At 70.1% G+C, this 55,648-nt stretch carries 50 protein-coding genes and 12 pseudogenes (2 of these 62 cut by a window edge); 34 read left to right on the top strand and 28 right to left on the bottom strand.

All coding sequences use genetic code 11. The features are described 5' to 3' along the window. Together M6G08_RS26045 and M6G08_RS26040 are read left to right on the top strand one after the other, a co-directional pair. Positions 1-934, top strand: partial view of a baeRF2 domain-containing protein gene (locus tag M6G08_RS26045; RefSeq protein WP_272589566.1) — the 3' portion only. Its footprint begins 218 nt before the window's first position; 934 of the gene's 1,152 nt are visible here — the last part of the coding sequence; its start codon lies off the left edge, out of view; it ends in the stop codon at positions 932-934. Between the two features lie 30 nt (positions 935-964). Next, positions 965-1,378, top strand: a complete 414-nt coding sequence (locus tag M6G08_RS26040) for a DUF2795 domain-containing protein (protein WP_272589565.1) — start codon at positions 965-967, stop codon at positions 1,376-1,378. Positions 1,379-1,398: 20 nt separating this feature from the next. Here M6G08_RS26040 and M6G08_RS26035 read toward each other — a convergent pair whose 3' ends face one another. Next, a complete protein-coding gene (locus M6G08_RS26035) occupies positions 1,399-2,364 on the bottom strand; it encodes a Ppx/GppA family phosphatase (protein WP_272589564.1) in 966 nt (321 codons plus the stop codon). Between the two features lie 177 nt (positions 2,365-2,541). On the opposite strand from M6G08_RS26035, the gene M6G08_RS26030 reads away from it, so the two are divergent. From M6G08_RS26030 to M6G08_RS36095, 8 genes are all read left to right on the top strand, one after another. Next, positions 2,542-3,867 carry a zinc-dependent alcohol dehydrogenase gene (locus M6G08_RS26030; RefSeq protein WP_272589563.1) on the top strand — a complete coding sequence of 442 codons (1,326 nt, stop codon included), beginning with the start codon at positions 2,542-2,544 and terminating at the stop codon, positions 3,865-3,867. Beyond that, on the top strand, positions 3,864-4,025 hold the full coding sequence (locus M6G08_RS26025) for a zinc ribbon-containing protein (protein ID WP_073728181.1): 162 nt from the start codon (positions 3,864-3,866) through the stop codon (positions 4,023-4,025). The genes M6G08_RS26030 and M6G08_RS26025 overlap by 4 nt, the downstream gene beginning before the upstream one ends. A gap of 238 nt (positions 4,026-4,263) precedes the next feature. Further along, positions 4,264-5,466: a polysaccharide pyruvyl transferase family protein gene (locus tag M6G08_RS26020; protein ID WP_272589562.1), complete on the top strand. Its 1,203-nt coding sequence runs from the start codon at positions 4,264-4,266 to the stop codon at positions 5,464-5,466. 447 nt (positions 5,467-5,913) lie between these two features. Next, complete coding sequence (locus M6G08_RS26015; protein ID WP_272589561.1) at positions 5,914-6,474, top strand: hemerythrin domain-containing protein; 561 nt, start codon at positions 5,914-5,916, stop codon at positions 6,472-6,474. Between the two features lie 148 nt (positions 6,475-6,622). Next, a complete protein-coding gene (locus tag M6G08_RS26010; RefSeq protein WP_272589560.1) occupies positions 6,623-9,673 on the top strand; it encodes an FAD-binding and (Fe-S)-binding domain-containing protein in 3,051 nt (1,016 codons plus the stop codon). A gap of 78 nt (positions 9,674-9,751) precedes the next feature. Continuing rightward, a complete protein-coding gene (locus M6G08_RS26005; protein WP_272589559.1) occupies positions 9,752-11,218 on the top strand; it encodes a cation:proton antiporter domain-containing protein in 1,467 nt (488 codons plus the stop codon). A 181-nt stretch (positions 11,219-11,399) separates the two neighbouring features. Further along, positions 11,400-13,232: a thiamine pyrophosphate-requiring protein gene (locus M6G08_RS26000; RefSeq protein WP_272591431.1), complete on the top strand. Its 1,833-nt coding sequence runs from the start codon at positions 11,400-11,402 to the stop codon at positions 13,230-13,232. A 117-nt stretch (positions 13,233-13,349) separates the two neighbouring features. After that, positions 13,350-13,634 carry a hypothetical protein gene (locus tag M6G08_RS36095; RefSeq protein WP_272589558.1) on the top strand — a complete coding sequence of 95 codons (285 nt, stop codon included), beginning with the start codon at positions 13,350-13,352 and terminating at the stop codon, positions 13,632-13,634. Positions 13,635-14,628: 994 nt separating this feature from the next. On the opposite strand, the gene M6G08_RS25990 is transcribed toward M6G08_RS36095, so the two are convergent. From M6G08_RS25990 to M6G08_RS25980, 3 genes are all read right to left on the bottom strand, one after another. Beyond that, a complete protein-coding gene (locus tag M6G08_RS25990; RefSeq protein ID WP_272591430.1) occupies positions 14,629-14,982 on the bottom strand; it encodes a nitroreductase/quinone reductase family protein in 354 nt (117 codons plus the stop codon). 167 nt (positions 14,983-15,149) lie between these two features. Continuing rightward, entirely contained in the window at positions 15,150-16,208 is a 1,059-nt protein-coding gene (locus tag M6G08_RS25985) for an SDR family NAD(P)-dependent oxidoreductase (RefSeq protein ID WP_272591429.1), read from the bottom strand. Between the two features lie 113 nt (positions 16,209-16,321). After that, positions 16,322-16,918 (bottom strand): phosphatase PAP2 family protein, encoded by a 597-nt coding sequence (locus M6G08_RS25980; RefSeq protein ID WP_272589557.1) that lies wholly within the window; start codon positions 16,916-16,918, stop codon positions 16,322-16,324. A gap of 113 nt (positions 16,919-17,031) precedes the next feature. On the opposite strand from M6G08_RS25980, the gene M6G08_RS25975 reads away from it, so the two are divergent. Beyond that, positions 17,032-17,655 (top strand): ATP-binding cassette domain-containing protein, encoded by a 624-nt coding sequence (locus M6G08_RS25975; protein WP_272589556.1) that lies wholly within the window; start codon positions 17,032-17,034, stop codon positions 17,653-17,655. A 71-nt stretch (positions 17,656-17,726) separates the two neighbouring features. After that, positions 17,727-18,518, top strand: coding sequence for a hypothetical protein (locus M6G08_RS25970; RefSeq protein WP_272589555.1), 792 nt, complete (start codon positions 17,727-17,729; stop codon positions 18,516-18,518). A 139-nt stretch (positions 18,519-18,657) separates the two neighbouring features. Here the strand turns inward: M6G08_RS25970 and M6G08_RS25965 are convergent, their stop codons facing one another. Both M6G08_RS25965 and relB read right to left on the bottom strand, forming a co-directional pair. After that, positions 18,658-19,548, bottom strand: coding sequence for a class I SAM-dependent methyltransferase (locus M6G08_RS25965; RefSeq protein ID WP_272589554.1), 891 nt, complete (start codon positions 19,546-19,548; stop codon positions 18,658-18,660). Positions 19,549-19,678: 130 nt separating this feature from the next. Then, complete coding sequence (gene relB / locus M6G08_RS25960) at positions 19,679-20,293, bottom strand: type II toxin-antitoxin system RelB family anti-toxin (protein ID WP_272589553.1); 615 nt, start codon at positions 20,291-20,293, stop codon at positions 19,679-19,681. A 7-nt stretch (positions 20,294-20,300) separates the two neighbouring features. Between relB and M6G08_RS36090 the strand changes: the two are divergent. Together M6G08_RS36090 and M6G08_RS25950 are read left to right on the top strand one after the other, a co-directional pair. Continuing rightward, positions 20,301-20,513 (top strand): annotated as a pseudogene (locus M6G08_RS36090) (FAD-binding protein); the annotation flags it as partial. Between the two features lie 220 nt (positions 20,514-20,733). Continuing rightward, positions 20,734-21,092 (top strand): annotated as a pseudogene (locus M6G08_RS25950) (transposase); the annotation flags it as partial. 206 nt (positions 21,093-21,298) lie between these two features. On the opposite strand, the gene M6G08_RS25945 reads toward M6G08_RS25950, so the two are convergent. Then, entirely contained in the window at positions 21,299-21,538 is a 240-nt protein-coding gene (locus tag M6G08_RS25945) for a hypothetical protein (protein WP_272589552.1), read from the bottom strand. 253 nt (positions 21,539-21,791) lie between these two features. Between M6G08_RS25945 and M6G08_RS25940 the strand changes: the two genes are divergently transcribed. Continuing rightward, on the top strand, positions 21,792-21,944 hold the full coding sequence (locus tag M6G08_RS25940; protein WP_272589551.1) for a hypothetical protein: 153 nt from the start codon (positions 21,792-21,794) through the stop codon (positions 21,942-21,944). 61 nt (positions 21,945-22,005) lie between these two features. Here M6G08_RS25940 and M6G08_RS25935 read toward each other — a convergent pair whose 3' ends face one another. Continuing rightward, positions 22,006-22,731 (bottom strand): NAD(P)-dependent oxidoreductase, encoded by a 726-nt coding sequence (locus M6G08_RS25935; protein WP_272589550.1) that lies wholly within the window; start codon positions 22,729-22,731, stop codon positions 22,006-22,008. 94 nt (positions 22,732-22,825) lie between these two features. On the opposite strand from M6G08_RS25935, the gene M6G08_RS25930 reads away from it, so the two are divergent. Further along, positions 22,826-23,509 (top strand): TetR/AcrR family transcriptional regulator, encoded by a 684-nt coding sequence (locus tag M6G08_RS25930; RefSeq protein WP_272589549.1) that lies wholly within the window; start codon positions 22,826-22,828, stop codon positions 23,507-23,509. Positions 23,510-23,833: 324 nt separating this feature from the next. Here the strand turns inward: M6G08_RS25930 and M6G08_RS35905 are convergent. Beyond that, positions 23,834-24,178: pseudogene (locus M6G08_RS35905) on the bottom strand (cholesterol oxidase substrate-binding domain-containing protein); the annotation flags it as partial. 935 nt (positions 24,179-25,113) lie between these two features. On the opposite strand from M6G08_RS35905, the gene M6G08_RS25920 reads away from it, so the two are divergent. After that, positions 25,114-25,548: a DUF6228 family protein gene (locus M6G08_RS25920; RefSeq protein ID WP_272589548.1), complete on the top strand. Its 435-nt coding sequence runs from the start codon at positions 25,114-25,116 to the stop codon at positions 25,546-25,548. 38 nt (positions 25,549-25,586) lie between these two features. Here M6G08_RS25920 and M6G08_RS25915 read toward each other — a convergent pair. Further along, a pseudogene (locus tag M6G08_RS25915) lies at positions 25,587-25,927 on the bottom strand (ATP-binding protein); the annotation flags it as partial. Between the two features lie 239 nt (positions 25,928-26,166). Further along, positions 26,167-26,397, bottom strand: a pseudogene (locus M6G08_RS25910) (serine/threonine-protein phosphatase); the annotation flags it as partial. 238 nt (positions 26,398-26,635) lie between these two features. Between M6G08_RS25910 and M6G08_RS25905 the strand changes: the two are divergent. The 5 genes and pseudogenes from M6G08_RS25905 to M6G08_RS36075 form a co-directional block, all read left to right on the top strand. Next, positions 26,636-26,983 (top strand): annotated as a pseudogene (locus M6G08_RS25905) (transposase); the annotation flags it as partial. A gap of 17 nt (positions 26,984-27,000) precedes the next feature. Continuing rightward, the gene (locus M6G08_RS36085; RefSeq protein ID WP_443048957.1) at positions 27,001-27,150 is read left to right on the top strand and encodes a hypothetical protein; all 150 of its coding nucleotides are present in this window, start codon (positions 27,001-27,003) and stop codon (positions 27,148-27,150) included. Continuing rightward, positions 27,147-27,389, top strand: coding sequence for a DUF5302 domain-containing protein (locus M6G08_RS36080; protein ID WP_443048955.1), 243 nt, complete (start codon positions 27,147-27,149; stop codon positions 27,387-27,389). The genes M6G08_RS36085 and M6G08_RS36080 overlap by 4 nt, the downstream gene beginning before the upstream one ends. Positions 27,390-27,510: 121 nt before the next feature. Further along, on the top strand, positions 27,511-28,281 hold the full coding sequence (locus M6G08_RS25895; protein ID WP_272589547.1) for an NAD(P)H-dependent oxidoreductase: 771 nt from the start codon (positions 27,511-27,513) through the stop codon (positions 28,279-28,281). A 144-nt stretch (positions 28,282-28,425) separates the two neighbouring features. Continuing rightward, positions 28,426-29,349, top strand: a complete 924-nt coding sequence (locus M6G08_RS36075) for a transposase (protein WP_443048953.1) — start codon at positions 28,426-28,428, stop codon at positions 29,347-29,349. A 7-nt stretch (positions 29,350-29,356) separates the two neighbouring features. On the opposite strand, the gene M6G08_RS25880 is transcribed toward M6G08_RS36075, so the two are convergent. The 3 genes from M6G08_RS25880 to M6G08_RS25870 form a co-directional block, all read right to left on the bottom strand. Beyond that, positions 29,357-30,064 (bottom strand): hypothetical protein, encoded by a 708-nt coding sequence (locus M6G08_RS25880; protein WP_272589546.1) that lies wholly within the window; start codon positions 30,062-30,064, stop codon positions 29,357-29,359. Between the two features lie 132 nt (positions 30,065-30,196). Beyond that, complete coding sequence (locus M6G08_RS25875; protein ID WP_272589545.1) at positions 30,197-30,352, bottom strand: hypothetical protein; 156 nt, start codon at positions 30,350-30,352, stop codon at positions 30,197-30,199. A gap of 19 nt (positions 30,353-30,371) precedes the next feature. Beyond that, the gene (locus tag M6G08_RS25870; RefSeq protein ID WP_272589544.1) at positions 30,372-32,090 is read right to left on the bottom strand and encodes a PP2C family protein-serine/threonine phosphatase; all 1,719 of its coding nucleotides are present in this window, start codon (positions 32,088-32,090) and stop codon (positions 30,372-30,374) included. Between the two features lie 661 nt (positions 32,091-32,751). Here M6G08_RS25870 and M6G08_RS25865 point away from each other — a divergent pair. Then, positions 32,752-33,525, top strand: a complete 774-nt coding sequence (locus M6G08_RS25865) for a glycosyltransferase family 2 protein (RefSeq protein ID WP_272589543.1) — start codon at positions 32,752-32,754, stop codon at positions 33,523-33,525. A 135-nt stretch (positions 33,526-33,660) separates the two neighbouring features. Here M6G08_RS25865 and M6G08_RS25860 read toward each other — a convergent pair whose 3' ends face one another. Further along, the gene (locus M6G08_RS25860; RefSeq protein WP_272589542.1) at positions 33,661-34,251 is read right to left on the bottom strand and encodes a TetR/AcrR family transcriptional regulator; all 591 of its coding nucleotides are present in this window, start codon (positions 34,249-34,251) and stop codon (positions 33,661-33,663) included. 116 nt (positions 34,252-34,367) lie between these two features. On the opposite strand from M6G08_RS25860, the gene M6G08_RS25855 reads away from it, so the two are divergent. Continuing rightward, positions 34,368-34,841 carry a nuclear transport factor 2 family protein gene (locus M6G08_RS25855; RefSeq protein ID WP_272589541.1) on the top strand — a complete coding sequence of 158 codons (474 nt, stop codon included), beginning with the start codon at positions 34,368-34,370 and terminating at the stop codon, positions 34,839-34,841. 57 nt (positions 34,842-34,898) lie between these two features. Here M6G08_RS25855 and M6G08_RS25850 read toward each other — a convergent pair. Beyond that, positions 34,899-35,248 (bottom strand): annotated as a pseudogene (locus M6G08_RS25850) (fumarylacetoacetate hydrolase family protein); the annotation flags it as partial. On the opposite strand from M6G08_RS25850, the pseudogene M6G08_RS25845 reads away from it, so the two are divergent. Continuing rightward, positions 35,243-35,485 (top strand): annotated as a pseudogene (locus tag M6G08_RS25845) (LysR family transcriptional regulator); the annotation flags it as partial. The pseudogenes M6G08_RS25850 and M6G08_RS25845 sit on opposite strands and share 6 nt — an antisense overlap. 482 nt (positions 35,486-35,967) lie before the next feature. Here M6G08_RS25845 and M6G08_RS25835 read toward each other — a convergent pair. From M6G08_RS25835 to M6G08_RS25825, 3 genes are all read right to left on the bottom strand, one after another. Then, positions 35,968-36,666 carry a hypothetical protein gene (locus M6G08_RS25835; RefSeq protein ID WP_272589540.1) on the bottom strand — a complete coding sequence of 233 codons (699 nt, stop codon included), beginning with the start codon at positions 36,664-36,666 and terminating at the stop codon, positions 35,968-35,970. Positions 36,667-36,833: 167 nt separating this feature from the next. Then, the gene (locus M6G08_RS25830) at positions 36,834-37,367 is read right to left on the bottom strand and encodes a SigE family RNA polymerase sigma factor (RefSeq protein ID WP_272589539.1); all 534 of its coding nucleotides are present in this window, start codon (positions 37,365-37,367) and stop codon (positions 36,834-36,836) included. Positions 37,368-37,457: 90 nt separating this feature from the next. Beyond that, positions 37,458-38,147: a hypothetical protein gene (locus M6G08_RS25825; protein WP_272589538.1), complete on the bottom strand. Its 690-nt coding sequence runs from the start codon at positions 38,145-38,147 to the stop codon at positions 37,458-37,460. A gap of 335 nt (positions 38,148-38,482) precedes the next feature. Between M6G08_RS25825 and M6G08_RS25820 the strand changes: the two are divergent. Continuing rightward, a pseudogene (locus tag M6G08_RS25820) lies at positions 38,483-39,451 on the top strand (MFS transporter); the annotation flags it as partial. Between the two features lie 152 nt (positions 39,452-39,603). Here M6G08_RS25820 and M6G08_RS25815 read toward each other — a convergent pair. Beyond that, on the bottom strand, positions 39,604-41,499 hold the full coding sequence (locus tag M6G08_RS25815; RefSeq protein WP_272589537.1) for an SMI1/KNR4 family protein: 1,896 nt from the start codon (positions 41,497-41,499) through the stop codon (positions 39,604-39,606). 443 nt (positions 41,500-41,942) lie between these two features. On the opposite strand from M6G08_RS25815, the gene M6G08_RS25810 reads away from it, so the two are divergent. Further along, positions 41,943-42,353 carry an Imm10 family immunity protein gene (locus M6G08_RS25810; RefSeq protein ID WP_272589536.1) on the top strand — a complete coding sequence of 137 codons (411 nt, stop codon included), beginning with the start codon at positions 41,943-41,945 and terminating at the stop codon, positions 42,351-42,353. A 147-nt stretch (positions 42,354-42,500) separates the two neighbouring features. Here the strand turns inward: M6G08_RS25810 and M6G08_RS25805 are convergent, their stop codons facing one another. Next, entirely contained in the window at positions 42,501-43,133 is a 633-nt protein-coding gene (locus M6G08_RS25805) for a TetR/AcrR family transcriptional regulator (protein WP_272589535.1), read from the bottom strand. A 130-nt stretch (positions 43,134-43,263) separates the two neighbouring features. On the opposite strand from M6G08_RS25805, the gene M6G08_RS25800 reads away from it, so the two are divergent. Beyond that, on the top strand, positions 43,264-44,385 hold the full coding sequence (locus tag M6G08_RS25800; protein ID WP_272589534.1) for a serine hydrolase domain-containing protein: 1,122 nt from the start codon (positions 43,264-43,266) through the stop codon (positions 44,383-44,385). 281 nt (positions 44,386-44,666) lie between these two features. On the opposite strand, the pseudogene M6G08_RS25795 reads toward M6G08_RS25800, so the two are convergent. From M6G08_RS25795 to M6G08_RS36070, 3 genes and pseudogenes are all read right to left on the bottom strand, one after another. Continuing rightward, a pseudogene (locus M6G08_RS25795) lies at positions 44,667-44,800 on the bottom strand (MerR family transcriptional regulator); the annotation flags it as partial. Between the two features lie 166 nt (positions 44,801-44,966). Then, positions 44,967-45,101 (bottom strand): hypothetical protein, encoded by a 135-nt coding sequence (locus M6G08_RS25790; RefSeq protein ID WP_272589533.1) that lies wholly within the window; start codon positions 45,099-45,101, stop codon positions 44,967-44,969. Between the two features lie 121 nt (positions 45,102-45,222). Next, positions 45,223-45,381: pseudogene (locus tag M6G08_RS36070) on the bottom strand (IS110 family transposase); the annotation flags it as partial. A 184-nt stretch (positions 45,382-45,565) separates the two neighbouring features. On the opposite strand from M6G08_RS36070, the gene M6G08_RS25785 reads away from it, so the two are divergent. Beyond that, positions 45,566-45,934, top strand: coding sequence for a hypothetical protein (locus M6G08_RS25785; protein WP_272589532.1), 369 nt, complete (start codon positions 45,566-45,568; stop codon positions 45,932-45,934). Between the two features lie 580 nt (positions 45,935-46,514). Here M6G08_RS25785 and M6G08_RS25780 read toward each other — a convergent pair. Further along, entirely contained in the window at positions 46,515-47,444 is a 930-nt protein-coding gene (locus tag M6G08_RS25780; RefSeq protein WP_272589531.1) for an adenosine kinase, read from the bottom strand. Between the two features lie 1,337 nt (positions 47,445-48,781). Between M6G08_RS25780 and M6G08_RS25775 the strand changes: the two genes are divergently transcribed. Further along, the gene (locus M6G08_RS25775) at positions 48,782-49,414 is read left to right on the top strand and encodes an RNA polymerase sigma factor (RefSeq protein WP_272589530.1); all 633 of its coding nucleotides are present in this window, start codon (positions 48,782-48,784) and stop codon (positions 49,412-49,414) included. Then, the gene (locus M6G08_RS25770; RefSeq protein WP_272589529.1) at positions 49,407-50,381 is read left to right on the top strand and encodes a CU044_5270 family protein; all 975 of its coding nucleotides are present in this window, start codon (positions 49,407-49,409) and stop codon (positions 50,379-50,381) included. Before M6G08_RS25775 ends, M6G08_RS25770 begins: the two co-directional genes overlap by 8 nt. A 1,056-nt stretch (positions 50,382-51,437) precedes the next feature. On the opposite strand, the gene M6G08_RS25765 is transcribed toward M6G08_RS25770, so the two are convergent. Further along, a complete protein-coding gene (locus tag M6G08_RS25765) occupies positions 51,438-52,352 on the bottom strand; it encodes a dihydrodipicolinate synthase family protein (protein WP_272589528.1) in 915 nt (304 codons plus the stop codon). Positions 52,353-52,423: 71 nt separating this feature from the next. On the opposite strand from M6G08_RS25765, the gene M6G08_RS25760 reads away from it, so the two are divergent. Next, positions 52,424-53,383 (top strand): LysR family transcriptional regulator, encoded by a 960-nt coding sequence (locus M6G08_RS25760; RefSeq protein ID WP_272589527.1) that lies wholly within the window; start codon positions 52,424-52,426, stop codon positions 53,381-53,383. Between the two features lie 152 nt (positions 53,384-53,535). Next, a pseudogene (locus tag M6G08_RS36065) lies at positions 53,536-53,708 on the top strand (YnfA family protein); the annotation flags it as partial. A gap of 48 nt (positions 53,709-53,756) precedes the next feature. On the opposite strand, the gene M6G08_RS25755 reads toward M6G08_RS36065, so the two are convergent. Further along, positions 53,757-54,485 (bottom strand): cation efflux transmembrane domain-containing protein, encoded by a 729-nt coding sequence (locus tag M6G08_RS25755; protein ID WP_272589526.1) that lies wholly within the window; start codon positions 54,483-54,485, stop codon positions 53,757-53,759. A 2-nt stretch (positions 54,486-54,487) separates the two neighbouring features. Then, positions 54,488-54,823 (bottom strand): ArsR/SmtB family transcription factor, encoded by a 336-nt coding sequence (locus tag M6G08_RS25750; protein ID WP_272589525.1) that lies wholly within the window; start codon positions 54,821-54,823, stop codon positions 54,488-54,490. Positions 54,824-55,224: 401 nt separating this feature from the next. Between M6G08_RS25750 and M6G08_RS25745 the strand changes: the two genes are divergently transcribed. After that, positions 55,225-55,648, top strand: partial view of a ferric reductase-like transmembrane domain-containing protein gene (locus M6G08_RS25745; RefSeq protein ID WP_272589524.1) — the 5' portion only. Its footprint extends 563 nt past the window's final position; the window shows 424 of its 987 coding nt (coding positions 1-424); its start codon is at positions 55,225-55,227; its stop codon lies off the right edge, out of view.

The raw sequence follows: 55,648 nt of genomic DNA, 5'->3' as shown, positions 1-55,648 counted from the left end.
TCGCGTGGTCTTCGCGGCCGGCGGGAACGTGGTGCTCAGCCACCGTCTCTCCCGGCCGCCGCAGGGTCAGATCGCCTGCTGGGCCGCTCTGCCCAGGTTGACGCCGTTGCTGGAGCTGTCCAGTCAGGACCCGGACTGCCTAGTGGCGTACATCGACCGGACCGGCGCCGACTTCGAGCTGCGCGGCGCGGCGGGCCCGCAGGTCGCCGGCCAGACGGAGGGGCAGCAGTGGCCGGTCCACCGTACGGCCTCGGTGGACTGGTCCGAGCGGCACTTCCAGCTCAAGGTCGAGAACACCTGGGAGCACAACGCGGGCGAGATCGCCGAAGCGCTGGGGACCGCGTACGAGGAGAGCGGCGCCGACCTGGTCGTGCTGGTCGGTGACCCCCGTGAGCGGCCTGCCGTGCGTGACCGGCTCCCCGAAGCGCTCCGTACGGTGACGGTGGAAACCGAGCATGGCGGGCGCGCCGCCGGCTCCTCCTCTTCCGCGCTTGAGGGAGCCATCGAGCAGGCGCGGCAGCAGTACACCCGGCGGCGCGTCGATGCGGCCCTCGACCGTTTCAGCGCCGGGAGGGTGGGCACCGACGGGCAGACGGACGCGGTCGAGGGTGTCCCCGCCGTGATCGAGGCTGCCCGCGAGCACCGCATGGACACGCTCCTGGTCCGTCCCGGCGGGCCCGACCTGGCGCGTGAGACGTGGATAGGCGCCGAACCTGATCAGGTAGCGGTGCGCCGGACCGACGTGCAGACCCTCGGAGAGGGTGATCCGATCTCCGTGCGTGCCGACGACGCACTGCTGCGGTCGGCCGCCGCCACCGCGTCCGACGTTCTGATCGTTCCCTCTCCGGACGGGGACGGTTCCGACGGTTCCGACATCCCTGTGGGGGGCCTCGGCGCCCTGCTGCGCTGGACCTACGAACCGTCCCAGACCTGATGAAGCACACAAAAGATTCGAGGTCAGCTCATGGAGCGAGGCAGCAATCCGGTCAGTCCGCGCAAGGACGACGAGATGAAGCACGAGTTGGAGGGCCACCTGCGCTCGGGCTGGCCGACACACGCGGAGGAAGCGTACGAGCCAGAGCCGCCGGCGGACGACGACATCCGCACGGACCCGAGCGGACCGGTCCCGGCGTCCGGGGAAGAGCGGGAGCAGGGCCGAGTGACTGCCGAGGCGGAGTCGCTGAGGGGCGAACTGGCACGGCATCTGGAGCGCACCGCCTTCCCCGCCGACCGGGAGACGGTGCTGGATGTACTCGAAGCCCATCACGCACCGGACGCGACGCTGCAGGCTGTGCGGGAACTGCCGGACGGCGGCGAGTACGCCAATGTGACGGAGATCGTCAACGCCCTGTACAACGGCGCGCGGACCGAACCCTGAGCCGAAGCAGTCGCAACCGGTCAATTCGTGCTCCGCCGCCAAGCGGTGGAGCCCGGATTGAGCGAGCCGTCCCGTTGGAGGTGTGCGAGCATGACTCCTTCGCGCAGCGCCCAGGGGGAGAGCACGACTTGGTCGATGTCGAGGGAGCGCATGGTGGTGTGCGCGACGATCGCGCCGGCCACACACTGGCGGGCACGGCCGGCGGAGATGCCCGGCAGTTCGGCCCGGTCAGGCGCGGGTAGTCCGACCAGTGTCTTCAGTGCCGCCTTCATATCGCTGCGGGACAGATGACGAGGAACGAACGGCCCTTCACGGCGGGGTGCGGCACCACACAGGCGGCCGAGCTGGTGAAAGGTGCGGGAGGTGGCCACGGCGGTGCGCGGGCGCTCCCACTGGATGCGGGCGGCGACGTCTCGCAGTTCGTGGCGCACCCGTCGTCGTACCTGCCTCACCAGCTCGGGCGCGGGAACGCTGTCCTGATCCAGGTAGTCCCGTGTCAGGCGCCCGGCGCCAAGCGGTAGCGAGGCAGCGAAATCCGGTGTTCCGCCGCGACCGAAAGCGACTTCGAGGGAACCTCCGCCAATGTCAAGAAGGGCCATCGGTCCGGCCCGCCAGCCGATCCACTGCCGGGCGGCCAGGAATGTCAGTTCGGCTTCCGTCACCCCGGACATCACGTGCAGGGACAGACCGGTGCGGGCACGTACGGCGGCCACGATCTCTTCGCGATTGACGGCGTCCCGGACGGCGGCTGTGGCGAACACGAGCGGCTCAGTCACCTTCCATCGGAGGGCCTCCTCTTTGACCTCGGTAAGCGCCTCGACCAGACACTCGACGGCGTCCGCCGCGAGCCGGCCGTCTGCCGAGACGCGTTCGGCGAGGTGAAGCCGCCGCCTGCTGGTGTGCACGGGCAGCGGAAGGCCCCCGTCTTGCTCGGTGATGACCAGCCTCACCGTGTTCGAACCGACGTCCGCTACCCCGAGTCGCATGGGCAGTGAGTACCCACGAGCCGACTCGTACGCCTGTCCGTCAGCAGGCCCCCCGCCATCGCAGGCGGGACGCCCCGGTTTCGTGGGTCCCCGGTAGGACACCCAAAAACGGCCATAAGGTGCACGCTTGTCGCGCCACCTGTGCAACCGTGGAACGCGAAGGGACGGAGAGGACACATGAAGGCTGTCGTGTGGCACGCACTGGGGGACATACGTCTGGACGACGTGCCGGAACCGGAGATCAAGGACCCGTACGACGCGATCGTGCGGATCACGACGTCCGCCATCTGCGGCACCGACCTGCACTTCATCCGCGGCACCATGCCCGGCATGCAGGAGGGACGCATCCTCGGTCATGAGGCCGTCGGCGTCGTGGAGGAGGTCGGTTCCGGGGTGCGTAACCTCCGTCCCGGTGACCGAGTGGTGGTGCCGTCCACCGTGGCGTGCGGAACGTGCAGCTACTGCCGGGCCGGCTACTACGCGCAGTGCGACAACGCCAACCCGGGCGGCCGACGGGCGGGCACCGTGTTCTTCGGCGGCCCGGAGGCCGCCGGAGGACTGGACGGTCTGCAGGCCGAGTACGCCCGTATCCCGTTCGCGCACGTCGGACTGGTCCCGCTGCCGGACACCGTCGATGACGCACAGGCCATCCTGCTCTCCGACATCTACCCCACGGCGTGGTTCGGGGCACGGCTGGCGGAGGTCGGAGACGGCGACACCGTGGCGATCGTGGGTGCCGGGCCGGTCGGTCAGGCGGCCATCGCCTGCGCCCGTCTCCAGGGAGCCGGGCGCATCATCGTCGTCGACGGCCTGGCGGATCGGCTGGACCTGGCGCGCGACCAGCATGCCGAAACGGTCGACTTCAACGCCGAGGATCCGGTCGAGGCTGTTCTGGAGTTGACCGGCGGCATCGGTGTGGACCGCGTGATCGAGGCCGTGGGTGTGGATGCTCAGCGGCCGTCCCACGGCCCGGCGGCCGAAGCACTGCGTGATCAGGGCGAGCAGTTCGCGCACGAACGCCAGGAGGCGGCTCCCGAACAGAATCCGGACGGCAGCACGTGGGTGCCCGGTGACGCCCCGACGCTGGCCGCTCGCTGGGCGGTGCAGATGTCGGCGAAGGCCGGCACGATCGGCACGGTCGGTGTCTATCCGCCGCAGGTGCAGCACTATCCGTTCGGCGAGGCGTTCATGAAGAACCTCACCCTGAAGATGGGCAACTGCAACCACCGCCGATACGTGCCCGAGCTCGTGTCCATGGTCGCCGCCGGCCGGCTCGACCCCACCCCGCTGATCACCCGCTGGGTCGGAACCGAGGACGCGCTCGATGCCTACCGCACCTTCGACCGGAGGGAAGCGGGCTGGACCAAGGTGACTCTCGGCGTGGCGGGCGACGGCTCGGTCGCCCCTGGTCTGGGCGAAGCGGCCGGCACCGGAGCCGCCACCACCGCCGGCACGCAGGGACCCAGGACGACGGACCAAGGCAGCCGAGGTGACCGATCATGACCGCCAAGGCCGGTGAGAAAGCGCAGAAGACGGGCGACTTCTACTGCGCGCACTGCAGCGAGAAGGTGCATGTGACACAGGGAGACAAGATCCCGTCCTGCCCCAACGGGCACAAGGAGTTCGAGACCCGCAGGAACGAACCCGGCAACAAGTCCTGAACGGAAGCTTCGGCACCAAGGGACCTTGCGAGCACGGTCGCCTCAAGTGCAGCGCTCCTGGCCACGCCGTTGTGTCGATGCCAGGCCCCGACAACCGAACACGAAGCCCATTGAACTCGGTCGGTGCTCTCGCATCAGGACGCGAGATTCTTGTCTGAACGGTCGCCTCACAGCGCTCTCAGTGGCCTTCCGCCCGCTGTGCCCTTCCCGCCCCCTGGGACTCCGACAGGAGAACCGAATGATCACCGAACGGCCGCTTCCCACGTCGGATCCGCGCATCGGAGTGCTCGGCTCCTACGGCGGGCTGGACACGGGGGACGAAGCGATCCTCACCTGCGTCCTCACCTGCCTGCGCGCGCACAGCCCCCATGCGTCCCTGATCGTCCTCAGTCGAGACGCCGAGCACACCCGTGCGCACCAACCGCTCGCGGATGAGGTGCTGCATTGGGAGGGAGTCCCGCACCGGCAGCTGCATGACGCCGTCGCGGGCCTGGATCTGCTCGTGCTGGGCGGGGGCGGAGTCCTCTACGACGGCGAGGCACGCCGCTATCCGCGACTTGTCGCAGCGGCGCAGGCCGGCGGCGTGCGGACGCTCGCCTACGCGGTCGGCGCCGGTCCCCTGCGCGAACCGGATGACCGTGAGGCAGTGCGGACGGTGGTGTCGGCCATGGACGACGTGATGGTACGGGACGAGGAGTCACGGCTGGTTCTGGAGGAGGTCGGTGTCGAGCGTGACATCACTGTCACCGCAGACCCGGCCCTACTGCTGCCGGCGGAGCCGTTCACCGCGGAGATGATGGCCGGCGAGGGCGCCCCGACCGATACCCGGCTGGTGGGCATGTCGGTGCGGGAGCCGGGCCGGGCGGCCGAGCACCTGGACGAGGGCGACTACCATGCGCTGCTCGCCGGCGTCGCCGATTTCCTGGTACGGCGCCTCGATGCCCACGTGGTTTTCGTACCGATGGAACGCCAGGACGTTCGGCACGCCCACGCCGTCCTGTCCAGGATGGCGGCACCCGACAGGGGCCGGATCATGAACGGTGCATACAGTCCCGGGCAGATCCTCGGACTGATGCGTCACCTGGACCTGGTTGTCGGCATGCGCCTGCACTTCCTGATCTTCGCCGCGCTTTCCGGCCTGCCTGTGCTGCCCTTGCCCTACGCAGGCAAGGTGTTCGACTTCGCCCGTCGGCTGGGCGCACCGACGCTCGTCGGCGTAGCACGCGAACAGTTCGGGCTTCTGCTGGCGGAACTGGACCGGCTGTGGGACGAGTTCCCACAGCGGCGCCCGGAGCTCGTTGCGCGCGTGCGGAGTCTGCAGGTCCTCGCACGTGAGACGGGCGTCCGCTGTGGGGCTCTGCTTGACGACCTTCCCAGTCGTTCCGGAGTGGCACCGGGTTCGGGACAGAGGAAACCGCCGCTGGCCATGGGCAGGACGTGAGAACAGTGGAGCCGACCCGCCGGACACCGGGCCGTGTGTTCGGCCGGGCAGAGAGGCAGGCGGGTGTCGGTGAGATGGTGCGTATGAGCGTGCGTGCGAGCGCTGGAGAAGGCGCCCCAGTGCGGGAGGCCAGCAGTCGGCCATCTCGCCGACCTCAGTAAACGTGCTGGATCCGTTGGAGCCGAAGCTCAGCGCACCGAGGTTCTGATCCTCGTCCCCTTCGAAGAACAGGAAGCCACTCATGCATCCGGTGCCGTTGGGGACTATCGATCCGGGGGCTTTCCCTCACTTCTGCGCCGACGGGTCACGCGCCGTTGTCGTCAGGGCACCGCGTGCCCGCCTCTGTCCGCCGCGGTCTCCGCCGAATGCGCTGCCTCCGTTTGCGCGCTCCCGCCCGGGGATACACGGTCGTGGCATTCCGGTCATCACAGGAGAGAGGGGCGTCGCATGGGCCACGGCGGAGACGTCGTCGCGGAGCTGACCACCGATCACCGCGAGGTAGAAGAGCTGTTCGGGAAGATCGAAAGTCTGAGCCCGGGTGATGAGCAGCGCAAGAAGTACGCAGATCAGGCCGTGATCGAGCTGGTCCGGCACTCGGTGGCCGAAGAGGCGTACCTCTATCCGGCTGTCCGGGAGTTCCTGCCCGACGGCGACAGGGTCGCCGACAAGGAGATCGAGGATCACGCCGAGGCCGAGCGGACGATGAAGGAACTCGAGGGTCTCGAGGCCGACGACCCCGAGTTCGACCGGCTCATTGGCGAGCTGATGACCGAGATCCGCTCACATGTCCGCGATGAGGAGGACAACCTCTTCCCCCAGCTGCGGTCGGCGACCACCGAGGACGAGCTGATGAAACTGGGCGACAAGGTCCGGCAGGCCAAGAAGACCGCCCCCACACGTCCGCACCCCTCGGCCCCGGACACCCCACCCGCCAACAAGCTGCTGGCTCCGGGCGCGGGCATGGTGGACCGCGTCAGGGACGCCCTCACGGGGCGCGGCAAGGACTGACGAGAACGGCGGCTCCAGTGGAGTTCACGGCCGGTCGTGGCAGGCACCGCTCGGGACGGGACATGCCACGACCGGCCGCGGTACGCCCCGTCCCGGCGCGTGGTTGTGTACGCCGGCGACTCAGCGGTTTCGCATTGGAAGGCTGTTCATGGACCCTGTCGACCTGCCCTCGCCCGTCGTCCGTCGCGCGTCGGCACGGACCGATGCCGGGGCACTGGAACGGGACCTGCTTGCCCGGGTGGACGGCGAGGTCCGCTTCGACGCGGGTACTCGCGCGGCCTACTCGACGGACGGTTCCAACTATCGGCAGGTGCCGATCGGGGTCGTCGTCCCCCGAACCGTGGAAGCGGCCCGGGCGGCGGTGGCGGTCTGCCGTGAGCACGGAGCGCCGCTGCTGTCACGTGGCGGTGGCACCAGTCTGGCCGGGGAGTGCTGCAACACCGCGGTGGTCATCGACTGGAGCAAGTACTGCAACCGGCTGCTGTCGGTGGACGCCGAGAACCGGCGATGCGTGGTCGAACCGGGCATCGTCCTCGACGACCTGAACCGGCAGCTCGCCGAGTACGGACTGCGGTACGGGCCGAAGCCGGCCACCCACCCGAACTGCACCATCGGCGGGATGATCGGCAACAACTCGTGCGGGTCGACGGCGCAGGCGTACGGCAAGGTGGTCGACAATCTCCGTCGCTTGGAAGTCCTCACCTACGACGGTCTCCGGCTCTGGGTGGGCCGGACCGATGACGCCGAGCTGGAGCGGCTGACCGCCTCCGAAGGACGGGAGGCGGAGCTCTACCGGGGCCTGGTCGCCCTGCGCGACCGCTACGCCGGGCTCGTGCGCGAGCGCTATCCCGACATTCCCCGGCGTGTGTCGGGCTACAACCTCGACTCGCTGCTGCCCGAGCAGGGGTTCGACATCGCCGGGCTGCTGACCGGGTCGGAGTCCACCCTGGTGACCGTCCTGCGCGCGGAGCTGGAACTCGTGCCCGTGCCGAAGCACACGGCCCTGGTCGTCCTCGGCTACCCGGACATCTGCCAGGCCGCCGACCACGTGCCGGCCGTCCTGGAGCACCAGCCGGCGGCGCTGGAGGGTGTGGACCGGCAGCTGATCCACTTCCAGCGGAAGAAACATCTCAATCCTGCGGCGCTGAAGGAACTGCCCGACGGTCGGGCGTACCTGATGGTGCAGGTGAACGGCGACACCCGTGAGGAGGCCGACGGCAGGGCCAGGGCCCTCATCGATGCCAAACCGGACGACGTCGACCACGCCTGGTTCGACGACGAGCAGCGCGTACGCGAGCTGTGGCTGGTACGAGAGTCCGGGCTCGGTGCCACCGCGCACGTTCCCGGTCAGCCCGACACCTGGGAGGGCTGGGAGGACTCGGCGGTGCCGGTGCACCGTCTTGGCGACTACCTGCGCGACCTCAAGCGCCTGTACGAGGAGTTCGACTACGGACACCCTTCCGTGTACGGCCACTTCGGCCACGGCTGTGTCCACACCCGCATTCCCTTCGACCTGGAGTCCGAGGAAGGCGTCGCCCGGATGCGGGCGTTCGTCGAGAAGGCCGCCGACCTGGTCGTGTCCTACGGGGGGTCGCTGTCCGGCGAGCACGGGGACGGACAGTCACGGGGCGAGCTGCTGGTGAAGATGTTCGGGTCCGAGCTGATCGAGGCGTTCGAACGGCTCAAGGGCCTGTTCGACCCGGACAACCGGATGAACCCGGGCAAGATCGTCCTGCCGTACCGTCTCGACGAGAATTTGCGCCTGGGCGCCGACCACCTGCCCTGGGAGCCGGAGACGGTCTTCGCCTTCCCGCACGACGACGGCAAGTTCAGCCGGGCCGCGGCCCGGTGCGTCGGCGTCGGCAAGTGCCGCTCGTCCGAGGGCGGGGTGATGTGCCCCAGCTACCGGGCGACCAGGGAGGAGGAGCACTCCACCCGTGGCCGCGCCCGCTTGCTGTTCGAGATGGTGCGGGGCGGCGGCGACGCACCGATCGCCCCCGACTGGCGTTCGAAGGACGTGCACGACGCACTCGACCTGTGCCTGGCCTGCAAGGGCTGCAAGACGGACTGCCCCGTCAACGTTGACATGGCCACCTACAAGGCGGAGTTCCTGCACCACCACTACAAGGGCCGGCTGCGGCCCCTCGCGCACTACTCGATGGGCTGGCTGCCGGCGGTGGCCCGGGTGGTCGCGCTCGCGCCCCGGACCGTCAACGCGCTCGCGGCACTGCCGTGGGTGGCCCGGGTGGCCAAGGCGCTGGGCGGTGTCGCTCCGGAACGGGACGTGCCCGTCTTCGCCGAGCAGCGCTTCACCGACTGGTGGCACGAGCGGGGCGGGCCTCGCGGTGACGGGCACCGGGGCGAGGTGGTGGTGTGGCCGGACACCTTCACCGACCACTTCCACCCAGCGATCGGCAGGGCGGCCGTCGAGGTGCTGGAGGCGGCGGGGTTCCGGGTCAAGGTGCCCGAGGCGGCGGTGTGCTGTGGACTCACCTGGATCTCCACCGGGCAACTGAACGTGGCGAAGCGAGTCCTCGGGCACACGATCGACGTCCTGCGCGAGGACCTGCGCAGAGGCACGCCCGTGGTGGGACTCGAACCCAGCTGCACCGCCGTCTTCCGAGCGGACGCGGCCGAACTGCTCCCCAAGGACCCTGACATCGAGCGGCTGCGGAAGCAGACCCGGACTCTGGCCGAGCTACTCGTCGAACGCGCCGACGACTGGCAGCCGCCGGCCGTCGACGCGCGGGCGGTGGTCCAGCGGCACTGCCATCAGTACGCCGTGATGGGCTTCGGCGCGGACCGGAAGCTGCTCGAACGGGCCGGCGTGGACGCCGACGTGCTGGACGCGGGCTGTTGCGGACTGGCCGGCGACTTCGGCTTCGAGAAGGGCCACTACGAGGTGTCCATGGCTTGCGCGGAGTCCGGCCTGCTTCCGGTGGTGCGGGCCGCCGACGACGCGACACTGGTCCTCGCGGACGGCTTCAGCTGCCGTACCCAGGTCGAGCAGGCCGGCACCGGGCGCGCCCCGCTGCACCTGGCCGAAGTGCTGGCGGCGGCCCTTCGGGGGCAGGACATCGAACCGGAACGTCCATCACCCCCGGGGCCCCGCGCCCTGCTGCCGCTGGCGGCCGTCGGCGGGGCGGCGGCAGCGCTGGCGGCGCTCGCGGCGGTGCGACGCTCCGCCCGTAACTGCTGACGCGCACACACCGCGCGACCTGTGCTCGTTGTCTCAGCGTGCTCGGACGAGGTCGCCGAAGGGGAGGGAGCCAAGAACATGGAGGGTGTCTGGTCGTTCGGACTGGCCGTGCTGATCGTGGCACTGGCCGGCATGGCCGCGCTGGGATCCAACTGGGTGAGCGAACGTGCCCGCATCCCGGCCCCGGCGTTCTTCCTCGTCGGCACCGCCGTGGCGGTGGACGTCTTCCCGCAACTGAGGAAGCTGTCGATGGCGACGGTGCAGGACGTCGTCACCATCGCCCTGGTGGTGCTGCTGTTCCAGGGCGGCATGGACATCGGCTGGCGCCGCTTCAAGCCGGAAGCCCGCGCCATCCTCTCGATCGGTGTGCTGGGCACCTTCGCCACCGCCGGACTCCTCGCTGTGGCGGCCCACCTCTTGCTCGGCCTGGACTGGCGCATCGCCCTGCTGCTGGGCACTGCGCTCGCGCCCACCGACCCGGCCGTCGTCTTCTCCGTCCTCGGCCGTCGGAAGATCACCGGCAGGACCGGTGTCCTGCTGCCCGGCGAGTCCGGTGCCAACGACCCCGTGGGCATCGCCCTGATGGCCGGCCTGCTGGGCACCTCCGCCGGATCGGCGCTCGGCACCGCGGGCCACACCGCGCTGCTCTTCGTCCAGGAGATGGCCATCGGCGCGGTGCTGGGAGCGGCGGGTGGCTGGGGGCTGAAGTTCCTGATGCGCAAGGTGCCGTTGCCGGCCGAAGGGCTGTACCCGCTGCGCACGCTGGCCGGGGCGTTCGCGGTCTACGGGCTGACGACGGTGGCGCACGGTTCCGGTTTCCTGGCCGTCTTCGTGGCCGGTGTTCTGCTCGGCGACGTCCGCGCCCCCTACAAGAAGGAGATCGAACGCTTCCACACGGCGCTCGGCAGCCTGGGGGAGATCGTCGCCTTCGCCGTGCTGGGGCTGACCGTGCCGCTGTGGACGTTCACCAGGGAAGGGGCGTGGACGGACGGCCTGCTCCTGGCGGTGCTGCTGGCTTTCGTGGTGCGGCCGGTCGTGATGGCCGCGCTGTTGTGGCGGATGCGCCTGAGCATCGGCGAACGGGTGTTCCTCGCCTTCACCGGGCTCAAGGGCGCCGTTCCGGTGCTGCTCGGCAGTTATCTCGTCAGCTCCGGGGTCTCGGACGCCGACCGCCTGTATGACGTGGTGTTCGTCGTGGTCGTCTTCTCCGTCATCGTGCAGGGCTCGCTGGTGCCGACGGTGGCCCGGTTGTGCAAGGTGCCGATGCGCTCGGTGGAGCTGGAACCGTGGGCGCTGGGCGTGCGCCTGAAAGACCGCCCCGAGGGAGTCGTGCGCCATGTGGTCGAGGAAGGGTCCGCGGCCGATGGAAGCAGGGTCGACGGGCTGGACATCGGCGAGGACACCTGGATCAGCATGGTCGTCCGCGAGGGCGGCATCATTCCGGTGAGCGGGTCCACGCAGTTGCGGGTGGGCGACGAGGTTCTACTCATCACCGGCGACAGCGACGAGGAGTGCGCGGGCCCGTTCACCGCCGGGCGGGAGTGACCAGGCGCGCCGGCGGCGCTGAACAGGATCCTTCCGTGCGCGGCGAGGCGCTGGGGACGGCCAACAGGCCGATCACTCGCCCACGGCGTTTCCCTGCGACGCCCAGGGTTACCCATGGGACTGTCGTCCGCCGTCGTGCGGGATTCACCGAAACGGGAACGGAGCGCCGTCCATGGCGAGCATGAAGGTGTCGGACTACATTCTCCAGCGGCTGCGCGACTGGGACGTCGACCACGTCTTCTCCTATGCCGGCGACGGCATCAACGGGCTGCTGGCCGCCTGGGGACGGGCGGACAACGACCCGAAGTTCGTGCAGGCGCGCCATGAGGAGATGGCCGCCTTCCAGGCTGTCGGATACGCCAAGTTCTCCGGCAAGGTCGGGGTGTGCGCGGCCACCTCAGGACCGGGTGCGGTCCACCTGCTGAACGGCCTGTACGACGCCAAACTCGACCATGTACCCGTCGTGGCGCTGGTCGGGCAGACCAACCGCAGCGCCATGGGCGGCTCTTACCAGCAGGAAGTCGATCTGGCGAGCCTCTACAAAGACGTCGCCTCCGATTTCTGTGAGACGGCGACCGTGCCGGAGCAGCTGCCGAACCTGATCGACCGTGCCATGCGCACCGCCTACGCCAGGCGGACCGTCACCGCGATCATCCTGCCGGCCGACGTGCAGGAGCTGGACTATTCGCCGCCGGGCCACGCGTTCAAGATGGTGCCCTCCAGCCTGGGACTGGGCCGCTCCGCACCGGTGCCGTCCGACGAGGACCTCCAGCAGGCCGCGGACGTGCTGAACGCCGGCGAGAAGGTCGCCGTCCTCGTCGGACAGGGCGCCCGCGGAGCCCGTGAAGAGGTGGAGCGGCTGGCGGAGGTGCTCGGCGCCGGCGTGGCCAAGGCCCTCCTCGGCAAGGACGTGCTGCCGGACGACCTGCCGTACGTGACCGGCGCGATCGGCCTGCTGGGCACCCGCCCCTCCTACGAGCTGATGCAGGACTGCGACACCCTGCTGATGATCGGCTCAAGCTTCCCGTACACGCAGTTCATGCCGGAGCTCGACCAGGCCAGGGCGGTGCAGATCGACATCGACCCGCACATGATCGGCCTGCGCTACCCCTTCGAGGTGAACCTCGTCGGTGACGCGCGCGAGACACTGCGACGGCTGCTGCCGCGCCTGCACCGCAAGGAGGACCGCGCCTGGCGGGACAAGGTCGAGAAGAACGTCTCCCGCTGGTGGGAGGTCATGCAGCGCCGGGCAGCCGTGGACGCCGACCCCATCAACCCGGAGTACGTGGTCCACGCCCTGGACGGCAGGCTGCCCGACGACGCCATCGTCACCGCCGACTCCGGCTCCGCCGCCAACTGGTACGCCCGTCACCTGCGCTTCCGCGGTCGGATGCGCGGTTCCCTGTCCGGCACGCTGGCGACGATGGGCCCGGGCGTGCCCTACGCGATCGGCGCCAAGTTCGCTCACCCCGACCGCCCGGCAATCGCCCTGGTCGGCGACGGCGCCATGCAGATGAACGGCATGATGGAGATGGTCACCGCGGCGAAGTACCACCGTGAGTGGTCCGACCCGCGGCTCATCGTCGCGGTGCTGAACAACGGCGACCTCAACCAGGTCACCTGGGAGATGCGGGCCATGTCCGGCGCCCCGCAGTTCGAGGAGTCGCAGCACATCCCCGACCTGCCCTACGCCGACATCGCCCGCAGTATCGGCCTGGACGGCGTCCGGGTGGAGAAGCCCAAGCACGTAGAGGCGGCCTGGGAACAGGCGTTGGCCGCGGACCGCCCCTTCGTCATCGACTTCCGCACCGACCCGGCCGTACCGCCGGTCCCGCCGCACGCCGAACTGGACCAGATCGAGGCCGCGGCCACCGCGATCCTGAAGGGTGACAGCGACCGCGGCTCCATGATCAAGCAGGGCTTCAAGGCCAAGGTGCAGGAGATGCTGCCCGGCAGTCGCCACCGCGGCGACCGACCCGGCGCCACGGACGACAGCAGCCGGACCGGCGACTGACAGCGGCCGCCGACTGGGCGCGCCAAGGGTGCCTCTTCGCCTCACTCGGGTCGGCCTGCTCGGGACCCGGGCACCCACGCGCGTGTGAGCCGCCTCGTTCATGGTACTTCGCCCGGCATGGCCGGTATCGAGCTCAGCAGCGCCGCGTTCCGCGACTACACCATGATTCCCGACCGCTATGCCAAGGACGGCGAGAAAGAACGTCTCCCTGCCGTTGGCATGGCATGGAGTGCCCGACGAGGCAGCGGAAGGAACGACACGACCGTGCACGACGACGCGCCCATCGCTTTCGGCGGTGAGAAGGCTTCCGGGCTGGGACGCTTCGGCGACTGGGTCGTGGACGAGTTCACCACCCACCACTGGGTGAGTCTCCAGCACGCGCCGCGTGAGTTCCGCTACTGAGACCGGCTACCGCTCACTCAGGTGTGGCATCGCCACAGGAGGCTTCGAGCGTCTCACGGTCCACCTGCTGGGCCTCTCCCGTGGGCACGACGACGACCGGGACGGCAGCTCCCTGGGCGCTCACAACGGCCGGGCGGTCCACGATCGCGTCTTCGGGGGAGAGCAGACCGCCTCTCAGGCCGAGGGAGGTGAGCCGCGCGCATACCTCTTCACGCACCCGCGTTCCGCAGTGCGCGCGGCGGATTGAGTCGGACCGGGTGTCTGGGCGCACTGCAGGTTCAGTCGGCTGTCTCGCCGAAGCCGAAGCTCGCCGACTTCTCGACCAGGGACCATCGGTGGCCGTGATCATCGCGCACTTTTCGGCCTGAGACTTGGAGTGACAGCGGGCTCATGCGGGGGCGATTGGTCCACGAGCCCGGTACCGGGTCCGAAACCCTGGCCGCCCCGGAGCGGCCGGGCTCAGGGTGCGGCCGGGCATGCACGCGCCGATCGAGCGAGAAAGGCGGCAAGGGTCGCGGCGAGCAGGAACCCGAACTGGAGAATTCCCTCGCTGGGCAGGTTCGTGAGGCGGTCACTGTCGCTGGAGAGCGCGGCGGCGGAGTTCTGGACCCGATCGCCGCACCGATCCCCCCGCGCGACCATGTTGAAGCTACGGCGACACCGGCGTCGGTAGGGCCCACCGCCGCGATGCTGCAGGCGTACAGCACGGTGCCGAAGACACCGGCGACGACCGGACGGGATCGGAACCGACGGGCCGGCCGCCCGGACAGCGGTCCGACAAGCATGACGCAGAAGTAGGACGGTGGCGGCTGGAGGGCATTCGGCGCGGAGAAGCACGACCGCGTGCGCCAGTTGCTGCGACCAGGACAGCACCAGCTCGACCGGACGCATCGACGTCCGCTGAGCAGGGTGAAGAACGGCTGAGTCTGGCCGATCGTGTATGTCTTGCTCGCGGCGCTTCGGTCCCGCTGTCCGCGTTGTCGGCCTGCCGCCGTTACCGGCCACCTGGGGCGGTGGCGGGTGTGAGGGAGAAGACACGGACGTGGCGGCCGCTGTGTCTGACGTACTCGTCGAAGACGGGCATGACTTCGAGGATGCGGTACCGGACCTCCTCCTGCTGGCGAGCGGTGAGCAGGTGAGCGTGGACGGGAATGGATGTGCCCTGCCAATCGATCACGGCATGGGGGTCCCGCAGAAGGTGACAGGACCAGGCCGGGTGGTGGCGCCGTCCGAAGTTCGTAGCCATGACCAAAAATCTTCCGGAAGTATCTTGGCCGGCGATCAGGGGGGTGAGGTGAGGTGTGCCGTCGCGGCGGGTCGTCCGCAGAACGGCGGTGGGAGACAGCATGCGGCTGGGCATCCAGCGGCTCCTTGTGAAGCGGTGGGCCAGCAGGTCAAGAGGTGGGAGCAGGCGCGGCCCCCAGTGCCGCAGGAGCCAACTGTTGCCCACGCCGGTCAGGAGACTCCGGTGGAGGCGTGCTGCGGCCTGCGCAGCCGGGCGACGGTGCTCGGGTGTCACTCGTTCTCTCCACGGTCACGGGTCGGCCTTCGGCCGTCGGTGGGGAAGGGGTGGCCTGTCAGGTGTTGCGACAGTTGCCACAGGCGTTCGGTGGCGCGTGGATCGGTGGCTCGTCGCGCTGCTCGGGCGAGGACGGGTGGACCGGAGCACTCCCATCGGCCGCCGGGGCCGAGAAGGTCGCCGCCGCCGATGCACGGGTCGGTGGCGGCTCGCAGCAGTGACAGCGCTGCCTGTTGCGGGGAGTGCCAGCGTGCTTGCATCCATTCCAGCACACGGGCTTCCAGGTGGCGCGCGTCTGCGCGCAGGGCGCGGGAGCCCAGGGTGGTACTGACCAGGCCGGGGTGGACGGCAATGGATCGCAGCGGCAGGTCCCGGGCCTCGGCGAAGGCGTGGAGGCCGCGGGTGAACAGCAGGTTCGCCAGCTTCGAGTCGAAGTACGCTTTCCATCGGTGATAGCGGCGTGGCGTCGCCGCCTGGTCGGGGCGGAAGCGGCCGAGCCAGTGGAGTACCGAGGTCACGTTCACCACCCGTGGCTGGGGCGCGTTGAGTAGCGCCGGCAGCAGATGACCGGTGAGGGCGAAGTGGCCGAGGTGGTTGATGGCGAAGTGGGCTTCGTGGCCGTCCGCGCTGCGGGTGGGGGGCAGGGCGGCGACCCCGGCGTTGTTGACCAGGATGTCCAGCCGCCCGGCGGTCAGGCCGAAGATGTCCCTGGCAGCTCGTCGTACCTGCGCCAACTCGGCCAAGTCGCACGGGACGTTGTCCACGCCGCGCACTCGCTGCCGCAAGGCGCTCGCTGCCGTGAGTCCTTCCTCCTCTGCGGCGGTGCAGAGCGTGAGGACGTGAGCCCCGTGGCGGGCCAGGTACTCAGCGGCCACCAACCCGATTCCCCGGCCGGCGCCGGTCACCACCGCCGTCTGCCCGGACAGGTCGGGAACCCGGGACAGCGACCACCCGCCCCTCGGGCGGGCCCAGCGCAGCCACGGCGGAGGAACCACGGCAGGATCGCGTCCGGGGGAGGCATCAGCCACGGTCCGGGCCCGCTGATCGTCAGTCATGTCAGGCTCAACGACGGTCGCCACAGAGAGTGGCGGCCTCAGGTCCGGTCAGGGGGGAGACGCCGGCGATGGCTGAGGTGGCGGCATCCGGCCGTGCGTGTGAACGGGCCGGGTTACAGCGGTAGGTACACGGTGGCCGTGCATACCGCGGTGCCCAGACCGGCTCCCAGGAGAACCTGTGCCGGTGTATGGACACGCAGGTGCAGGCGGGACCAGGCGATCGCTGCGACGAGCGGATAGAGCACGGCCCCCCACACGTGCACCTGGAGCGTTACGAGGGTGATGCTGGCTGCGGCCGAACTGGTGTGCAGGGAGACGTTGCTGGCCGAGGTGCAGACCAGTACCAAAGTGGTCAGGAGCAGGGCGGTACGGCCGAGTGCCATCAGAGCCGGAGGTGCGCCCAGGTGGCCGCAGACCAGCCACACGGCAGCCGCAGCGATGAGACTCATGCCCAGCAGCAGCAACCGTTGCCCGCGCTGGGAGGGCACGGGGCTCGGCCACCACCCCATGCGGGTGCCCGTGGTGGCAAGAGCGGCACACAGCAGCGCCCAGCTTCCGCTTCCCCCCAGCCCCCACAACAGCCCGTAGGGGTGCGGCCGGGTGAGGTGCCAGCCGACTGCGGCGCCGGTCACCACGGGCAGCAGCGGCGGGGTGAAGCACGTGCTGAGCAGCCGCGCCCACCACGTCCGGTCGTATTCCACAGTGATCATCAGCACGACCGGTGAACGACCGGTTCGCAGCGAAGTTGCACGGTCGGGCATATCCCCGCGTGGTCTCCCGCCGTTGTGCTGTACACAAGTCCGCCTTCTCAGAGGAGAACAGCATGGGACCAGCCGCCACCCGGCTGCATATCGACGCCGTGCACAAGGCGTACGGTCGGCGCTCCGTGCTTCGGGGCATCGACTTCACCGTGGCGGCAGGCACGCTCACCGGAGTGGTAGGGGAGAACGGATCGGGGAAGAGCACACTGCTCCGCATCGCCGTCGGGATGCTGGCGCCCGACCGCGGAACGGTCCGGCGCCTCGGCACGATCGGCTACTGCCCGCAAAGGTCGGTGATCAACGACATGCTGACCGTCGCGCAGCATCTGCGGCTGTTCCAGGTCGCCCACCGGCTACCGGACCTTCACTACGCCTGGGAACTGGTGGACCTGCTCGGATTTGACGCCGAACGACGCACTCGAGCGGGAGAACTCAGCGGCGGGACCCGCCAGAAACTCAACCTGGCCCTGGCACTCATGCATGACCCACCGCTGCTGGTACTCGACGAGCCCTATCAGGGCTTCGACTGGGACACCCACCAGCGCTTCTGGCACCTGGCAGGACGGCTGCGCAGCCGGGGCCAGGCCGTGGTCGTGGTCTCGCACCTCGTGCACGACCTCCACCATTTCGACACCATCCACCACCTGCGCGAGGGGCGACTGCACGCGGAGGCCGCGACGCGATGAGGCACCACTGGACCGCATTCACCGTCGCTCTCGGCTTCACCCTGACGGGCCACCTGCGAAACCGTCTGGCTATGGGCATGACCGCATTTTTCATTCCCACCTGGATTTACGTGGTCCGCGCGACCGCCCTGGACAAGAGCATCATCTTCCATACCAGCGCACTCGGCACCGAAGTGACCGCTTCGATGAACCGCACGATCCAGATCTCCAGCGCTCTGCACGCCGTCACCGTCATCGCCGGCTTCATGATGTTCATGGCAACCTTCAGCGCCCGGGACATGGACCAGCGCCTGGTTCTCGCCGGCTACCCCCGTTCCCACCTGCTTGCCGCCAAGCTCATCGCCCTGCTCTTGATCACCGCAGCCCTGACCTGCTACGCAACTGGTCTGCTGCTCCTGTCCTGGCCGCTGGCCCAACCATGGGCGGTCGCCGCCGCACTGGCCGCGGCGGTCCTCGCGTACGGCGGGCTGGGCCTCATGGCCGGCTTCCTGCTGAGAGGCGAACTGGAAGGCTTCTTCGTCGTGGTCATGGCCACGCTGATCGACGTCGGTATGCAAAGCCCCGTCTCCAACCCAGCGGGAGACCAGACCGGCTTGACGGCCCTGCCGCTGTACGGTCCCGCCCAGGCAGCTCTTGCCTCCGCGTTCACCTCCACGCCTTCTCTCGCCTGCTCCGCCCGCGCCCTCACATGGTTCATCGCGACCAGCGCCCTGGCCGCGGTCGTCTTCCTCCTGCGTACCCGGCACCATCACCGCCCCATGCCCTGCATCGAACCGGCCAGTACCCGCTCGAATGACGAGTGCCGGGCGGGAGCCGTCCCGCTGCCTCATGAGACACCGCAGAGTCTGGCGAAGGACGGCTAGCGAGCCCAACCCGCCTCGCAGCGAGCGGGACTGCGCGGGCGTAGTCGATCAGCCCGACGAAACGCATGGCACTGCGCAGGCGGTGATTGTGCGTGAGGCAAGCAATCGGGTGCTGAGGCTGCCCGGTGGGCAGCCCGGGTCAGGCGGGGCGGGCGGCCCAGACCGTGCGCTCGGTGCGAACGGCGAGATCCTCGCGGTGCAGAAGACTGGTCGCACTGCTGGTGTCCAGGAGCTCGTCGAGCGCGGCGAGATCCTCCGGGCTGAGAGCGGGGGCGGCGACGCTGCGGATGCGTTGCAAGACGCCGTAGGCGTAGCGGCCGATCGCTTCGCTGCGCGCTCCTTCGATATTGACGGTGAGGGTGCGTTCGTCCTCGACGGTGAAGCCGGCGGCGGTCAGCATCGGGCCCCAGTCTGCGCCGCGATGCGGTACGTGTCCGGCATGGAAGCTGCCGGTCGCGGCGTGGGCGCGCTCTTCGAGGCCGGGCCGGCTCTCCGGGGCGTGGGCGGGCAGGAAGCGGGGGACGCCCGCGAGCTCGACGACGGCGAAGAGGGCGCCGGGGGCGAGTAGCCGGCGGACGTTGCGCAGTGCGCTGTGGGGATGGTTCATGTGGTGCATCGAGGCCGAGGCCCACACCAGGTCCGGCCTGCCGAGGTCGGGCCAGTCATCGTTGTCGAGGTCGGCTTGCACGGTCCGTACCCGTCCCTGGACACCGCGGGCGCACGCCTTCTCGCGCAGGAGCTGGAGGTGCTCGGCCGAGGTGTCGACCGCGGTGATGTGCGCGTCCGGGAATCGCTCGAGGAGCGCGAAGGTTCCCGCGCCGGTCCCGCAGCCCAGGTCCACGATCTGCCGCGGCTGCTCCCGCAGCGGCAGCCAGGCGGTAATGGACGCTGTGTGCTCGGCGAGCACCTCGGCGTCCAGGTCGAGGATCTCCGCCTGACCGCTGTCGCTGTGCTCGTGGTGGCCGTCATGTGCATGGTCGAGCTGGTGACCGCTGTTGCCGTGGTGGGTGTGCTGATGCGTGTGGTGCATGGCTCCACCGTAGGCCCGCCATGCGCGGTCAGCACACGTGCTTGCGCAACGCGCAAGAAGGTGGCTTGCTGTACTGCCCGCGACGCAACATCGCCCACCGCACGTGGGCCTTCAGCTCGACTGCGGCCCGCTATGCGCAGGAGCCCTGGGCGCCTCCGCTGTCGGTCGCGGAGGCGTCGGAGCCGGCGTCCTTCTGGTGGCCGCGGCGGGCGTCGCGGTCGAAGATGCCCATGATCTCGCAGGGTCCGCCCTCGGCTCCGATGGCGTGCGGCATCATGGTGGGGAACTCGGCGGCCTGGTTGGTCTCGATGCGAAAGCGCCGGCCGCCCAGCATGAGGATGGCGGTACCGGACAGCACCACCACCCATTCGTGGCCGGGGTGAGCGCGCATGCGGGCCGGGTTGTCGGGCGGCGGGTCGGTCATCCGCTGACGCATCACGCTCATGCCGGGGTCGCCCTTTATGGGCCAGCGCATCAGGCCGTGGGCGCCGTCGATCATCGGGCTGATGACGACGTCATCGGCGGCGTTCTCCACGAGCTGGTCCAAGGTGGTGTCCAGGGCGCGGGCGAGGGTGACCAGCTGGTCCAGGGCGAGGCGGCGCTGACCGTTCTCGATGCGGCTCAGCGAGGACTGGCTGAGGTTGGCCCGGCCCGCCAGTTCCTCCAGCGACCAGCCCTGTGCGACGCGCAGCGCGCGGATCCGTCTGCGTACGAGGCTGTCCAGCTGCCCATCTTCTTGCGTCATACGCAGCATGCTATGCCGCGCATGCAGCATGCCCGACATGTCTGCGCAGACCTCCCACTACGAGAGCGACCTACTGCCCACCGACCTCGTCGACGTCGTGGTGATCGGCGGCGGCGCAGCGGGCCTGAACGGCACCCTGATGCTGGCCCACTCGCGCCGCTCGGTCGTCGTCATCGACAGCGGGGCCCCGCGGAACGCACCCGCAACAGCCATGCACGGCTCCATCGTCCTGGACGGCGCCCCGCTGATCGAGATCCTCAGGCGCGGACGCGAACAGGCACGCGAGTACGGCGGTCAGGTCGTCCTCGGGGAGGTGGCCGCAGCCGAACCCGCCGCACCCACGGCCGACGGTGACCTGCGCTTCGCCGTCACAATGGCCGATGGCTGCCCGCTGACGGCGCGCCGGGTGCTGGCGGCCACCGGCCTGCGCGACGTGCTGCGAACCCGTGCTGGAGAAGGTCCGCGTGCCCCGCACGCGGTTGGGCCGGCCTCGCGTCCGCCCCGACCGCGTGCGGGCCGACAAGGCATACATCTCCCGCAGGAACCGGGCCTACCCCGCCGTCGCGGGATCCGCTGCGCCATCCCGGACAAGACCGACCAGGCGCGCAACCGCCGGAAGCTCGGCTCCCGCGGCGGCCGACCGCCGCGCTTCGATCTGGTCGACTACCGGCAGCGCCATGCCGTTGAGCGCGGATTCAGCCGCCTCAAGAGGAACCGGGCTGTCACCACGCGGTACGACAAGCTCCCCGTCCGTTTCGAGGCGACCGTGCTGGTCGCAGCGATCAACGAATGGCTATGACTCTGTCTCGCGCGTCATCACGTAGATGTTCCCGACGTCCGGATCGCCGTACATGAAGAACAGCACCAGCCCATCGTGCTCGTCGCGGTCCACGAAGAAAGGCCACGAGTACGTCGACGGGGCTCCGGAGCCGAGGGGCCGGCCGCAGTCACGCGGAAGCGTCTCTCGGCGCGGGTCCGGGTCGTCAGTGCGAGCCGGACGGCCTGTCAGCCGTCGTCGTCGGTCAGTTGCCAGGTTCCCGCACCGGAGAGACTCCAGCCGTCCTCGAAGTCGAAGTCCTGCCCGTCGAGTTTTTCGAGAAGGGCCGACCCGTCTTCGCGGAGCACCACGCGGGTCCCCTCGACGTTCTCCCAGCTCCCGGCGACTTCGGCCGCTGTGGCGTTGTGGAGCCCTGTTGCCTCGTAGTACTGGTAGGGACCCGCACATGCAGTCAGAACGGTCAGCATGACCATCAAGCTGCCAAGGGCTGCTACCCACGCACGCAGCCTGCTTCTACCGGCCATCAGCCCCTCCCGCCCCCAGCCCGCGTCGGTCAACCGACAGGAAGGGGCTGCGGGAAGCCACCTTGCCAAACTCTCTGAACGTGTTCGACTATGCGCTTGGAGAAGCCGACTGGGGGCTGTCCTTACTGCGCACCGGAGACGGCTGCAGCGCGGCCCCGCTGCTCGTAGTGGACGGTGGTCGGGACGTCGTACCCGCGTGACGAACGGCGAGTCGCCGGCCCGTCTGGCGCCGCACGGCACCTACCTGTCCGTCCCGCACGGCGACCACCTCCTCGACAATGCGCGGCCCGACCGGCTGCCCCGCATCAACGACCACATCACACACACCCTGACGGGAACACCGCCATGAACCACTTCACCCGACTAGACCGTCCTCACTTCCTTGCCTCCTCCCGTTACGGGTGCGTGTGTCATGACGACTGAGCACCGTTGTGGGGAGCGCCGGCGTGGGCGAGGGCACTGGACGTACGGCAGCCGACGATGGCCGGGGCCTCCTGGACGAGCGTGTCGTCGGTGAGGGCTTCCACCATGAACTTCGCGAAGTCCACCCGGCGCGTCAGGTCGCTGGCCAGTACCGGGTCTCCCACATGCCGGCTCCACACGGGCAGACCTTGGCTTTCGCCTTCTTCCAGGCTGCTGCCGCGCACCACGGTCCACCGGGTGTCGCTGGCGAACACCCGGCGGCAAGCCTCCACTTGGTCGTCGATCTCGACGGCCCGGAAGAGCTTGCCGAGCACGGCTGCGACCCGAACGCCTGCGGTGAACATCCGCGAGTACTTGTCCTTGCCGTCGCGCGTGATGTGCCACCCACAGGAGAAGACGAGACGCGCGCCCGGCCGTGCGTGGTCGAGCACCGCCTGCGCCGTGCCCGACGCGTACTGCTGCACGCCCCAGGGCACCAGCACCGTCAGCACCCCGTCGCATCCGACGACCGCGCGCCGGATCACCTCCGGGTCGTTGGTGGGCCCGGGAACCACGGTCATCCGGCCCTCGAAAGCGGCCAGTTTCGGCACGCTGCGCTCCCGGCACACGCCGACCACCTCATAGCCGCGCTCCAACGCGTGCCCGACCATGTACTGCCCGAGCTTCCCCGAGGCCCCGACGACGCAGACCTTCTTCACGTGATCCGTGCTCATGCCGCGTTCCCTTCGCCGACCCCTCAGCCTTACCTTGTAAGGCAAGGTAGCCTTACACCATAAGACGGTCAAGGGAACGGAAGGGGAGGGCCGGATGCGCGAGGGAGGCAAGAGCCGGCGCGCGACGTCGGCGCGCGTCCCGCTCAGTCGCGAGCGCGTGATTCGTACGGCGGTGGCGGTGGCCGACGAAAAGGGGGCGGCCGCACTCACCATGCGGGCCGTCGCCGAACCTCTGGGAGTCGAGGCGATGTCGCTCTATCACCACGTGAAGGGCAGAAAGGACATCCTCGACGGCATGGTGGACGTGGTCTTCAGTGAGATCGACCTGCCGCCGCGCGACACGGAGTGGAGGAGCGCCATGCGCCACCGGGCTGTTTCCGCCCGTGCCGTCCTCCGACGTCATCCGTGGGCCATCGGTCTGATGGACTCACGCGCCCAGCCCGGCCCTGCGACCCTGCGCCACCACGACGCCGTCATCGGGGCGTTGCGCGCCGCGGGCTTCTCCGTCTCCATGGCCGCACACGCCATCTCGCTGATCGACAGCTACCTCTACGGCTTCGTGCTGCAGGAGCTGAGCCTGCCGTTCACCGGCGCGGCGGAACAGTACGAGGCCGCTGCCGCCATCTTGCGCAACATGCCAGCCGACACCTACCCCCACCTCACCGAACTGGCTGCCGAGCACGTTCTCCGGCCCGGCTACGACTACGCCGACGAGTTCACCTTCGGCCTCACTCTCGTCCTCGACGCCCTCCACCCGGACGAGACCGCGAGCGCTTGACGTCTCTCTCGGCAGCGGCTGAGCAGGCCCTTCGTGAGGTGGTTCGCAAGAGACTCCGCGCCGCGGAATCGTCACGCGCCGGAGTCCTGCCGCGGGGCCGGCGTGCCGTGACCGCACGGCCGGTCAGGCGGGGCCCGGTTCAATGAGCCGTGTCACGCTCGCGACGATCGCCAGTACCGAGGCGATCACGCGAATTCCCACAGCACCGGGCCGAGACCGGACAGGGCTCAGCACCCGCGAGTGCCACCAGCCGAGCCCCGAAGACGCGAGGTGAGGTCCCTCTCGCGCCCGGTGTTCACACCGGGCTGCCCCCGCCTGCCCGTTTCAGCGCGGCAGCGCGTCGAGGAAGGGGGTGGAGACCACGTGGTACGGATCGAGCCGGTGCGGGATCGCGACCGCCTCGTCCCAGCCCGGACCGCCTCCGGCGCGCAGGGCTTGCTTCGGGGCCAGCCCGTGTGAGGACGTCCGGGTCGGACCACGCGGCTGTCTCGGTGCGGGCCCAGCCCTTCGACCACTCCACACGGACGGGTCTTCCAGGCCGGTCACGCGGATCCCCACCTGGCCGTTGACCGGGTACTCGCCCCCTGCCGCGCACTCGGCGAGCAGCGTGCGGCAGAGGGCGGCGAACCGGCTGACCACCCACTGCAGATCGGCGCGGCGAGTGAGAACGGCATACCCGTGGGGCGGACGCGGTCGCGCTGTGCGAGTCGCCGTCCGAAGCGACGATCAGTTCGGTCGCCGCCGACCTGGGGATCAACCCCGACCCCCTGCGGGACTGGGCAAGGGCTGCCGGAGCGCCCCGTCCACGGCAACGGCGGACGCAGGAACCAGCCCAGTCGCCGCCCCCGCTGGAAGCGGAGAACGAGGCCCTGTGGAAGAAGGTCCGCGAGCTCGAGGAGAAACGTGAAGTCCTGTGGAAGGCCGCCAAGTACTCGGCCGGGAAGACGCGGTGGCGAGCCCCTTCCGGCTGCGGGGTCCGCCGTACCGGGCTGCCCCGGACGGCGGACACCGAACGTGCGGCGGGCATCTCCGTGTACGAGGCCGCGGTCTTCCCGCTCACATCCGGCGGCGTGAGCAAGGCCGAACAGAAGGCCCGCCGCACCGTCGCCTACCGATCGCCGCCCATGAGGCGCGCCCCAGCGCGGTCCGGGTATCGGCGGACGCGGCACTGGAAGCGATCGACGAGGGCCTGGACCCCGACCGCGCACAGGCCGCTGTCCGCGAGCTGGCGCTCACCGCCTGCGACTGCCGCGCCGCACGCTAGTGCCGGGACCGGAAACGATGGCCGGGTTGGTGGTGACGGTCCCGTGCGCGTTGGACAGTGGGGCGCGGACAGGGTGACGTTGTGTTTCCAGACGTGGGCACCTTGAAGTTGTTGGTCGTGGCGTTCCTGACATTGTTCTTCCTCGGCGTATCGTCACTCGTCGTCTACCGCAGGAAGGTGCAGCGCTTGCGGTTGGTCATCGCGGTCAACGTGGTGGGTGCATTGGGAGTTGGGAACAGATGGCTGTCGCCGGGCCGTCGAAGGCTGATGAGAATCAGCAACGGTCCTGGGCACCGGATCGTGATGTCGTCAACGTGTCGGCGTCCGTATCCTTCGGCGGGTGAGTCTGATCGAGGGGGGGCCAGGGCAAGCTGAGCTCGTCGTGCGGGGGTCGGGGGCGCTGGCGGCCTCTGTCCGCTTGTTCGACTGGTCGCGTGCGGATGAGTACGAGTCCATCTTCGCGGTGGAGGCCGTTGCTGATGGTGTGCGTGCACGGCTCGAGAATGTGACCGTCACCGTCTGGGATGACATGAGCGAGTTCTTCGACGGCCTCGCGCGCGACTTCCGTGGCTGGGGGAGGGAGCGGGTTTGGATCAACGACCGTCTGGTCGTGACGGCGACCTTCGGCTCGGGTGGTCATGTGTATCTGGACTGGACGCTTCGGTCCGGCTTCTTTCCCGGTGACTGGAAGTGCACGGTGACGACCGTGATCGAAGCCGGTGAAGGCATGACGGCTGTAGCTGCGGACCTGCGGAGATTTCTGCGTCAGGGGTAGGTCGCCCACATCGCCCGGCAGGCACTGCCGCGTTCGGTTCAGCCGACGGCCTGCTGCTCACCGCGGGCGCGGGTGGTGGCGAGACGGTAGGAGTCGGTGCCGGTCTGAATGATGTTGCCGCCAAGGTGAGACGGTCGACGACGGCCGCGCAGAGACGGGGGTCGGTAAAGGTCTTGGTCCAACCGCTGAAAGACTCGTTGGAGACGATGGCGACGCTGTTCTTCTCCTCGCGTTCGGGCAGGAACTGAAAGAGAGGTTCAGCTCCGCGGCGGTCGAGTTCCGCGTAGCCGAGCTCGTCGATGCAGAGCAGGTCGACTCGGCAGTAGCGGGCGATGGTCTTGGTCAGCTGCTTCTCGTCGGAGGCTTCGACCAGCTCGTTTGAGGCAGAGAGGCTAGCCCTTCTTGCTTCACTTGGATCGGCCGTCCACGGCTTGCTGTCGGCGAGTGCTGGTTCCGAGGTCAGCTACTCCAGCAGTACGCCGCACTCGTGCCCGTTGAACCTCACGCTGTCGTGGGCGAACAATCCGTGGAAGATGCGCGGCAGCAGATCGCGGCGGGAGGGGCACTGGCGCCGCGGAACCAGGCAGTGCCAGCACAGCCAGCCCAACGGCACATAGTGGACCCGATGGGAGGCGCTCGCCGAACGTCGGCGCCGTCCTCCTGTGGCGCCGTCCCCTCGTCATTGACCCGTAGCAAACGCCGGCCGACGACGTCGACGAACAGGAACGACGCATAACGCGCACCGAACCGATCACGCAGGCTGTCCGCCACGACGTCGAGGGAGCGCACCGGCGCGGCATCCTCCGCTGCTGCCAGTACCTCGGCCAGCCCGACCCGGTCACGCTTCACTGCAGCCTCCCTAAGTTACGGACCTTCTTCCCGCCGACGCCCTGGTCATCACAGCCACAACAGCCGCCTCCACCCCAGGGACCACGGTGCACGTGACCTGAGCCACCCAGACTTCGATGGCACTGATCAATTTTCGCTGTCACAGGACAGCCCAGCCTCCGCACCCTGGAGGCCTACCAGCTTCTCCTTCTGCGCGAGGTGTGGGCAGCGATCACCCTGGCGGAGGTGTGGGAGCACTCAGCTCGACACCGTGGCAGGCCTGCTCGGCCGGCAGCTCCCGAAGGTCAGAGAGATACCGCTGGCCCCCAAGGAGGGCCTGACCGCGTTCGCGGACTTTCCCCACCAGCACTGGAAGAAGATCCAGTCAACGAACTCGCTGGAGCGGCTGAACCGGGAGACCAAACGCCGCACCGACGTCGTCCAGGTCTTCCCGAACCCGGCCGCCATCCTCCGCCTGGCCACCGCGGTCCTCGCCGAACTCCACAGCGAATGGATCGCCTTCCGACGCCGCTACCTCTCCGACGAGAGCATGGACGCCCTCCACCGCGATGCCCTGACCGCCCTGCCCGCCGCGTCAGACGACTGATCGCCTACACCACGAGAATGGACATGACCCTCCAGCTCGCCCGCCCGCTGGCCACCGGTCTTCGACGAGCCTGGGAGAAACCGGCGGAGCCGAACAAACTGACGCCCGCCCGCGTCCGCAGAGGGTTCGAAAGCCTGCGTGTCGAAGACCGGGTCTCCAGCCGGTGAACCGAAACCGACCCGGCCCGGGCCAGACAGGCCGCCGGGCTCGAAGAACCGCTGTCCGGCCACCCGCCGCGACGTGGGCTGGGGCCGAGGCGGATGCCAAGCGGAGGTTCCAGGAGGCCCTGGAACGCAAGGCAGTCGCCGGCCGCTCTCGTCAGGCCCGCGAGGACGGTGGCCTCAATCTCATGGACTTCATCGGGCCCAGGGGTCGGAACCGTACCTTCCGTCGCAATTACGGCTGATCGCAGCCCGCCTGCGCACTTGGACGGTCCTTGTTCCTTTGCCCTCCGGTGGCCAGATTCTTTCACTTGGTGGCTGTCCGGCCACTGACGCTTCGCAGGGAGAAAGCACATGCTTGGGCGCATGAACATTCTCTGGGTCCTCGCTCACCCCGAGCAGCGCTCCCTCAACGGCTCCCTGATGTCCGACGCGCTCGGTGCCCTAGACGAGCTCGGGCACGCGTACCAGGTGTCGGATCTGTACGCCATGAAGTGGAAGGCGGTCCTCGACGCCGACGACTTCGGCGGCAGGCCTCCCGGCGGTGAGCGGTTGTTCGTCGGCGCTGAGCAGGAACGCGCGTACGCGGCAGGCGAGTTGAGCGCCGACATCCGAGCCGAGATCGAGAAGCTGCTCTGGGCGGACGTGCTGGTCCTGCAGTTCCCCCTGTGGTGGTTCGGGCCTCCGGCGATTCTCAAGGGCTGGTTCGACCGGGTCCTGGTCCAGGGCCTCGGGTTCGGCGTGAAGGCACCGGACGGGCACACCCGCCGGTACGGGGACGGCGGTCTGGCCGGCAAGCGGGCCCTGGCCGTCACGTCAGTGGGGGCACGGTCGTCCGGGTTCGGGCCCCGCGGGATCCACGGGCACGTGGACGAGGTGTTGTTCCCGCTGCTCCACGGCACGTTCTGGTACACGGGAATGGCGCCGCTCAAGCCGTTCGTGGCGTACGGCGCGGACCGGCACGACGCGGCGGACTACGCCCGCACGTCCGCGGCCCTGCGGGAGCGGCTGAGCGCGCTGCCCGGCGAAGTACCGCTGTCCTACCGGCCCGAGGCAGGCGGTGAGTACGACGGGGAACTCGTCCTGAACCCCGGCCTCGCGCCGGGCCGTGAGGGCCTGGGGGTCCACGAGCGGTGAAAGCGCAGGACGTCGTGCGGTCCGGTTACTGACCTTCAAAGCGTGGTCTCGGTGGGCTGACGGCTCATGATCCCGGCGGTATCCCGAGTAGATGAGGTATGCCCAGGGTGGCGGCCTGACCGGGTCTGCCGTGAAAGGTCGCGGTTGGAGGCGGCCGAGCTGTTCTGGTACGGCGACCAGAACACGGTCATCGCGCACGACCTGCGTGTCAGCGCCCGGTCAGTGCAGCGCTGGCGTAAAGCCTGGTCGCAGGGCGGGCAGAGGGTCCTGGCCTCGAAGGGGCCGACGTCGCTGCCGCCGCTGAGCGACGACCTGTTCGCCGTGCTGGAAGGTGAGCTGCTCAAGGGTCCGGTGGCACACGGCTGGCCGGACCAGATCTGGACCCTGCCACGCATCACGCTGATCGGGCGCCGGTTTCACGAGAGTCACACCGTGCAGGGCGTCGCCGCCCTGCTCAAGCGGCACGGCTGGAGCTGCCAGGTTCCTGCCCGCCGCGCGATCGCGGTCGAAGAACCAGCTGGACTGGGAACGGGCGGTGATCGACTCCTCCCACGTGCGGGCTGCCCGACGGGGCCCAAAAGCGGGCCCAGCCCGGTCGACCGCGCACGGCCGGGCAGCAAGCACCACCTCATCGTCGACGGACAAGGCACCCCACTCGCGGTGTCACTGACCGGCGGCAACCGCAACGACGTCACTCAACTGCTGTCGCTGCTCGACAAGATCCCGTCCATCGCCGGCCGGGTGGGTGGACCCAGCCGACGTCCGGATGCTCCGCTGGCCGACCGCGGCTACGACCACGACACCTACCGTCGGGAGCTCCGTCAACGAGGCATCCGCCCCGTGATCGCCAAGCGGGGCAGCCCACGGCACCGGCCTGGGGCACCTTCCGCTACGTCGTCGAGCGCACGGTCGCCTCGCTCCACGGCTTCCGCTGCCTACGCATCCGCTGGGAACGACACGACGACATCCACGAAGCACTCCTCGTCTTGGGATGCGCCCTCATCTACTGGAGGCGTGCCATCCCACGACAGCAGACGGCCCCTGTACCGCATGGACCGTGAACTGTAGATGCTGGTCAGTGCACGCGTTCACCGCACTCTGCTGGGAACAGGACGGCGCTGGGCGGCAGGTCGGCCGGACGCCATCCCGTCACCCGCAGGCACGCCTCAACAGAGCCGTTCGCGGGCGGGTATTCGAGGGCAACCTCGTCCAACACAGCGATCTGGCCGCCGACGTGTAGTTCCGCCGCGTGCATGCCGCTCGGGAAACAGCCGGCCAGAGCCCCGAAGGCTGCCGTGTCATTGCTGTCGGCGACGCACTCTCGGATCTCGAAACGCCAGTGCTCGGCCGCGTCGGCAAGCAGTGCCCTGCCCCGCTTGCCCAGTTCAGCAAGGAGAGCTGAGCGAGCTCGCAACTGGTGGGCGATGGTGCAGCAGATCGGGACTGCTGTGCCATAGGACGTCGTCACCCGCGTGTACTCGCCGTGGGGATAGGACGACAGGGCCTCATCGACCAGCCCCAACGCGGCGTCCCGTGCTGCCGGGTGACCCTGCCTCGCGATGTCCAGGAGCAGAGGGGTCGCGACCGCGGCCGCCGGAAACACCGCGGCACTGTGGCCATGGCCGATTCCGCCGTCGCGGAGCAACGAGCTGGCCTCAGCCACTTCCGCCAGGTTTGCTGCATCCGCCAGCGCGCGCAGACCTCGGGCGGCACGAGCCGGTTCATACCAGTCGGGATGGCCAGGTATGGCACCCCAGTCCACCGCGTTGATCGCATCCAACACGACAGCATCCTCGCACCTGGCTGTACCCACTGCCCCAGGGCCGACGATGCCTCGTGAGTCATTCCGTTAAAAGTTCTTACGAGCTGGTGCGTGATTGTGGTCGAGGCATGTTTTGCCTGATCAGGGCCATGGTCACGCGTTGGCGGTGCGGCCGGAGACGGGGCCGGCGATGGCCTGGTGGGTGTCGGGCAGGGACTCTCGCCGGTGCGTCCAGCGGGTCAGCTGCTTCCAGCGTTTGTGGTCGGCGAGCGTGTGCTCGACGGTGATGCGCTTCGCCGCGATCGACACCGCGATGGCGGGCGGTGCGCTATCCGCCGTGCGGTGCGATCCTGCGCAGGGCCAGGAGGGTGGCGTCGTCCGAACGGTGCGGGCCGTCGAGGCGGGCGACGAGGTGCTCGGCGTAGGCGTGCAGCCCCTCCCTGGCCGGGCCCGGGGCCGCCGTCCGCAAGGAGGTCTCGGCGGCGTCGAGGAAGCGCAGCGTGTCGAGGTCCGGGTCACCGCCCCGGCGCTCGGTGAGGCCGTCCGAGTAGATGAGGACGATGTCGCCGATCCGGAGCGGGGTCTCGTCGGCGGTGTAGGGCGCCCCGGTCAGCACACCGAGGGGGAGTCCCGGCCCGCCGGGCGGGGCGGGCAGGGATGTGGCGCGCCCGTCGCGGACCAGCACCGGGGTGGGGTGTCCGGCAGATACCCAGCGCAGCAACTGCCGCTCGGGGTGGTAGCTGGCGATGACGCCGGTGGCGGTGGACTCGGTGCCGTCGGCGCAGGCGGTCTCGTTGAGCCAGTACGTCAGTTGCTCGACCGGCCGCTCCGTGTAGGCGAGCCCGGCGAGGGCATAGCGCAGCTTCGCCATCAGGGTGACCGCGGACAGTCCGTGGCCCCGGGCGTCGCCGAGGGCGACCAGGAGCCGGCCGTCCGGCAGTTTGCGAGCCTTGTACCAGTCGCCGCCCACTCCCGCCTCGCGCGCGTCCGGCCGGTAGACGGCTGCGGCCTGGAGACCGTAGGCGGCCAGCTCGTCGTGGAAGTGCGGCAGCACCGCTTCCCGCAGGGCCTCCGCGACCTCCCCGAGCGTCTTGGCGTGCTGGCGCTGACGACGTGCTTCCCGTTCGGCGTGGTCTGCCGTCTCACGGCGGCAACGCTCGGCGGTGACGTCGGTGAGCACGGCGCGGACGCCCCAGACCAGCATCCCGGGGGCGATCCGTACGGGCTCGGCGATCATGCGGGTGATCCGGTTGGTCCTGCCGGCCAGGCGAAGTGTGCAGTCCGCGGTCCGCTTCCGAAGGATGACGTCGTACAGCATCTGGTAGAGGCCGGGCAGACTGTCGTCCGTGACGGTGCCCGCGAGGTCGGACAGGGTGGGCAGTGGGGTGCCGTGCGCCAGCCCGAGGACCTGGCGGAATCCCAGAGAAGGCTCGACGCCGTCGTCCCCGAGGTTCCACTCCGCCCAGCACGTGCGTACCAGATGCTGGGCGGCGGTGGCCATGTGCCCGCGGTGGCCGGGTTCCCAGCTGAGCAGCAGCTGGTCACCGCAGGGGCTGACACGGACTTCGGTGATGAGCCGTACCGGCCCGGAAGGGCTGCCGACCACCCACTCGACGGCTTCGGGGCCCTGGACCGCACGGTCGTGGTGCGCACGGCTGATCATCCCGACGATCGGCGTCCGGCGCAGGGCGGGAAACCGGGCATACAGCGACATGGGCCCCGACCACGGTGAGAGCGTGCTTTCGGGAAGCCGCTCGGTCACGTAGGCGACGGCCGCCGCGTTCTGGGTCGTGTGGAGGGTGTCGACGATCTCGCCGTCGTCACCGGGCACGGGAGTCACCAACAGGGCCGGCACGGGGAGCGCGTCGAGGACCTCCTGTCCCGTCGGGGCCGGCGACACTGGCGGAATCCGTGGTGGGGGATGTATGTCCGGAGCGGCCTGGTGGTCGGTGTAGTAGTCCCGTGTGTAGGACCGGATGCGCCGCCGCTGGGCCTGCAGCAACCCTCTGATCGCCTCCCGCTCCAGGCGGGCACGTGCGTCGCGCACCGGGGGAAGATGATCCATGAGGGCTCGGGCCTCCAGCGACGCACAGCGGGGGCAGTAACCAACAGCCTCGTCCCGGGGGCGGCGGTCGGCCACTGGGGTTACGCCGTGCGAACGGGCTCGCCGGTCGGCGCCCGGGTGTCCTCCCGGACCTCGCGCGGAGATGCGTCCCTGTCCGTTGTGCGCGACCACGATGTCGGGGCGTGCTCTTCGTGCCGATGCGGGCGGCGGCCGGAGATGTCACCGGTGCGGGGTGTCGCGCATGGTCCAGCCGGTGCGCCGACAGACCGTGCTGCCGGGTCACGCCGCCGGCAATCCTTCCTGTCTGGGGGCTTCGCTCTTTCGGCAGCGTAACGGCCTGGCGGTCGACGCGTTGGGCAGCGCGCGCGGGTCCCGCTCGCCCCACGACGGGACCCGCGTCGCTGACGGCCGCCAGTGCGCGGGTAACGGGCCCGCGTGGAACCGTCGTTCCTCGCTGGGCGGGAGCGGGGCCAGTGGGATGCGCCGAGTCGGGCACGCCGACCCGCAGTCGGACCCGCACGGCGATCACCGTGACGTCGAGACCGGTCGTCCCCGACCAGCGACGACTGCCCGCACGTCAGCTCCCGCTCGGCAGCGGTGCTTGAATGAACCGTCGTTCCTGTTCTGGTGAAGGAGAAGCGCTGTGTCCTTGGTGTCTGTCGTGATGCCCGTGTACAACTCGGCGGCCACCCTCGGTGCGGCCGTCCGGTCGGTACTCACACAGACCCACAGTGACCTGGAGCTGCTGGTCACCGACGACCAGTCCTCCGACGGTTCCATGGACCTGCTGCGCGAGTTCGCCGCCCAGGACGAGCGCGTCCTGCCCCGTTCCGCGCCCGAGCGGGGAGGGGCGGGCCGGGCCCGCAACCTCGCCATCGAGCGGGCCCGCGGGGACTACATCGCCTTCCTCGACTCGGACGACATGTGGCTGCCGGAGAAGACCGAGAAGCAGCTCGCCTTCGCCGCCCAAGGCCGCGCGCCGTTGACGTTCACCTCGTACTTCAAGATGGACGCCGACCACGACGGTGACAGCACCGACTGGGTCCCCAACGGCCGGGTGATCCGTGCGCGGGAGCACGTGGACTACCGCGCCATGCTGGTCCGGGACCACATCGGCGCACTCACCGCCATGTACGACCGCAACGTTCTCGGCACGAGGCTGATGCCGGAGATGCGCAAGCGCCAGGACTACGCCCTGTGGCTGTCGATCATGCGGGACGGCGCTGATGCCCGAGGCCTGGCTGAGCCGCTCGCGGTGTACAGGGCCCACCAGGCCGGATCGCTGTCCTCCAACAAGCTGTCGCTCGTGCGGTACAACTGGACCCTGTACCGCGAGCACGAGCACCTGTCGGTCCCGCGGGCGACGCGGGCGCTGACCGGCGCCGTGTGGCAGTCGCTGCGGAACTCGCGCATCTGAACCCCGTGCGCCGGCCCGGGAGCCCGGTGCGCGGCCGTTTCACGCCTGCCCTGCCGAAGTGGGAAGGGCGCTGGGCATGGGTGTGGGCGGCACGATGAGTCGACGAACTGCGGACGGTGTGCGGATGGGCCCGTCCTACCGGGGGCCGGCGGAGTCGGCCCGGGCGTGTCGCGCGTTGGCCTGCAGGAGCAGGCGCGCGGCCGTTCGTGCGTGTATGGCCGGCGCCGCCGTTCCTGTGATCGCGGCCGTCGTGATGGCGCCCTCGGCCAGAAGGGCGAGCTGGTCGGTCGTGTCCGTGGGCAGGCCGGCGGCCGCGACGAGGCCGGCGAGGTAGTCACGGAAGGCCTGCTTGTGGTGGCGGGCCTGGTCGGCGACCTCGGAGGAGACGCCGCCGAGCTCTCCGAAGGAGTTGATGAAGGCGCACCCGCGGTAGTCCGGTTCGGAGAACCATGCGTGCAGCCAGTCGAACACGGCGAGCAGCCGGTCGTCGGGGGCGGTGTGTGTGTCGACGTGGCGGGCGAGGGCCCGCCGCCACTGTTCGTCGCGCCGCTGCAGGAACTGCAGCACGAGTGCCTCCTTGGAGGGGAACAGCTGGTAGAGGCGCTTGAGTGACACGCCCGAGGTGTTGCGCACCGCGTCCATTCCCACTGCCTGGATGCCCCGGCTGTAGAAGAGCTCCTCGGCAGCCTCGAGTGCCTGCTCCCGCGCCGCTTCGCGGTCTGCCATGTCTCCTCCTTGCCGCGAGAACCAACGTTCTCTAGTCTACAGAACAAGCGAGAACGATCGTTCTCACCTGGGATGGGATCGCCGTGCTCACGGGGAGCCCAGAACAAGGAGCGACCATGACGGAAACCGTACGTCCCCCGGCACCGCCGTTCACACGCGAGACAGCGATCGCGAAGGTCCGCCTCGCGGAGGACGCGTGGAACTCCCGTGATCCGCAGAGGGTGTCGCTGGGCTACACGGCGGACTCACGCTGGCGCAACCGTGCGGAGTTCGCCACGGGTCGGGAAGCGATCGTCGCGCTGCTGACCCGCAAGTGGAACACCGAACTCGACTACCGACTGATCAAGGAGCTGTGGGCGTACGGCGACGACCGCATCGCGGTGCGCTTCGCCTACGAGCACCGCGACGACGCCGGCAACTGGTACCGCTCTTACGGCAACGAGAACTGGGAGTTCGACGCGCATGGGCTGATGCGCACCCGTCACGCCTCCATCAACACGCTGCCGATCGCCGCGTCGGACCGCAGGTACTTCTGGCCACTGGGCCGTCGTCCTGACAGCCACCCCGGCCTGAGCGACCTAGGCTTCTGAGGTGTCAGACGGTCCGGTCCTGCGGGGCAGACCTGCGGTTCTCGGGGCACAGGTCGCTCACGGCCGCTCCCGGAGCCGGCGCCGGCCGGCGGGGAGCCGGACGGGCTCGACACCGGGGACGACGGTGCTGGTGAGGGTGCCGATGCCCTCCACGGTCAGAGTGACGGTGTCGCCGGCATCAGCGGCGGCGGGGTCTGCTCGCCGTGGCGGCCCCACAGCTCGGCCAGACAGCCGCCGTTGCCGCAGGTGCCCGAGCCGAGGACGTCACCCGGTACGACGCGGGTGCCGCGGGAGGCGTGGGCGGTCATCTCCTCGAAGGTCCAGCTCATGTGGGACAGCAGGTCCTCGCCGACCTTCTCGCCGTTGACATCGGCGGTCAGGGCCAGGCGCAGGAAGCCGTCAGCTTCCAGATCATGCCGCTGCTGGTCAGCGGAACCCGGCGCATCGCCCTGATCCAGGCCCGCCTCGCCCGGCTCCTCTCCCCGCTCGCCGCCGTACGCGTGGTGGAGCCGCCCTACGAGGCGGTGCCCCTGCGGGAGGCGTTGTGGTGGTACCCGGTACACACCCACGACGCGGCCCACATCTGGCTGCGCGAGACCGCCGCCCGCGTCGGCAGACGGATGGCCGAGGGGGCCGGGGGTTGAGCGAGGCCCGCCGGGCGTGAACGGAGGACGTCATCCACGGGACGGATGGGACTCATCCGGGACCGCGAGGACGCGGGGCGGCACGACGGGGCGGTGCCTGTGCCGGATGCCGTGGGCCATGTCCTCGAGGCGGAAGCGGTAGCCGACGCCGATGCCCTCGTCGTACGCGACGATGCCGTTCGACCACACTCCCCGCGGCCGCCGCGACGCCGCACACCGCGGCGCGCTCTTCCGGCTACGGGGCGGCTTGACCCGATGTGGCGTGGACGAAGCCGAGCAGGTCGAGGGCCTGGGCGTCGGGGCTGCCGGGCTCGGCCTGGTAGACGTCGAGTTGTTGGCCCGGAGCCTCCCGCAGGCCGTGGGTTGTCCGGATCGAGGCCGGCCGCCTGACGCAGGTGGCCCACGGCGGCCCCGGACATGCATGCCGACACGCGCGTGCACGCCGAGGGGTACGCGGACGACCCGCCTTCCGACCTCACCTTTCAGTCCCAGTACGTCTCGTGGGTCAGCCGGTTGCCCTGTCCGTCGAAGGTGTCGACGGACGCGATGGTCTCCCCTTCGGCGATGGGCAGGGCGAACGCACGGTACGAGGTCCCCGGGAGTGCCACCACCTCAGCGGTGCGGACCGTACCGTCGTCGAGCGTCAACCGGGCCGTGGCCGTGCCCGAGGCAGGGTTGCCGACGAAGATCCGGGTCCCGGACACCCCCTTGTCCGACAGGCTGTGCAGCCCGGCGCCCTGGACGAAGTCGTCCCGGCCGTCCACGACGGAGCAGCCCGCCCACGGCCCGGCCTGGTGGTCGACCTGGACCCCGCCGATGAACACGCGCTGACAGAGCAACGAGGGATTCTCGGGCCGGGAGTCACCGGGGCCGGAGGTTCGGTCGGCGGTGGGGAAGTCCTCCGGAACCGTGGGATGGAACTGCAGCGTCACCGACCACTCCTTGCCGTCGACGTTGCCGGAGCGGATCACCCGGCTGCGTACTCCGGCCCCCAAGGCGTCGGGGGCCGGTGAGACGGAGGGGGACGAGGCCGCGAGGGGCGGGCCGTCGTCCGGCGGCCGGTCGGTCAGCAGCGGCAGGACGACGGCCGCCGTGACCGCGGCCACCAGCGTCCCGGCCGCCGCGGACACGATGGTGCGGCGCGCCCTCCGGGCACGGGCACCGTCCAGGATGGCCTGCACAGGTGCTGGTCCGGGCGCTGTCCGCCCGGCCGCCCGGGCCAGCGCGTGTCGCACGTCCGGTGCGGAATCGGCGGCGTGCAGGGGGCCGAGCCCGTCCGGCACGGAAGCGCCCGAGGCGCCCGGGGTCCTTGGGGCGGCTGATCGCCCGCCGGGTGTGTGGGAGGCGGTCATGCGGCGCCTCCGAGATCCGCGCGGCCGTGCGCTGCCAGGGCTGGGTGCGCCCGCAGCTTGGCCAGAGCACGCGAAGCCTGGCTCTTGACCGTACCGGGCGAGCAGCCCAGCGTCCGTGCCACCTCGTCCGCCCCGAGGTCCTCCCAGTAGCGGAGGACGACCACGGCTCGTTGCCGTTCGGGCAGTTCGGCCAGGGCCTCCATCAGCACGTCGCGCTCCTCCAGACGTTCGGCCTCACCGGACCGCTGCGGACGGTCCGGAAGCAGAGGGGTGAGCAGATGGGCGACCCGTCTGCGGCGGTGGCGGCTGCGGTTGTTGTTCACCAGGGCGCGCCGCACATAGGCGTCGGCGTCCTCCCGCCGAACCCGGCCCCACCGCGCGTACACCTTGATCAGCGTCGTTTGCACCAGGTCTTCCGCTTCATGGAAATCACCGGTCAGCATGTAGGCGGTCCTGACCAGGCGGCTCCAGTAGGCCGAGGCGAAGGCCGTGAAATCGTCTTCGGCAGCGAGGGCCGGTCCGATGTGCACGAAGAGTCTGTCCCTGCGGGTGTGTGGGCGGGCAGGCGGTACGGACCGGTCCCCGGATGCCGGCGGCACCCGGGGACCGGGGCAGACGGGTCAGTCCCAGTACGTCTCGTGGGTCAGCCGGTTGCCCTGTCCGTCGAAGGTGTCGACGGACGCGATGGTCTCCCCTTCGGCGATGGGCAGGGCGAACGCACGGTACGAGGTCCCTGCCAGCGTCACCACCTCAGCGGTGCGGACCGTACCGTCGTCGAGCGTCAACCGGGCCGTGGCCGTGCCCGAGGCAGGGTTGCCGACGAAGATCCGGGTCCCGGCCGTGCCCTTGTCGGTCAGGCCGTGCAGCCCGGCGCCCTGGACGAAGTCGTCCCGGCCGTCCACGACGGAGCAGCCCGCCCACGGCCCGGCCTGGTGGTCGACCTGGACCCCGCCGATGAACACCCGCTGACAGAGCAACGAGGGATTCTCGGGCCGGGAGTCACCGGGGCCGGAGGTCCGCTCGGCGGTGGGGAAGTCCTCCGGAACCGTGGGATAGAACTGCAGCGTCACCGACCACTCCTTGCCGTCGACGCTGCCGGAGCCCACGGTACGGGCCACCGTCCGCTGATCCTCGTCCTGCGCGTGCCGAGCCGGGTGCTGCTCACTCTGGGTGGCCGACTGCGTCTGCAGCCCCTTGCCGGAGACCTCACCAGACACCTCGTCGGCAGCCCAGGCACCGGCTACCGGTGTACTGACCACGATGGCGGCCGCTGCGACGGCGACCGCGAGCTTCTTGAAGCTGCTGGACACGTTGCTCCTACGGGAAGTGGGTGATTGGACCGGAGGGCGCCTCTCCACCCACTCCTACTCCCATTGTCTGCCCGGGGGTTGCACGCGACGGCAGATCCTCTGCCACTCGCACTCGCACTCGCACTCGCACTCGCACTCGGGCGAGCAGCCGTCGAGGAATCAGCCTCCGGCCCGGCACCTGGCCCATGCGGCCATGTCGGAACCCCGTGGTGGTCAGTGCCATCGGCGTTTTCACCGGGCTGTCGAGTGTGCCCTTGACGACGGGCCGTCGTGCCGTCTCGGCGGTCGGCTGTCGATGCGGGTATTGCGGCGAGTGGATACTTCCCCCAGACGACGTGACGGTCGGGACGTCGGGCACACTCACGTCGGCCTTCGCGATCGGCATGGTCGTCGGCGCACCGCTGATGGCCGGGCTCGCCCGCAACTGGCCCGCACGGTCCACTCTCCTCGGGTTCGTCCTCGTATGCGCGGCGGCGCACGCCCTGGGCGCCACCACCACGAACTTCGCGGTACTGTTCGCCACCCGGGTGGTCGCGGCGCTTGCGAATGCGGGGTTCCTCGCCGTGGCCCTGACCGGCACCATGCTCGGCTGGCGGGCCACTTTCTGGGCCGTCGCCGCCCTCTGCCTGCCCGCGGCCATCGGCATCCTCAAGGGCATCCCGGCCGGCCCCGCGCGGGGAGCCGAGTCGCCCGCGCCGGCGCTGCGAGCGGAGTTCGCACAGCTCAGGAGCCCACGCCTGGCCCTCGTGATGCTGCTCGGTGCTCTGGTGAACGCGGCGACCTTCGCGAGTTTCACCTTCCTCGCGCCGATCGTGACCGGCACCGCCGGTCTGAGCGATCTGTGGGCATCGGTCGTTGCGGTGCTCTTCGGTCCGGGGTCCTTCGTCGGTATCACCGTGGCCGGACGAGTGTCCGACCACCGTCCCGACCTGGTCGTCATGCTCGGCGGCCCGCTGCTGCTCCTCGGCTGGCCCGCCCTGGCTGTCACGGCCGAGCAGCCGGCCGCCCTGCTCCTCCTGGTGTTCCTGCAAGGCGCGCTGTGGTTCGCACTGGGCAGCACCCTGATCACGCGGGTCCTGTACGAGGCGACAGGAGCACCCACCATGGCCGGTTCCTACGCGACCGCGGCTTTCAATATCGGCGCCGCGGTCGGACCGCTCATCGCAGCGACCGCTCTCGACACCGCCCTGGGAGAGCTCGGACCGCTGTGGGTCAGCGGACTGCTCATCGCGATCGCGCTGCTAGTGACGTTCCCCTTCCGCAGCGTGATCGCGGCCCGTCACAAGGCCGAGCTGCTCCAGTGACCCACGCGCACCCTTCCTCGGACGGTCGACAGGGGCGGCAGGTCTGCCTCGCCTGTCCGCTCCGGTGAGGGAGGAGTCGCTACGGCACATGCGGTGAGACGGACACGGCCCGGACGTCGCGGGCGCCGGTGGACCCGTCTCCCGAACCCCGCTCAGGCCGGATGCCCTCCGATGCTGACGTATACGTAGCCCTCGCCCGCGCGTGGTGCCCGCGTCCATGACCGGGTGGTGAAGGTGCGGAGCCTGCCCCGGGTCAGCGCGAAGCGGGGGAGGGAGAGGCCGAGTTCAGTGTGCAGGGCCTCCAGTACGCGCAGTTCGCCGTCCAGCTCGGTGTCCGCTGGGCGGAACAGGTGTGCGGGTTCCAGGGCTTTCGGTATCGCGCCGGAACGCTGGATCTGCGTGCCTCGTACGGTGAAGGCGTAAAGTTCCTCGCCGTGTTCGGCCACCGAAAGGTGGAACGCGGCCGGCCGGTCGGGCGGAGAAGGGGGCGTCGGCTCGCGCCACACCACGACCGCGCGGCCGGAGAGGGACGCGGCCGCTGCGGGGGACACGAACCGTTCGTCCAGGCGGTGGCGGGAGTGGCCGTCGAATGCGAAGGCCCACCCTTCGCCCGTGCGGCCGACGGCGACGACGGCCCGGTCCTCCCAGAGCTCCACACCCTCGCGTTCATGGGGCTTGGGCGCCCGCCAGGAAGCCGTTCGCGGCTCCACCGGTGCGCTCAGTTCGGCGCCGTCCTCGCCGATCAGGGACGGCAGGCGGGTCGGGTCGGTCGCGTCGGCCCAGACACAGCGGTAGCCGTCGAACGGCCGCCGGTCCGCACCGAGGCCGGTCAGCCAACTGAGGCCCGGCGGGTCGAGATCGGGCACCGGCTCGGGAGCGGGCCCCGTCTGCCCGGCTCGCGGTGTTCCGAGGAGCTCGCGCCCCCGTTCGGGCGTGACCAGCGGACCCAGTACCGGATCGGCCAGCAGCCCGATCGGGGCGATCAACAGGGGGCCCGGCGCCTCCCACGCAGGGAACGCGTCCCGCAGCAGCCGCCACGCCGCGTCGCCCGCGCCCCACAAGGCCTGCTGCCTGGCCTCGGCGACGGCTCCGCCCCAGGGGCCGGGAGGCGCGTAGCGGTGAGTGCCCTCGCGCATCGCCCGCAGTACGGCCTCGGCGGTCCCCCGGGCCACCCCGCGGGCGGCCATCATCCCCAGCCAGTGGTCGTCCCCCAGCCGCCATGTGCCGCTCGCCGGACTCATGGCCTCCACGGGCAGGACCTCCGACAGGTAGCGAGGGTCCGCCGCCAGGCCGCCGTAACCGAACGAGCCGCGCGGGTCCAGGAGGTGCCGGATCTGGTGCAGCAGGACCGCGCTTCGCGGCCGTCCGAAGGACAGCGCCTCCTCGAGCCGGGGCAGGGCATCCTCGTACCGTCCACGCAGGGCCAGCCGACGGGCCTCCTCCACGTTGGCGTCCTGAGCGCGCGTGGTGGCGTTCACGAAGCCGGGCCTGTCCGCCCGGCCGGAGTGGAAGCCGCGGTACATGGCCTCCATGTACGCGCGGAACGACGGGTAACGGTCCGGCAGCTCACCGTCCCAGCCGCGGTAGACGTACAGCGCCCACTCGCCGTCCCGATCGGTGTCGCCAGGGTCGAGCAAGGCGTGTGACATGTCGGACTCCGTCTCGAGCCGCAGCGCCCGTTTCCACATCCCGGTCAGCAGGGTCTCCTCCCTGCTCGGATCGGGGCCCAGCATCTCCTCGTAGAGCGAGGTCATGTCGTACGGATCCTGGAACCAGTCGATGTCCGAGACTCCGCCGAGCCGGTAGATCCCGGCCGTCTGGTCGACGTGCCACCCGTCACTCGCGGCCAGAAAGGCCCGGTACGAGGGCGGCAGCCGCCGCCCCAGTCGCCGTTCGGCCGCGGCTATCGCCACTTCGTCCGCGCCAGGTCCGCCCAGGCGTACATGGGCCTGCACATCTCCGTCGTCCTGGCCGGCCTCTGTGCGCGGAACCCACTCCTCCTCCCACCGGCCGAGGAAAGCGTGCCAGTTGAATCCTTCGCTACTCATGGCTGGATGGTGCCATCTGGCACCGACAACGCGGGCACCGCGACCGCGCCGCCCGGCCCGCGGGTGCGGCGATGACGCGCCCGGCCTCCGAAGCCGCACGTAGCGCACGGAGCGTCCAGCCCCCACCTTGCCGCGATCAGCCAACGGCGCGGACCATCGTGGTCAGGACCGGCGACGCCGGTGACGGATGGCTCCGGCCGAAGTGCTCGCCGAGATCGACAACGCCACGGCGGTGACCCGTGACGGGGCCCTCGGTCGCGCCGAAGACGCACCGTACTACCGGATCGTCGCCATCTTCGGCGCGCATGAGGATTCCCCAGCCGGAAGTGCACGATCTCCCCCGGGGGATCTGGAGCCCACAACGCAGGCGCCGTCGGATGAAGGGGCATCGGCGCTGCCACCCGGTGTCGTGCGCCGGCCGAACGCGCTGATAGAACCCCGCTATGACGTACAGATTCACTGCTCGTGTTGCCACAACAGAGATCGATCCTGATGGCTGCTTCACCGAAGCCGCTCTTGCCGAGGGAGCGGACGGAAGTGGATTCACTTTGATGTTCATGGCGGGCGAGGACGATCCAGATGATCAGGAGGTCGCCGCAGGTATGGACACACATTGCCTTGTCACGGCCGGGCAAGGGACCGCCTATGGCTGCGTGCGCGAAGCCGTTCTGACGGACAACGTCCTCCGCGTCTCGCTCGACCCTGAGGCACTGGAGGACTTGCGGGTGAGCGACAGCGAGGTTGAGGCCGTCATCGAAGCACCGGACGAGGACGTCGTCCAGTTCCGTGAAGTCCTCGCCCAGGTGCTCGCCTACGGACGTGCCGACGCCGCGCCCGTTCGCGTAGCCGTCTGAGCCCGTCACCGGGTCCGGGAACGGGGAGTTGCCTGAAGCCGATCGGAGCGATCCGCGGGACTGGATGACTGTCGGCGCTACGCGGCCCGGGAGGCGCGCCGGGGGCCTGACGCTGGAGTCGTGTCCCAGGGTGCCGCCTTGCGGATGCTAGCCGAGCTGGGCGTGTCGGCAGGTTCCGGTGAATACGCGGCCGAGTTGGTCGTCCAGCGCGGCGAGGACCGCCGGTTTCGATGTGCCGTCGGGGTCGACGTGCGTGTGCAGGGCGAGACCTTCGGTGAACGCAACGATCCGTAGGGCCTGGTCAGCCGCGTCGATCCGCTGAGCGACCTCGCCGCACACCGTGCCGTTTGTGATGGCCTGGGAGACGCGTGAGCGGATGCCCACGAGGGTCTCTCTCTGGACGGCGGCCAGGCGGGCGTTGTTCGCGGCCTGGCCTGCGAAGGCCAGACGTACCAGGAACTCGGCTCGGCGGGCGTCGTCCAGCGGCATGAGCTCGGCCAGCGCCTGCCGCAGCATCTCGGCGATGGTGCGGCCCTCGGCATCGCCTCGGTTCACCAGCTCGTCCACTCGTGCGGTGAAGCGCCCGTTGACGCGGGCGAACGTGGCCAGCAGCATCTCCTCCTTCGTTGTGAAGTAGTGCTGCACCAGGCCGACGGACACGCCCGCTTCCGCGGCGGTCCGGGCGACGGTCACGGCGTTGAGGCCGTGTCGCACGACCAGGCGTTGGACAGCGTCGGTGATCTGCCCGTGTCGGGCGTCATGGTCGGCAATTCTCGGCACGTGAGAACGGTATCGCGTGCTATAACCGTACGTCTATATTGCTACTGGAGGGGGTCCTGTGATGTTCCGACGAAGCTCAACTCGCTTGTTAGGCCTATTACTTGGCCTCGCCCTTCTCCTGCCACCCGGTATGGCCACCGCGGACCAGGCCAGTGACGGACAGTCGGTCGCCGGCCGCCGTGACCCAGCTCTCCAGGCCCTGGCCGACCAGGTGGTGGCCGACCAGAATCCCAACCCGGGCGCCTTCCTGCTCGCCCGACGTGGCTCGGACGACCGCTTCGGCGCGGCCGGCGTCGCGGACCGTTCCGCCGGTACCCCGATGACCCCGGACCTGAGGTTCCGCACCGGCAGCGTCACCAAGACCTTCACCGCGACGGTCGTCCTGCAACTCGTGGCCGAGCGCCGGTTGCGACTCGACGACACCGTGCAGAGCCTGCTGCCCGACCAGCTCCGCACCGACAACGCACTGTCCGGTGCGCCCGTCACTGTCCGCCAGCTGCTCAACCACTCGAGTGGGCTGTACGACTACGTCGAAGGGCTGCTTCCCCACTTTCGCGGGCTTGACCAGTACTGGCCCCGCGACCAGCTGATCGGCATCGGTCTTGCCCAGCCCCGGTACTTCCCGGTTCCGGGCACCCGGTTCCGGTACTCCAACACCAACTACCTGCTGCTCGATCTGATCGTCGAACGGATCACCGACCGCGACCTCCGCACCAACCTCGAACGCCGTATCTTCGCTCCCCTCGGGCTGCGCGACACCTCGTACCCGCTGGCGCAGACCACCATCGACGGAGCACATGTACACGGCTACGCGGACGTCTCGCCCCTGTTGCCGAACGCGCCGGACGCCACCCGGTTCGACGTCACCGCCTTCAGCCCGTCCGAGGCCGGCGCGTCGGGCGCCGTCGTCTCGACCGCGGCCGACATCGCACGCTTCTACCGGGCCCTGCTGCAAGGACGTCTCCTGCCCCGAGACATGCTTCGCCGGATGCTCACCGACACGGTCCCCACAACCGGCAGCGCCCCGCCCGCCGTCGCCTACGGCCTGGGCATCTACGTCTACGCCACCAGCTGCGGCCGTGCGTACGGCCACGGCGGCAGCGCACCCGGTTACCTGACCTACGTCCTCAACAGCCGCGACGGGCGCGGCCAACTCGTCGCCCACACCAACTGGAACTCGTTCACCGGCAACGGGATCGACGAGGAGTTCTGGGAGGCCTTCCAGCAGGGCTACTGCGGGAAGCGCGGGTAGCGTCCATCGGCGCCAGACAGTAGGGACCGACCTCTCGCGGGACTGCGGTGTGGTGCAGCGGGGCATCCACGAGCTGCGCGTCCGCATGGGCGACATGGAGGAGCAGGCTCGGCGACCTGCGCGAGGTCGGCGTCCAGCGGCAGCTCCGCCGCGTCGGCCAGGGCTCGCAGCACGTCCGCTGTGGTGTCGTCGATCTCAGCCGACCACGCCGTTTGTCTCTACCTGGCGGGTCTGCAGGCCCGGAACTGAGGCCTGGAACGCATGTACTTCTACGCGTGGGGTCCGTCTCCGCCTCGCTCGGGCTCCGGCAGCGTCCGATCTGGTGGTAGTGACGAATGGCGCGCGGGGTGGTCCCGGCGAAGGCGGCGGCATCGCCGATCTTGACCTCGCGGGGAGGCAGGGCGGAAGGGTACATCGCAGACAGGGCCTTTCGTGCTGTGGTGCCCTCGACGACACCACATGCCGCTACGGCATGTGCAGCTACCCACCACCGATCCCCCGGCGGGTGCCCCGTTCCCGGACAGGCCCGCAACGGCGGGGAGATCCGTCGAGACCGGAGCCGTACTGACGGCACTCGCTGGTCACCAGTGGTCGAGGGGCTCGGCCGCGTAGGTCCCGTTCTCAAGGAGTACGTCCGTCAGCTCGTAGAGGCGCTGGCGGCCGCCGATCCACGGAGTGTTCGTCGTTCCGGTGGGCCGGGTGGTCTCGTACCGCACGGGCGTGCCATCAGCGCCCTCGGTGCACGCGAGAGTGAAGCGGCGTACGCGGGGCGGATCGGGTGAGTGGCCCGGTACAGAGGGCGGGCATGGCGGCATCGCTCCCGGGTGGCGGCCGGTCGTAGACCTGCCTCTTGCCGGTCCGCAGTACCGCGACGAGTGGGACGCGAGAGGTTTTGATCGCTACAGGGATCGGAGCATCCTCGGTGTCGCCGTACTCGGCGCGCAGGCCCAGGAGGGTCTTGAAGCCGGGCGAAGTACCGGTGATGTGGCGTTTCGCCCCTCGGCCCGTGCGGTGCGAAGCGGGGGCGGTCAGTGCACACCGAGCAGAGTTGAACCCGTTCAAATTCCATGACAGCGTGAGTGCTTGCCGATCTGGGCCGCGGGTTGACCAGGGTGTGACGTACGCAAGGGGAGTCATGCGTGATGAACGAGGGCGAGTCGCTGCGATGCGATCGGGTGGAGTGGTCTCCGCGGTCGCGGTGTTGATGCTGGCCACGGGGTGCGTGTGGCAGCCGCAGACACTGGCTCGGGCCGACATCGCGGGCACCTGGGCCGGGGGCGATGCCGGGACCCTGCGCTTCGAGGACGATGGCACCGTTGTCGTGACCAACCTCGCCGAGTACGACAACGACGGCGACGAGGTGTCGGAGTGCAGCGGCACCGGCGAGTGGGGCGTGTATCCCGACGACAAGGCAGCCAAGCAGCTGTGGACCAGCGTCTGCGATGGCAACCCATGGGAATTCGGCGGCTCGAAGGCGCATCCGAAGATGCGGCGCGGCGTGGGCAATCCTGAGCATGGGAACTTCCAAACCCTCAGCCACGAGGAGTAAGAGCCGTCCGGCGCGGCGCGTCCGGCGCGTTCGGCCCGTCATACGCCGGAGCGAAGGGGCACGATCCGCGGCCGCGGGCGGGTACCCTCAAACCCGCCCCGCCCCACGGTCTACGTCATGGTCCGTCGCCGTCCAAGTCGACGCAATGACCGGTTACGTGGGCTGCGCTCGCCCCGTTCTCACGTCCCTCCCGCAGTCCTTCGGCCGGTCCTGTAGTTGCTACTCCGGCACCGGAAACACCCAGGTCGAACGCCTCGATGTCGCCCTCAACACCCTCACCGGCCTCAGCCTGGCCGACTGCGTCCATGCGGCCGACCGGAGCGCAGGACGGACACACGGCCGGAACCGACCAGCAGCAGGTCCAGGCCGCTTCCGACGTCGCAGGGAGGTCGGCTGGAGTGGATCCCGGTGGAGACCACCGTGGCCGGTGCCCGGGCGCGTCAGAGCAGCATGCCGAGTGGCCTCGTTCGTCGACGTCCCCGTGCCGAGGGGCTCCGCACCGGTCCTGACGGTCGGCATGCACCCCCGCCGCGCCGCGCCGCGGACGACGACGTGTCGCCGGTGGTGCGCCCGGGAGCGGTCACGCGCGGTCTTCCGCCACCGCGCCGTCCAGCGCGGCGGCGCGGCCGATGAGGTCGTGGAGGCCGATGGCCTCGGTCCGCGTGGAGGGAACGGTGCACGCGTGCGCCCCGGCCACCGCGCCGTAGAGGCCGCAGCGGGCGGGCGGTTCGCCGCCCAGCCAGCCGTACAGGAAGCCGGCGGCGAACGCGTCGCCGGCGCCGTTGGAGTCCACCACGGGCCCGGGAGGGGCGACCGCGGGGATGTGTGTCAGGACGTCGTCGGTCAGCAGGTACGCGCCCTCGCTGCCGGCGGTCGCGACGACCACCCGGGCCCTGCCCCGCTCGACGATCCCGCGCATGGTCCGCTCCGGGTCGGACAGTGCCGTGGTGGAGAGGAAGACGAGGTCCGCCTCGTGGGCGAACGGCACGTGGTAGGGGTTGACGCCGTCCCAGTCGTGCAGGTCGGTCGAGACGGTGAGACCGGCGGCGCGCAGCGCGGGCAGCGCGTACGCGCACGGGTGGGTGATGACGACATGGGCGTGCCGGCTCGCACCGGCCAGGTCGCGCACCACGTCGTCGGGCAGCCGGTCGGTCTCGCCCGCCCGGCTGTCGTCGTACAGCGACAGTCGCCGCCCGTCGGGGCCGACGAGGTTGACCGCGCGCTTGGTGCCGCCGGGCTGCCGGACCTCGGTGAAGGGGATGCCCCGGTCCCGGTGGAGGGCGCGTACGAGATCGCCCTCGTGGTCGTCGCCGATCATGTCGAGGTGGTGTGTGCGCAGGCCCAGGGCGTGCGTGCCGACGGCGAAGAAGTCGCCGCTCTGGCCCGCGCGGGTCACGATCCCGGGGCGGATCATGTAGCTGTCGGCGAACGGGAGGGGCAATTCCGGCACGTGGACGACGGTGTCCACGCCGGCGCCGCCCAGGACGAGGACGTCGATGCTGCGGTTCACAGGGGTTCCTTGCTGTGTCGACCGATCGGGAAGCGACCGGGGAGGCGGGCGTACGGGTGTGCGGGCGTAGGGGGCGTGCGGGGCGGAGCGGGGCGTTCACGCGGGACATGCAGTGCTGTGCGGGGGCAGGAGGAGCGCCGGCCTCCAGGCATTACGTGCGAAGACGGCCGCGACGTCGGCGTGTTCGTTGGCCGACGCGGTCTCCTCCGCCGGCCGCAGCAACCGGGGACGGGCGTTGCCCATGGCGACGGTGCCGACGGGGGCGAGGCCGGTAGCCGGGCGGCCGCGGCCAGTCCGCGGACAGTAGCGCGACCATGCCCTCCCGAGTGCATGACGGCGATCAGGTACCCGCAGCCGCGAACCGCCGGCGCGGCCACACCGTCGTCGTCGAGGTGCCGGCTGCGGATGAGTACCTTCTCCACCGGTCGCTCCCACAGCGGGTTCGGGGCCCTCCGCGAGCCCCCGGCCGTGCCGCACACGTGTGCCGAAGCCGGCCGTGACGAGGAGCTTTCCGGCGCCCCCCGCGGTGACCACCGCGAGCGCCAGCCGCCAAGCCTCCCCGATGATGCGCTCGACGAGGGACCGGTCGGTGGCGCGGTCCAGGGTCGCCGTGGCGGGCAGGCGGTCCGTGCCGGCGTCGTACAGCCGCGCCCCTACGGTCGGCATCGCCTTGCGGCGTTCCCCGCCCAGGAGGACGGCAGCGCTCCAGCTGCCGGGAGCCAGCCGCGAGGCCAGGTAATGCCGCAGCAGCCGCCGTCGCATCGCTCGCCGGGCTCGACACCGGCTGCGTGCACCGCCACGACACCCCCCGAGTCACTCGGCACTCCAGCCGAAGGCCCGCCGAATCCGTTCAGCACAGGGACCTTAACGACCGTGTCCGACGTTCCGCAATGCCTTGCAGAGACATTCTGCAAGGCATTTCAGGTCCGGTGCAGCCCTGCCACCGACCGGCGGAGTGTGCCGCGGACCCAGGAGTGAGACGCGGCGGTTCGCCTCCTCGTGGTCCGGACACGCATGGCGATGGTCGAAGCGTCTACCTCAGCGAGATCCGAACTCGCCCGAGCGGAACGAAGCCATAGTGCCGCATCAAAGGGGATAAGGGGATTTCCCCTGTCAGCAGGCAGGAGTCCGCCGCCGTGCGTCGGTCCGATCCGGAGGATGTCGCCACGCGATCTCACGTCGCCGGACGGGGGGAGGCGGACGAACGGCATGCGAGTGTGGCCGTAGACCACGGTGCCGCCGGGCAAGGGGGCTGCGGGAACCGCTTCGGCGCGATGGGCGAAGGACTGGTGAAAGCCCAGCTATTCGAGCATCGTCCTTGGACGAGAGGAGTCCCGATGACCGTCGGACCAGGCGTCGGCGTCGGCACCGCGCGTGCCGATGCGGAGAGCGACGCCTCAGTGATCGCGCGGTCCCGGGACGAGCCCGAGGTGTTCGCCGCGCTCTTCGACCGGCACGCCGACGCCGTGCACCGCTATGTGGCCCGCCGCCTCGGCGGCGAGGTCGCAGACGACCTCGTGGCGGAGACCTTCACCACCGCATTCCAGCAGCGGCACCGCTACGACCCGGCCCGCGCCGCGGGCGCGGACGCCCGGCCGTGGCTGTTCGGCATAGCCACCAACCTGGTCAGTCGGCACCGGCGGGCCGAGGCCCGCCGGTTCAAGGCCATGGCCCGGGTCCCGGCCCCCGCCGACCACGACGAGCCGCTGGCCGACCGGGCCGCGGACCGGGTGGTGGCCCGGGCCGTAGGCCGCGAGCTGGCGGCGGCGCTGGCCGCGCTGCCCGCTCAGCACCGGGACGTGCTGCTGCTGGTGGCCTGGGGGGATCTCGGCTACGGGGAGACGGCCCAGGCCCTCGGTGTTCCCGTGGGCACGGTCAGATCACGGCTGCACCGGGCTCGCGGCAAGCTGCGCGAAGCATTGGGCGGAGCCAATCCGACGGCACTGCGAGAGGTGTCCGACCATGAATGACGAACTCGAACTCTTGAGGGAGTGGGACGCGGACGCGGCCCCGCTCACCGGTCCGGCCCGCGACCGGGCCCGGCACCAGCTGCTCAACGCGATCGCCCACGCGGACCGGCGCACCGGCAGGGGCACCGGTCCCGGTCGCCGCCACGTACTGCGCCTCGCGGCGGCCGCGGTGGTCGCCACGGCCGTTACGGGGACGGCGGTGCTGATCGGCACGAGCGGCTCCGGCGAGGGCGGCACACCGGGCACGGGCAGTCCGCGGGTGGAGAACGCCGCCGCGACGGTGCTGAACGGGGCGGCTGCGTGGGAGCGCGAGCAGGAGAAGCAGCCGGCGGCGCCGCGCGACGACCAGTTCATCTACTCGAAACGGATCATCAAGGAGACGGAGCGGAGAACCGGCAAGGTCAAGACCTACACCGACGAGATGTGGGAGTCGGTCGATGTCTCCAAGCCCTCCTTGACCATGGAACTGGGCCGCGAGATGTGGGAGGAGCCCGCGGACGAGGGCGGCGGGGTGTGGCCACCCCGGAAGTGGAGCGAGCTGAAGAAACTGCCCCAGGACCCGGAGAAGCTCGTCCTGGCCATCATCTCCCTCGGCTCCCGCGCCGCCGACCGGCCGATCAGCGATCTCGACGAGCACGAGCGGTTCGAGGCCTACTGGCTGCTCGGCGAGCTCCTGAAGAACCCGGTGCTGCCCCAGGGACTGCGCCCCGCGGCGTACGAGGCGCTGGCCCTCGTGCCCGGTGTCAGGACGATCCCGGGAGTGAAGGACTCCGCCGGGCGGACCGGGGTGGGGATCGCCCATACCGGACGCGGGTCCTACAAGAGCAAGTACCTGATCTTCGACCCGGTGTCGTACGAGTTCCTGGGATTCCGCGACGAGCGGACCTCGACTTCCGGGAAGAAGTACGTCCAGCTCTCGCACGTAGTGGACTGGGGGGTCGTCGACCGGGTGAAGCAGCGCCCGTAGGCCGCGGTCCCGTGGCCGGGGAACCCCAGACGCCGCAGGCACCGGCAGATGGCCGCCGGCGGCCCTGGGGGTCCCGGCCCGAGCCCGCCGGCAGCATCCCGGTGCCGCGTATTCAACTCTCGTCGATTCCCCGAGGAACCGAGCCCGCTGGTGACCTCGTGTGATCGACAGGCGCTATCGGCCCCTGTTCCGCCGGTCTCGCTGCGGAGTCTGATGGTGGCCGGTACGTCGATCATGTTCGACACCGAAGCGGTGGGCGGCAGGCACCATAGGCCGGCGACCGCATCCGCCGAACGCGAAGGCGGCATGGTGATGGCACGGCACTGGTACTCCTCGTCGCCCGTCGTGGACGGGCACCCGCTCCTGGCTGAGCCGGGCTTCTGGCCTGCGTACTTGGCGGATCTGGCTGACGGGTTCGCGCCGGAGGCCTACGGATCGGACGCGGGCGACGCGCACGTCATGCTGGACACGCTCCACGATCGGTCGGCGTGGCCGCGGTTCGAAACGCCGCTGGTCGGCGGCTTCGCAATCGTCGTGCACTTCAACAGCGGTGAGCTCGCCGGCCTGCTGGAGGCACCACCGGGTGCTGCTGGCGTCATCGACTCTCACGCCCGTCTCCTCCTTCTTCCGCCGGTTCTCGGCGACGCGGCAGTTCCGGAGGAGGCCGTGACGGCGGTGGTCGAGGCCCTGGTCGTTCAGGGGGCGCCCGAGGCGAGCGAGGCGTTGGCCAGACACCTGCTTCAGGGGCACCCCATGCGGGGCGCCGAGGACTGGTGGTTCCACGACGACGAACGGAGCCGGCTCTGCGAGGGCGATCACAGCCCCCGCGAAGTGCCCTCGGCGACCATCTGCCACTACAACAGCGAGCCGCCCTCGAAGCCTGCCTCACCTCTGCTGACCACCTCAAGCCGCAGCGAGACAATTTCTGCGGGCCAGGCCCCGGAGGGGGCGCCTGGCAGGCGCGGCCGTGGATCGTCTGGGACGAGATGCGGTAACCGTCCCAGTGGTCCACGGGAACGGACGACTCGGACTGGGCCGCGGGGCCATGAGCCCGCGTCAGGCCGCCGTCTCCTGGGCCCTGGCGACGGCCAGGTCCACCGCTCGCCGCACCGAACCGGCGGAGGCGGCCAGCAGTGGCAGCCGGACGGCCGGGCTGGGGATGCGGCCCTGGGCGTGCAACACCCCTTTGAGCACGGTCGGGTTCGGCTCGGCGAAGAGCGCGGCGGACAGCCGGGCCAGCTCGGCTCCCAGTCTGCGGGCCGGCCCGGCGGCGCCACGCTGCCACAGCGAGAAGAGCTCGGCGTAGTCAGTGGTGCGGACATTGGCCGACGCGAGGATGCCCCCGTGGGCGCCCGCCGCGAGCAGCGGCGAGATGACGGCGTCGTCGCCGCCGAGCACCGTGAAGCCCGGAGTCGGCGAGCCGAGCAGCTCCATCGCGGCTGCGTCGATCGCACCGGTCGCGTACTTGACCCCGACGACCTGCGGCAGGCGCCTGAGCGCGTTGAGCGTGCCGGTGCCGAGGTGCTGACCGGTGCGGTACGGAATGTCGTAGACGACCAGTGGCAGACCCCCGTGTTCGGCGAGTGCCCCGAAGTGCGCCAGTGTTCCCGCCTCGCCGGGCCGGGTGTAGGGCGGCGATGGAACAAGCGCGGCGGCGACGTCACCGCTCTGGGCGAGCTCCCGCAGTGCCGTGATGGCGGCGGCGGTGTCGTTCGTGCCGACGCCGACGATCAGCGGAGCTCCGTACGCCCGGCAGGCGGCCGAGCAGATACGGATCACGGTCCGCCTCTCCTCGGTGGTCAGCGTTGCCGCCTCCGCGGTGGTGCCCAGGGCAACAAGTCCGCGAGCGCCGCCGGCCGACAGCGCCTCGTCGGCGAGGCGGGCGAGCGCGTCCGGGGCGAGGCGCAGGCTGTCGGTGAACGGGGTCACCAAGGGGACAAACAGACCGGTGAGGTTCGCTGCACGCTTCATGCGCCCAGCCTGACCGACACAGACCCTGTAGATCCAGTACATCTTTCTTCGCCCATGCGTAAGCTGCCCTTATGCTTGATGTCCGACGTCTCCACCTGCTGCGCGAACTGCACCGACGTGGCACCATCGCGGCCGTGGCCGAGGCGCTGACTTTCACCGCCTCGGCTGTCTCCCAGCAGTTGAGCGTGCTTGAGCGGGAGGCGGGCGTACCCCTGCTGGAACGAAGTGGCAGACGGGTGGTGCTCACCCCTGCGGGCCGCACCCTCGTCACCCACGCCGACGCCGTCCTCGAACGCCTCGAGCTGGCGGTCTCCGAGCTGGCCGGGGCACGCGAGGGCATCGGCGGCCCGCTGCGGATCGGGACGTTTCCGTCCGGTGGCCCCGCGATCGTGCCCGCCACGCTGGCCGAACTGGCCCAGCGGCACCCCGCGCTGGAACCGATGGTCCAGGAGATCGACTCGGCACGGGTCTCCGACGGCCTGCGCGCCGGCGAACTCGACGTGGCCCTCGTCCACGACTACGACTTCGTGCCCGCGTCCCCGGACACCACGGTCGACCAGGTGCCTCTGCTGGAGGAGCCGATGTATCTGGCCACGGGAGCCACCACCGGCACCGACACTGATCCCGCGAGTGGTGCGGCCGCCCGAGGTGACACGCTGGCGGAACTGCTCGGGCCGTGGGCAGCGGCACCATGGATCACCGCCCGGGACGGCACGACCGGCCACGTGATGGCTGTACGCGCCTGTCAGGCGGCCGGCTTCCAGCCGCGCATCCGCCATCAGGTCAACGACTTCCGTACGGTTCTGGCACTGGCCGCCATCGGGCAAGGCGCCGGATTCGTACCGGAGATGGCCACCGCACACGCCCCCGCGGAGGTGGTCCTGACCCGGCTGCCGCTCTTCCGCCGCTCGAAGGTCGCATTCCGCGCGGGAGGCGGCACCCACCCGGCGACCGCAGCGTTCGTGGCGGCGGCGCGAACAGCGGTGGGCGCCACGGGCCATGCCTCCTCGTTGATCGCTCCGGGGAGTTGAGCCGCGGCCCGGTCAGAGGGCTGGGGAGACCTGTTCCATCCGGCGCCGAACGAGCTGGCCGCACTCCTGCGGCGCGACAACGCGGCTGGTTGCGACGACGGTGGCCGCTTTCGGTCCGCCTGTCCTCCCTCACCGCTCGGCGCAGGATCACGACCGACGACAGCCTCGGCCGCGTCCTCGACGCGTGCGGCGGCGCCTTCGTCGCCGGATCGATCACCTGGGCGTGGTCGCCGACGGCTACCGCCCCGACCGCTGCGCCGTCATCGGCGCGCTGGGGTGTCTCGCCGGTTTGGCGGTCGTCAGGTGCGTCCCGCGCGGCCACTGACGACCGCGCGACTCAGGCACGCGCCCGCGGGCGGGAGTGCGCGGGCTCCTACGAGCAACAGGTGCAGCCCGGCTCGCGGCCGCACGCGTCTGTCTCGTCCGCGGCCGGTGCGACGGGAAGCGGAGGGCGGGCGGTGGGGGCGCAGCAGCCCTTGCCCCGCCAGGCGTCGCGGCCTTCCTTGACGGCGATACCGGCGATGGCGAGGGCGGCGATCGGATCTGCCCAGGACCAGCCGAGGGTGGCATTGAGGACCAGGCCGACCAGGAGCACGGCGGAGAGGTACGTACACAGGAGGGTCTGTCTGGAGTCGGCGACCGCGGACGCGGAGCCGAGTTCGCGTCCGGCCTTGCGCTGGGCGGCGGACAGGAACGGCATGATCGCCAAGGACAGGGCTGCGATGACGATGCCGGGGATGGAACGGTCGGCCTCGCCGGTGCCGACGAGGGCCCGGGTGGCGTCGAAGGTGACGTAGACGGCGAGCGCGAAGAAGGACACCGCGATGATGCGCAGGGTGGTCTGCTCGCGCGCCTCGCGGAGGGCGTGGTCGCGGGCGGAGAACTGCCAGGCGACCGCGGCGGCGGAGGAGACTTCGATGATCGAGTCGAGACCGAAGCCGATCAGGGCGCTGGAGGAGGCGATCGTGCCGGCGGTGATGGCGACGATCGCTTCGATCACGTTGTAGGCGATGGTGGCGGCGACCAGCAGGCGTACGCGCCTGGCGAGGACTTCGCGGCGGGCCTGGGACGGCCCCAGGGATATCGATATCCCGGCGGTCATGGTCAGCAGCAGCCCTTCTCGTCGGCGTCGACGCAGGCGCGGTCGGTCTCGACAGCCACCACGGCAGCCCGAAGGTCGTCCAAGGCGTGGCCGAGGCGTTCGTCGGCGAGCTCGTAGCGGGTGCGGCGCCCATCGGGCACGGTGACCACGAGGCCGCAGTCGCGCAGGCAGGTCAGGTGATTGGACAGGCGGGTCCGGGAGACGCCGAGCGCGTCGGCGAGCTCGGCCGGATAGGCCGGTGCCTGGCGCAAGGCCAGCAGGACGCGGCAGCGGATCGGATCGGCGAGCGCGCGGCCGAAGCGGGCCAGCACCTCGATGTCGGAGGCAACAGTCAGCACCCCACGACAGTACAGGACTTTCTGAATCCAGGAATCCCTGTATCCGGGAGTTGGGTCGGTCGAGGGGAGGCGTGAACCGACTGCTTATGTCAGCGCGGAGGCAGCCGTGCCCTATCCCTGCAACCGTGGCACGTCGACGGTTGTCCCGAGCCCGAGCCCGAGCCCGAGCCCGAGCCCGAGCCCGAGCCCGAGCCCGAGCCCGAGCCCGAGGCCGAGCCCGAGCCCGAGCCCGAGCCCGAGCCCGAGCCCGAGGCCAGGCAGAAGCAGGTGTGTTCCGCGCACTGCTCGCGAAGACTCTGGCCGGATACCGCCTCGGGGTCTCGCTTCCTCCCCGGCCAGACTTGTTGCCTCACGCCACATGCGCACCGTCACCGCGGTGGCCCGTGCCCGGGAGGCCCCTGATGACATCAGACGCGAGGCCGGTCGAGGGCGGGGCGGCACCCCCGCCCGGACGGCGACAGCCTCCCGGCGACCGAGTCGTGCTCCGCGGCGACCTGCGGTCCGCCCTGCCCGACGCCGCCGCGGCGGTGGTGGTCACGGCGCTCGTGTTCGCCCTCCTGTGGGCGCGCATGGAGTCGGGTGCTTCGGACACGGTCGCGGTCATGCCGTTCATGGACGATGCCGGCACCTACTGGATGTACCTGCTCAGCCAGGCGTTCGGGTGGTCGGGGCTGCTGTGGGCCTGGGGCACGGTCATACTCGGCCTGCTGCTGTCGGGGCGGCGGCCCGCCCGACTGCCGGTCTCCCGGCAGGTGCTGGAGCGCTGGCACCGCACCACGAGTCTGACGACGACGGCGCTGATGTTCGCGCACGCGTTGATGTTCG

The sequence above is a fragment of the Streptomyces sp. M92 genome, from assembly GCF_028473745.1.
Taxonomy (GTDB): Bacteria; Actinomycetota; Actinomycetes; order Streptomycetales; family Streptomycetaceae; genus Streptomyces.
The sequence above is the reverse complement of the archived record's forward strand: the minus strand, read 5'-3'. Positions and strand labels throughout refer to the sequence as shown.

Bases quoted from the DNA above. Each gene is read 5' to 3' on its own strand.
- M6G08_RS26040 (WP_272589565.1), top strand. From the start codon at position 965: ATGGAGCGAGGCAGCAATCCGGTCAGTCCGCGCAAGGACGACGAGATG.
- M6G08_RS26035 (WP_272589564.1), bottom strand. From the start codon at position 2,364: ATGCGACTCGGGGTAGCGGACGTCGGTTCGAACACGGTGAGGCTGGTC.
- M6G08_RS26030 (WP_272589563.1), top strand. From the start codon at position 2,542: ATGAAGGCTGTCGTGTGGCACGCACTGGGGGACATACGTCTGGACGAC.
- M6G08_RS26025 (WP_073728181.1), top strand. From the start codon at position 3,864: ATGACCGCCAAGGCCGGTGAGAAAGCGCAGAAGACGGGCGACTTCTAC.
- M6G08_RS26020 (WP_272589562.1), top strand. From the start codon at position 4,264: ATGATCACCGAACGGCCGCTTCCCACGTCGGATCCGCGCATCGGAGTG.
- M6G08_RS26015 (WP_272589561.1), top strand. From the start codon at position 5,914: ATGGGCCACGGCGGAGACGTCGTCGCGGAGCTGACCACCGATCACCGC.
- M6G08_RS26010 (WP_272589560.1), top strand. From the start codon at position 6,623: ATGGACCCTGTCGACCTGCCCTCGCCCGTCGTCCGTCGCGCGTCGGCA.
- M6G08_RS26005 (WP_272589559.1), top strand. From the start codon at position 9,752: ATGGAGGGTGTCTGGTCGTTCGGACTGGCCGTGCTGATCGTGGCACTG.
- M6G08_RS26000 (WP_272591431.1), top strand. From the start codon at position 11,400: ATGAAGGTGTCGGACTACATTCTCCAGCGGCTGCGCGACTGGGACGTC.
- M6G08_RS36095 (WP_272589558.1), top strand. From the start codon at position 13,350: ATGGCCGGTATCGAGCTCAGCAGCGCCGCGTTCCGCGACTACACCATG.
- M6G08_RS25990 (WP_272591430.1), bottom strand. From the start codon at position 14,982: ATGCTGTCTCCCACCGCCGTTCTGCGGACGACCCGCCGCGACGGCACA.
- M6G08_RS25985 (WP_272591429.1), bottom strand. From the start codon at position 16,208: ATGACTGACGATCAGCGGGCCCGGACCGTGGCTGATGCCTCCCCCGGA.
- M6G08_RS25980 (WP_272589557.1), bottom strand. From the start codon at position 16,918: ATGATCACTGTGGAATACGACCGGACGTGGTGGGCGCGGCTGCTCAGC.
- M6G08_RS25975 (WP_272589556.1), top strand. From the start codon at position 17,032: ATGGGACCAGCCGCCACCCGGCTGCATATCGACGCCGTGCACAAGGCG.
- M6G08_RS25970 (WP_272589555.1), top strand. From the start codon at position 17,727: ATGGGCATGACCGCATTTTTCATTCCCACCTGGATTTACGTGGTCCGC.
- M6G08_RS25965 (WP_272589554.1), bottom strand. From the start codon at position 19,548: ATGCACCACACGCATCAGCACACCCACCACGGCAACAGCGGTCACCAG.
- relB (WP_272589553.1), bottom strand. From the start codon at position 20,293: ATGACGCAAGAAGATGGGCAGCTGGACAGCCTCGTACGCAGACGGATC.
- M6G08_RS25945 (WP_272589552.1), bottom strand. From the start codon at position 21,538: ATGCTGACCGTTCTGACTGCATGTGCGGGTCCCTACCAGTACTACGAG.
- M6G08_RS25935 (WP_272589550.1), bottom strand. From the start codon at position 22,731: ATGAGCACGGATCACGTGAAGAAGGTCTGCGTCGTCGGGGCCTCGGGG.
- M6G08_RS25930 (WP_272589549.1), top strand. From the start codon at position 22,826: ATGCGCGAGGGAGGCAAGAGCCGGCGCGCGACGTCGGCGCGCGTCCCG.
- M6G08_RS36085 (WP_443048957.1), top strand. From the start codon at position 27,001: ATGGACATGACCCTCCAGCTCGCCCGCCCGCTGGCCACCGGTCTTCGA.
- M6G08_RS25895 (WP_272589547.1), top strand. From the start codon at position 27,511: ATGAACATTCTCTGGGTCCTCGCTCACCCCGAGCAGCGCTCCCTCAAC.
- M6G08_RS25860 (WP_272589542.1), bottom strand. From the start codon at position 34,251: ATGGCAGACCGCGAAGCGGCGCGGGAGCAGGCACTCGAGGCTGCCGAG.
- M6G08_RS25855 (WP_272589541.1), top strand. From the start codon at position 34,368: ATGACGGAAACCGTACGTCCCCCGGCACCGCCGTTCACACGCGAGACA.
- M6G08_RS25815 (WP_272589537.1), bottom strand. From the start codon at position 41,499: ATGAGTAGCGAAGGATTCAACTGGCACGCTTTCCTCGGCCGGTGGGAG.
- M6G08_RS25810 (WP_272589536.1), top strand. From the start codon at position 41,943: ATGACGTACAGATTCACTGCTCGTGTTGCCACAACAGAGATCGATCCT.
- M6G08_RS25800 (WP_272589534.1), top strand. From the start codon at position 43,264: ATGGCCACCGCGGACCAGGCCAGTGACGGACAGTCGGTCGCCGGCCGC.
- M6G08_RS25775 (WP_272589530.1), top strand. From the start codon at position 48,782: ATGACCGTCGGACCAGGCGTCGGCGTCGGCACCGCGCGTGCCGATGCG.
- M6G08_RS25770 (WP_272589529.1), top strand. From the start codon at position 49,407: ATGAATGACGAACTCGAACTCTTGAGGGAGTGGGACGCGGACGCGGCC.
- M6G08_RS25765 (WP_272589528.1), bottom strand. From the start codon at position 52,352: ATGAAGCGTGCAGCGAACCTCACCGGTCTGTTTGTCCCCTTGGTGACC.
- M6G08_RS25760 (WP_272589527.1), top strand. From the start codon at position 52,424: ATGCTTGATGTCCGACGTCTCCACCTGCTGCGCGAACTGCACCGACGT.
- M6G08_RS25755 (WP_272589526.1), bottom strand. From the start codon at position 54,485: ATGACCGCCGGGATATCGATATCCCTGGGGCCGTCCCAGGCCCGCCGC.